This is a genomic window from Vibrio sp. PBL-C16 (assembly GCF_034321865.1).
In the GTDB taxonomy this organism is placed as follows: Bacteria; Pseudomonadota; Gammaproteobacteria; order Enterobacterales; family Vibrionaceae; genus Vibrio; species Vibrio alginolyticus.
This window is the reverse complement of sequence record NZ_JAXLNY010000002.1, coordinates 1672255-1729799: the sequence shown is the minus strand read 5'-3', so window position 1 is coordinate 1729799 and position 57545 is coordinate 1672255. Positions and strand designations below refer to the sequence as shown.

Genomic DNA, 57545 nt, shown 5'->3' with positions numbered 1-57545 from the left:
TCGGGTAAGGAGAACGATTGGTCAGGTTTTCGTCGTCTTCAGGCCTTGCGCCACCAAAACAGTAATCAGGATGGAAAGTCGCTACTTGGAAAATACCTTCCCAGTTTTGCTGCTTAATTAATCCTTCAACCCAATCTATGCAAAAGTTGTAGTCCCAGAAATCTTGTAGCATGTTGGGAGCCACAACCAACGTGGTCTCAAGTTGTTCGGGCTCTGTGTTACTCAGCTCAATCAGTTGCAATAAAATATCTTCAAGAAGCGTTTCTTCTTGAGTCGCTTCACTAACAAAGATTTTGATTTGTTTATTACGTTGCGGTTTGGCAGCAAACGGACAAAGGTTGAGTCCGATTACCACATCGTTGAGCCATTGATCGACCTGTTGTGTTATCGCTTCGATATCTGTGTTTTGTGTTGAACGCGTTGACATACGACTTTCTGGTTTTTATTAAAGTAGCGCAAGCATAACAGAGTTGGTTATCCAAGTAACCAGAGAGGTATTACGTAAATGAGCGTACCTTAGCTACTCTTTAAACTCGCCGCGTCAGGTGTTTGGTCAGTCTGCTTTCTTTCGGCAATGTGTTTCAAATACGCAATTGCAGCAAACATTGCTAGGTAGACTGCGCTTCCCCCCATAAGAACACTCGACCAACCTCCATGCTGCCAACAATAAAGAAGTAAGAATCCTCCTAAGCTACCGCCTACGTAGTAGTGTACTAAGTAGAGCGCTGTCGCGGTGGCTTTGGCGCGAGTGGCGTTCTGCCCGACCCAACCGTAGGCGAGGGTATGAGTAAAGAAGGCACCAAAACTTATCAGCAACGACCCAAATAGCATTGCAGTCAAGCTTTCAACCGCCGCAATCCACATCCCTGTCATGCTCACTATCGCGCCTAAGAACATACCGAGGATTGATGAATAACGTTTACTCCAGTGGCCTGCGCAACGAGAGGAGAAAGTCCCTCCCAAGTAACAAATAAAGATCAGTGAGGCGAACCCGACGGGCACATTGTGAGGTTCACTCACCAGACGGAAACCCATGACGGAATAAAGGTTGACGAACAAGGCAAAGTTGAGTCCTCCTATCAGCATCGCGAACCACACGCGTTGGTTTTTAAAATGACCAATAAGCGCACGATTTTGATGGCGCAAGCTGCTTGATGACGGGGTGAAGTTGCGCTGTGTTGGCAATAAATAGTGAACGCCAATGACACCAAGAAGAGTGAACACCATCATAACTTCAATGGCGACATCAACACTGAAATTGTCCGCCAATAAGCCGCCGCTAATACGCCCTGCAATGCCGCCTAATGAGTTAGCCGCAATGTACGTTCCAATTGCCATCGAGAAGGCGTGCTTGTCGAGCTCTTCTGCCATGTAAGCCACGGCGACCGCAGCAAAAGCTGCGAGCGCGACACCGATCAGTGCTCGACATACCACCAAAAACAGAAATGAGTCACCAAACAGCATCAAAGCGGAAAGGGTAGGAATCGAAAACAGACCAGCCATCATGACTGGCTTTCGTCCCACTGATTCTGACAACACAGCCATCGGAACGAGGCTAAAAGAGAGAGCGAGTGTTGAGGCCGCAAATAACCAGTTCACTTGCGTTTCTGAGATCGTGAAAATTTGGGCAAAAGTGGGCAGCATTGGCTGTAGTAGGTATAAATTTGAAAAAACCAAGAAGGAACCAAGCGCTAGCGAGAGCGTAATGCGTTTGTATTCCGGTGTGCCAAAACTGACCATGAATCCTGCCTAATGTGAGCAAATGGAGAGACTGTGATCAATCTATCAGTTCGTTATAAATTAAAAAAATATATTAAAAATATGGACACCATATATTTTTGATCTAATGGAATCGAAACAACTTAAACATTTTCTGGCGGTCGCTGAACACGGAAACATTACCCATGCGGCGAAAGCCCTGCATATTGCCCAGCCCGCATTAAGCATTTCTATCAAAAAGTTTGAGCAGTCTTTGGGCGTTACCCTATTTCGCCGTGATGATAAAAAAATCAGCTTAACGAAAGAGGGCGAAACGCTACTTATACATGCCAAGCGGGTGATTCAACAGTTGCACGACGCGCAGCTCGCGATTGATGAGTTGAAAGGCTTAGCGAAAGGAGAAGTACGACTCGGAACGCCATCAATGATGGGCAGTTATTTCTTTCCACGAATTGTGATGGCGTTTAAAAGCCAATTCCCGGAGTTAAAATTGACCTTGGTCGAAGCTGGGACTCAATCGATTCGTCGTATGCTGCTCAATGGTCAACTCGATATCGGTGTGATCAGTTGTGATAACGTGCCTGATGACCTAGAAACTGACCATTTGTTTACTAGCCAAATGGTCGCAGTTGTTTCACCTGAGCATGAGTTAGCCCAGCGACACGCTCTTACTTTTGATGAGTTCTTTGAACACGATTTGGTTATGTTTCAGCATGGCTATTTTCACCGCGAATTTTTGGATCAGGTGAGTGAGGAGCATGGGTTTACCATGAAGTCATCATTCGAGACCAACTTACTGCCTTTGATTTTGAGTATTGTAAAACAAGAGTTTGCGATTACCGCGTTACTGGAATTGGTGACTCAACATGAGTCGGGCGTTGTTGGCTTACCGTTTGAACCACCAGTGACGCTGGATCTGGCACTTGCTTGGCGCAAGCAGGGGTACTTATCAATAGCAGATCGAACGTTTATCGACTTTATCAAGCGCTACGTTTAAACGCAGCGCAGATTCATCGTCCGAGCACTAGTCGCCTTTGTACATCTTCTCGAAGTTCTTTGGGTTCCAGCCAATCATTACCCGATCACCAATTTTTAAAACTGGCACTGAACGAGCACCAAGCGCATCAAGTTCTTTGCGACCGCGTTGCATCTTAGCATTGCACAAACGATAGTTAATATTTTTCGAATCCAGATAACGTTGAGCATCTTTGCAGTGAGGGCATTTGTCTTTGACGTAAAGGACGACACGTTTCATTGAGTTTCTCTCCATTATCATTGGGAGGCGAAGTTTAACGGCCTTTCACCATAAATGAAAGGCGAAAGCTAAGGTGAAACTGTCCTTTATCTCAGGTATATTGAGCGCCTTTATTTTGTCATAACAGACGTTAATTCTATGCATCCGTCACTTCGATACATTCAAGGCTACCCACAAAACATCGTAGAGCAGGTGAGCTCATTGATAGCGAGTGGCAAGTTTGTTCCTTGGTTCGAGAAGCGTTATCCCGATAGGCACCAAATCAAAAGCGAAAGGGCGCTCTATGAGTACGCCATGGCAATCAAAAACCGCTACATGAAGAAAGCCGCGCCAATCAGTAAAGTTGTCTACGATAAGAAAATTCACGCGGTAAACAACGCGCTTGGTTTGCACAGTGTAATCAGTAGAAACCATGGCGGTAAGCTGAAGTCGAAAAACGAGATTCGCATTGCCAATGTATTTAAAGATGCGCCCGAGCCACTATTAAGGATGCTGGTGGTACATGAGTTGGCACATACTCGTGAGAAAAACCACGACAAGGCGTTCTATCAGTTATGTTGCTACATGGAGCCTGAGTATCACCAACTCGAATTTGATGCTCGTTTGTTTATGATTTATCTCGATTTAAAAGCGAATTTGAATGAAGAACAATAATCACAACGCGAAGCAAGCAAAGCCAAAGGCTTCAATGGCGGCTCAGAAGAAAGACGCGAATAAAGCCAAGCCGAAGCGTGTTAAAGACAAAGTTGCGCGCAAATCCCCTCAGCCTGCAGGAAAGAGCGAAGTCGAGTTCACAAAAATAGCGAAGAATGGTTTGCATGAGCGTAATGTTCATCGAGGTCGTTACGATTTTAAAAAACTCGTGGAAAGTGAACCACAGTTAAAGCCATTCGTTATCAAAAATCCGAAAGGGGAAGATTCCATAAACTTCTCTGATCCTAATGCTGTTAAAATGCTCAATAAAGCATTGCTTGCTGCGTATTATGGTGTCGAGTTCTGGGACATTCCCGACACCTACCTTTGCCCACCGATTCCGGGCCGCGCTGATTACATTCACCGAGTGGCAGAACTACTTGATAGTGAAGTAAAAGGTCAGTACGCGCACCAAAAAGTGAACGCGTTGGACATTGGCGTGGGAGCAAACTGTATTTATCCGATTGTTGGTGTAACAAAATACGGTTGGCACTATACGGGCAGCGATGTCGATCCAAAATCCATCCAATCGGCTCAAACGATCGTAGAGCACAATCGTGTTTTGACGGGAAAAATTGCACTGATACAGCAACACAATGATGCCAATATTTATCGAGGTATCATTCAACCGAATGATCGTTATGATGTGACGACATGTAATCCGCCATTCCACCGTTCGGCGGAAGATGCCGCTATGGGCAGCCAGCGTAAAATCGATAATCTAAAAGCAAACCAGCGTAAGAAAGGGCTAAAACCTCAAGCCGCACAAGTAAAGACAAGTAAGCCCGCGTTGAATTTTGGCGGTCAAAACGCTGAATTGTGGTGTGAAGGCGGAGAAGCGGCGTTTATCCGAAAAATGGCGAATGAAAGCCAAGCTTTTGCCGCGCAGGTCTTGTGGTTTACAACCCTTATATCCAAAAAAGACAACGTTCGTCCGATGCGCAAGCAGCTTGAAAAATTGGGTGTGAAAGCCATTCGTGTGGTTGAAATGAGTCAAGGGCAGAAAGTGAGCCGCTTTGTAGCTTGGTCATACATGGATAAGCAACAGCGCAAAGCATGGATTGAACTAAAGTAACGTTGACCGTTTCACACTGAACAATAAAGTAGGAAGCCCGCTGATATCAGCGGGCTTCTATTTTGGGAGATCTAAAACTTAATGTTGGGCTCACAATCTAGTGAACTGAGAGAGACAAAAGTATCTGTTTTGGCATAGTACAAGCCACAGGTTTCACCTCTTATCTGCAACGTATATTGGTCTGGAAGATCCTTATAGCTGCCATCCAACAGTTGATTGTTGTTCCCTTTTACTCGTCCTTTTTCAATCAACAAATGCGGTGAAGATTCAAATACGTTATTTGCGATTCTAGGTGCTGGTGTCCCTTGGATTTCTGCGATCGCGTTTTGAATTTCTATGACTGTTTCCGGAGAGTTCTTTTTACTCAATGCTTCAACGGGTTCTTGTGACATAGCTTGACATCCTATCAAAGAAATTGAAGTGCCTAGGAAAAGCGCCACCCGAATCAGCATTCGTAAAAAGCTAGTTGATCTCAACATGAATTGCCTCTGTTCGTAGCGGAGAGCGAAGATCGCTTAACTCCGGAGATGAAATGTTACGCGGCATGGCGTTGAAACTTGAAGAGGAGACTGGCGGACAGGTTCCAGTTTCCATGTAGTTTAGTGCCGCAGAAAGCATACCTTCAGATGGATCGCCTAATGGTTTTGTTAGGTCGTCATTGACCCAGCAACCTTCCACTCTATTGTTTAAGCCTAGCTCGGTATTGATTTGGCTCTTTGGAGTAGGAATAAAACCATCAGCGAAGTCGCCAAATTTTTTCTCGTTCGCCGACTTGAACTGAATAGTGTAGTACATAGTGCCGCAGTTTTGTTCTGGTGAGAACCCATACGGTTTACCTGTGGTTGTTGAGCCTATTTGGATAACCTCCACATCAATGCCGCGCAAAGCGTTGATTAGCAGTTCACTTGAGGAAGCCGTGCCTCCTGAAGTCAGCACATATACGCGCTTTTTGTTCAGTGTCGGAAGCACTTGGTCCGAATATTTCTGTGCTGCCCAGTCTATTGCTAGATTTGTAAAGCGATAGATGTTATCCCCATCTTTAATGGTACGCATCACTTTGTCATTGTGAATCAACTCACTGAAGACTCGGTTCTGACCAGCACCGCTTAGCATGTAGCCTACTTGCGAGGACTGAAGGACTAAGCCACCGCCGTTGTAACGTAAATCAACGACGATCTCGTCAACATTCTCTGCTGAGAGCGTACTGAACGCCTCAATAAGCGGGGCTTGAGCGCTTGGTTCAAAGGAGTTGTATTGCAGATAGCCGATCCGCATACCATTGTGTGTAATCACTTTGGCATTTTTAACTGGAGAGGTCATGACATCAGAGGCGGTAAGCGTCACGGTTTTCACTAGACCGTCGACACTCTCAAATGTGAAGGTGTAATCTTGATTGATGTCAGGGTTAAAGAGCGTTTTATTAATAAAATCAATGTCGGACTGACTACCGGTGTTAACCACATCAATATTATTGATTTTCAGAAGCTTATCACCACGAGCAATGCCGCTTCTATCAGCTGGCGAGGCTTCTTCATTGTAGGAAATACGAACGTCTCGAGGTTGTACGCCACGTAAGAATGCCCAGTTGAAACCAAATCCAGCAACTAAACCGGATTGCGATGATTTCATCTCATCTTCATAAGGGACGGTAAAATGGAAGCGATCTTTGGGTTTACCCGTCGCGGTAGTAGCAGAGGTGACCAGCGTATTGAAGTAATCAGTAACAGTTTTGTAGTTTGCTGGATTATTATCAGGAACCTCGTCATACCATAGGTACGTTTCGTTAGTAAAAGCTCTTAAAAAGAGTTTTTCGTGCAATGTAGAGCCCAATTTATCTGGATAGGCGGCATAGTTGTCATATGGGTCCAGTCCGACGCGGGGCGTTTCACATTGGTTGATAAACGTTTTCGACGGTTGGCTAAAATCACCGGCTTTCCATGTTGGTCCAGTTGCGCTGCTAGTTGACGGAGTAGGTGATGAACCATCACCGCCGCCACCGCCACAGCCTTGTAATAATGCGAGAGTGACTGCCGTTGCTAAAGAATACTTAAATTTCACTTTTCTATGTCCTTATAAATAATAGAATTATAATTATGTGTTTTGCTTTTGTTTTTATTAGCTAGGTGAATGTATTAATTTAATTTGTTCGTCTGCAAATTTATAGTTAAATAGTGTGAGGTAAATAACGTAAAAAAGTTGTCTTTTATACTTAAGCTAAATTAGTCATTACTTAAGTTTTCTGTCTATTTCAAAAGAGCTAACAAGACAATTAATAAGTGTGAAATTAAGACAAGTTCTTAGTTGACTAAGCGATGCTTGCTAAATAAAAATCAGAATTAGATTCAGGAAACGCTTTGAATCAATAGTTTGGTAGGGATATATGATGTTATCTGGGGTTTGTTTGATTTATTTGTCTGATGCTTTAACTTAATTTAGTGAGTTGAGCGACGTGCTTTAATAGGCTTCCGTCAATGTTAGGTAAATCATCAGCGAAAAATATCTGAGCACCGGGAGTGCAGCGCATTAATATATTTATTAGTTCACCTTCATTGTTGGAAGTGTTAACTGCGTTAAGTTTCGCTAATTTATTACAAAGCTCGTCCTCTATTTGCACTTTCTGCTCTTCGGTGAGCCTAATGCGACCTATACATACGCCTGGGTTGATATCATGAGAAAGCGAATCTTGTTGAAATCGCTCTTTGAATAAGGTGTCTAATGCCGTACCTTCTTCCATAATAAATCGACGACCAGAACGGTAAAACAAGCCGTCTCCGAAGTTTTCGACATATCCTAGAATTTCCGCGATACGCAAATAGAATCGTAAGCTTGTATCAGAAAGTCCGTAAGTTTGGGCTATCTCTTGCGGTTTAATATCACGAGAAGTCAGCATATAAATAAAATCAAGTAAGTAAGGATGCTCAACGAAAAGGGCGCTCTCTTCATCTGTTAGCATTTGCTCGTTTTGGTGCTGAAGCTCGTTGGCTAAGGTTGCGAGTTCGATGAGATCGGTATTCAGGTAGTTCAGATAAATAAGTACTTTATCCAAACCTAAAGCTGGATTATGTAGGTGGCGTTTAATACTAGATAAAGGGATGCCACTTTTCTCTGACAAGGAATTGTAGCAAAGCCCTTCTTCTTTAATCTTTTGTCGTAGCGCTGCGAGTAAAAACTTTGGTCCAACATTCATCCTTGAATATCACCTTATTCGTTATTCCGTTTACTGGCTGATATTTTGCCTTTCAAGCAGCAGGTTTCGAATCGCTGTGCCTGCTTCTAGAATGTGTTTTTTCAGCAGGTACTTGGCGCCTTCTATATCGCGATTCTGGCACATTTCAAACAAGCTTAAGTGCTCTTCTTCTGCCTTTTTAATGCCTGTTGTAAACAATAGCTGCATGCGTATGTATCGGTCACACTTTGTGTTCAGGTTGTAAATGACGTCCATAGTTTCAGGCATGTTGGCTGGCGCATATAGGGCTTTATGGAACTCGTAGTTGTAGTTGCTCCATTCTTCTACTTCGTCGCCACTGTTCACTACTGACTCGAAACGTTCGCGAACTTCTCGCGCGCGTTCAAGGTCAGCGTCTGTCATATTTTGAATCGCACGCTCTAAAATGTGGCATTCCACGACAGCGCGCAGTTCAAATAGCTCATTGATTTTCTCTGGAGATAGCTCAGTGACCGTCGCACCTTTGTGAGGTTCAAAGCTAACGAGTCCTTGTGCTTCCAATTGAACTAACGCTTCACGCACAGGAATTCGGCTAACATTAAACTCTTTTGCTAACGCATCTTGACGTAAAGGTTGACCAGTTTTTAACTCGCCCTTCAAGATCTGAGTTCGAATTGCTTCCTCAACGAGCTGAGTACGCGTTTTAAAAACAGGTTTCTGTGACATTGAAGTCTCCCGTGAAATTAATATTGTATCCAATCCATTTTACTTTAGTAGTTTATTGTTTTTCTGGCACAAACCAACTAGGAAAGAAGGTTTTGAGAAGTAGAGTGAAATAAAAGGCATCAGTTGATGCCTTTTTGAGCCATTTGGTGATCTTATTGGGAGACTCAGCCATCTATGGCGCGTTGAATACCCAGTGGGTTCGACGCTTTTAATGAATCCGGCAATAAAGATTCTGGTAAAGCTTGATAAGCGACGGGACGCAACCAACGATGAATAGCCTCTGCCCCGACAGATGTTGAGGCAGAATTGGTTGAAGCCGGATATGGTCCACCATGAACCATAGCGTAACCAACCTCGACGCCAGTTGGCCAACCGTTGAATACAAGGCGTCCGGCGATTTCTTCCAAACTTGGAAGCAGTTGCTTGGCTTGTTCTTCGTCTTCAGCGGTAGCGTGAAGGGTTGCGGTGAGCGAGCCAGTCAGTGAATCACTCAGTTTCAACATGTCATCGAAATCTTCACAGATTACGATCAACGATTGAGGACCGAATATTTCTTCTTCCCATTGCGGGTTTTTACGCCAGTTTTTACTGTCCGTCACGAACAGTACTGGTGCGACATTGGTCACTTCTGCTTGTTCAGAGCGAGTTACATTAATGCCCGTTTCGGAAGCTCGCTTGTTAACTTCTGATTCATACGTTTCTCGGATTCCTTGCGTTAGCAAAGTGGCCGTTGATTGTTGTCGAATTAACCCTTGAGCGGTTTCGATAAAGGCTTGCGTTTCTGGGCAATTCAAGACAAATACAACGCCGGGCTTTGTACAAAATTGTCCACAGCCCAAAGTCATAGAAGCCACAAACTCTTCAGCCAATGATGCGTTTGCTCGTATGGCTGAAGGGAGAATAAATGTTGGGTTAATCGCCCCTAGTTCGCCATAGAAGGGGATTGGCTCTGGTCTTTGCTGAGCTAGGTTAAACAGCGCACGGCCACCACCGACGGAGCCTGTAAAACCAACCCCTTTAATTTTTGGATGGGTAACGAGTGCTTGGCCAAGTGCGCGTTTGTTGCCTTGCAATAGCGTGAAGATGGCTTGCGGTAAGCACTCTTTCTCAAGTGCAGCCTCAATACACTCAGCAACAAGTTGACTGGTGCCAGGGTGGGCGGTATGGCCTTTTACAATCACAGGACAGCCAGCTGCCAGTGCCGAAGCCGTATCACCACCTGCAGTAGAAAATGCGAGCGGAAAATTAGACGCACCAAACACGGCGACAGGGCCAATTGCGATTTGCTGACGACGAATATCTGGTTTCGGCAGTGGTTGGCGGTCTGGGTTTGGCGTATCGAAAATTGCTTGATGGTGATTACCCGAGCTCACAACCTCGGCAAATAGTCGTAATTGGTTGGCGGTACGTCCTATTTCACCGCTTAAACGTGCTTCGGGAAGGGCAGTTTCTAAATGAGCACGAGCAACGATTTCTTCACTCTTCTTTTCCAATTCAGAGGCGATAGAGCAAAGTAAGCTCGCTCGCTTTGCATTGCTTAGTAGGCGAAACTCACGCGCAACGCTTTGGGCGGCTGAGGCTGCTTGATTAACTTCTTGCTCCCCATGCACCGGAAACTCTGTGGGTAGAGGCTCACCAGTAAAGGCGTTGACTGCGTAAAAAGTGGTTGGTTCTTGTGGGTTCATCATTCTTCCTTACTATCCTTATTACTTTACTTCAAATCCGTACGCATATGGGTCTTCATCGTCTACCCATATCGTGTTGTGACCGTATACTTGTGCCCATCCTTCAATACTTGGCAAAATAGCGGCTTTGCCATTCACTTCGGTAATGCCTTCTATACGTCCTTGAAATAGGCTGCCGATGATACTTTCGTGAACAAAGTCTTCCCCTTGATTGAGTTTGCCTCTTGCATGCCATTGCGCCATGCGTGCACTTGTTCCCGTACCGCATGGCGATCGATCCAACGCTTTGTCGCCGTAAAACACAGCATTTCGAGCGGTAGCGTTTTCTTGAGTGGGCTCTCCGGTCCATAGCACGTGAGAAACACCGCACACTGTTGGATCTGCTGGATGTACGCACTCAACCGCTCGAGATACCGCTTCGCGAACTTTTGGAGAAAGCATCAAAATTTCATCTGGAGAGTAGTGTTCAAGTCCGGCGTAGTTTTCTTGAGGGTCGACGATTACGTAATAGTTTCCGCCATAAGCAACATCGACAGTGAGCTCACCTAAGCCTTCTATGTCCACGGTTACGTCTTGGTGGGCAAGGTAAGCCGGTACGTTAAATATCTTTACCGACGTGACCTTGTCACCTTTTGTTTGGTAGTGCACTTCGATTTGCCCTGCTGGGACATCAAGTATCAAACGACCTTCTTTTTTGGGAGTGATAAGGCGATTCTCGATAGCGGTGGTGACGGTTCCAATGGTGCCGTGGCCACACATTGGTAAGCACCCACTGGTTTCAATAAACAGAATTGAAGCGTCTGCGTTATCGCTGCAAGGAGGCAAGACAACGGACCCCGACATCATTGAGTGTCCGCGAGGCTCAAACATGAGTGCCTGACGAATCCAATCATAATGCTCAAGAAAGTATTGGCGCTTTTCGCTCATGGTATTGCCTTCGAGTGGAGGCACACCGCCTGCGACCAGCCTAACTGGGTTGCCGCAGGTGTGGGCATCAATACAGAAAAAAGTTCCTTGTCTCATTTTTCGCTCCTTGCTGAAAAAATGGTTGAATTAAACAATAGTGATGTTAACGTAATGTAAAATATATTGTATACAATCTACGTTTTCAAGTGTGACTCGGAGCATATTTATGTTGGTCAAGGATGAAACCAAAAAGGAAAGGATCGCCGTGATAGGTGCGGGGATTATTGGCTTATCAATTGGATTGAAGTTGCAGCAGCAAGGTTATCAAGTCACGATTTTTGATCCCAATGGCGTGGGGAATGGATGCTCTAAAGGAAATGCAGGTCATATCGCGACTGAGCAAATCTTCCCTCTTGCAACGCCAGCGCTGCTTCCACAATTACCTAAAATGCTGCTAGATTCCAAAAGTCCGGTTTCGATCCGTTGGCAAGATATTCCAAGCACTATCGGGTGGATGATTCGTTTTCTATTACAAACAAAGCCATCAGCCGCGGAGCGGGCAAAAAACGCGATTAAGAGTCTTAACGAGCGGTCAGTGGCAAGTTGGCGTGACGTGCTTGATTCAATCGGAAAAGCACATCTAATAAAAATGAATGGTTCATTGCTCACTTTTGAAAACGAGAAACTGTTTCAGAATTATCAAAGCACGCTTAACTCACTGGTTAAAAACGGTGTGACGTATCAAGTTTGGACACAAGAGGAGATTCGAGAGCGGATACCTGATCTCAGCCATAAGGTTCGTGTCGGAGTCTTTTTTCCCGAAACAGGTCATACGCTAGACCCTTATCAGCTCTGTGCTGAGCTAAGTGAAGCCTTTGAAGTTCTTGGCGGTAAGGTTTTACAAAAAGGTGTATCTGCGTTGGCGAAAAATGGCGATGTGCTGGTTGAGTCTCAAACTCATTCATTTGACCGAATCATTGTTGCCGCTGGTGTACATTCTAAGCCTTTGATACGGCAACTAACCGGAGTCAAAGTGCCTATTCAAGCCGAGCGTGGTTATCACCTAATGGTGGATGACAAGCGTGATGTATTGCCATTTCCTATTAGCTCTGCCGATAGAAAATTCATCATGACTCCGATGTCTGGTGGGTTACGCTTGGCAGGCACTGTTGAGTATGCCGATGTAGAGTCACCACCCAATATGAAACGTTCAGAAATGCTTTTTCAGTTAGGTGATGAGATGTTTGAATCGGGGTTACATCCACTCAAGCAAGGAGAAAAGTGGATGGGGAATCGGCCTTCAACAGTCGACTCGTTACCGGTTATTGATAGCATTTGGGATGGAAATGTATTACTGGCATTTGGTCACCAACACCTTGGATTAACTCAAGCGGCGATTACGGCAGATCTCCTTTTAGAGCTTATCGAAGGAAAGCCGACATCGATTGATCTTTCACCTTTTTCACTACAACGATTTGCCTGAAAAAATTTAATATTAAATATTATATAAAATATATTAAATGCTAATGTTAACTTAATTTTAACAAAAACTGGTATCCAACAGCCGTACTCGGATGCCTCCAGAAAAACAACCAAAAGGAGTAATACATGTCACGAATGACCAAAGCACCATTGGCACTGTTGATTTCAGGAATGCTGTTGGGGACTTCTGCTTATGCTGAAGACAAATTGACGGTCGTATCTTGGGGTGGTGCATTCACCAAGAGCCAAGTGGAGGCATATCACAAGCCTTTCATTAAAAAAACAGGTGTAGAGATCGTATCCGAGGATTTCAGCGGCGGATTAGCCGAAATTAAAGCGCAGGTGGAAGCGAACAACGTGCGCTGGGATTTGGTTTCTCTCGACAAGCCGGACATTGTTCGTGGTTGTACAGAAGGGCTATTAGAACCAGTGAGCCCAAGTATTTTGCCTCCGGGCGCAGATGGAACACCAGCACAAGAGGATTTCATTGATGGTGCGATTCACGAGTGCGCAATCAATACCATCGTTGTGTCCACAGTATTAGCGGTGAACGAAGACGCGTTTAAAGGTAAGGCTTTGCCTAGCAAGTTGACCGATCTCTTTGACCTACAAACTTTTCCAGGTCGACGTGCATTGCAAAAACAACCTCAGGGCAATCTTGAGTGGGCACTATTGGCTGATGGTGTAAAGCCAGAAGAGGTCTACAGCCTGCTCGAAACCGAAGCGGGGCGCGAGCGTGCTTTTGCTAAGTTGGATACGATCAAATCAGAAGTACTGTGGTGGACAACCGGTGCCCAACCACCTCAAATGCTTGCAGACAAAGAAGTGGTGATCGCCTCGGCGTTTAACGGCCGAATTCACAATGCCCGTAAAGATGAAGGTCAACCATTTCGGATTATATGGGACCGTCAAATGGGTTACATGAATGGATGGGCGATACCTAAAGGGAGCGAGAACACAAAGCTTGCATTGGACTTCATCGCTTTTTCTTCAGGAACAAAACCATTAGCTGATCAAGCTAAGTACGTTGCCTACGGGCCTACGCGTAAATCGTCTTCGGCGGAGGTGAACCCAGACATTTTAGCGAACCTTCCTACCGCACCTCAAAACTTCCAAACCGCCTTCCTGATTAACGATGAATGGTGGTCAGACTATGCGGATGAACTAAATGAAGAGTTCAATACCTGGCTGCTTAACTAGGCGTTAATTTGTGTATGGGGCCGAGTTTTCATCCATAAGCGAGGTTCCGTACTTTTCCTCAACTGTATTTATGTTTTCGGAGAAATGATGAAAGTCATCGAAGCACAGCAAGTCGCGCAATGTTTAACAATGAAGTCTCTTATTGAAACGATGCGTGAAATGTACTCGCGGCCAGCGACAATACCTCAACGCCGAGTCATGCCCTTAGAAGAGGGAGAATACGAGGCGTTTGCGCTACTTCCAGCTTGGAACCAGGAGTTGATTGCGGTGAAAGCCTTTACGTATTTCCCGCATAATCCTGAGCAAGGCAAAGATACGCTTGCATCTAAGCTGCTTGTTTTTAGACGAAATGATGGTGAGCCGCTCGCACTCGTAGACGGTAAAGTTTTAACGTTTTGGCGAACCGCCGCAGCTTCTGCGTTGGCAGCGGACTATTTAGCGCGTCCCGATGCTGATCGTCTGTTGATCTGCGGAACGGGCAATCTTGCGCCTTATTTTGCGTGGGCATACGCTGCGGTTCGCCCACTTAAGCAGGTTTATATTTGGGGGCGTAACTCAGACAAAGCCGAGGCGACGGTAGATGCCATTGTGTCATCTTCAGAGTATCAGTCGCTTCCTGATGAGCGTCGGTTTCGCGTTTCAGTCGTAGAAAAAGTGGACCACGTTATCAAACACGTTGACATCATCAGTTGTATTACCGCATCAGCAGAGCCTTTGTTTAATGGCGCGGACGTGCAGCCGGGTACCCATATTGATTTGGTCGGTAATCATGACTTGGATAAGCGTGAATGCGACTCAGAAGCAGTGCAACGAGCGCAGGTGTATGTCGATAGCCGCATTAACGTATTAGCCGAAGCGGGCGATCTTCTCATTCCAATTCAAGAGGGCGTGTTCACGTCAGACGATATCAAAGGGGAATTACCGCAGCTTTGCGCCCAACAAATCTCAGGACGTCAAAACGATGAGGTCATTACTTTATACAAATCAGTTGGCAGTGCTTTGGCTGATTTGGCCGCTGTAAAGGCGGTGTTGTTAGAAAATGGCATAGATAGCCATGCCTGAGCATTTTTGCTCGTTTATTTAAATTGCATACAATATACATATAAGGAAAGTAGTTCATGAAAATTGATTGGAAAGGTGTTTATCCGGCGGTCAGTACGCAATTTCGTCAAGATCAGTCAATCGACTTAGACGCAACGCAAACCGTTATAGATAACCAAATTAAAGATGGTGTGAATGGCATTATCTGCTTGGGTACCGTCGGTGAGAACTGCGCGTTGTACCCGGAGGAGAAACGCCAGGTCTTGCAAGCGGCAAAAGAAGTCGTAAATGGCCGTGTGCCTTTGATTGCTGGTACAGCAGAGTCTATTACCACAGCAGCTGTTGATTACATGCAGGATGCGTACAAAATTGGTATCGATGGTTGTATGGTGATGCCTGCCATGGTTTACCGCACGTCTGAGAGCGAAACGTTCGAATATTACCGCACGCTAGCAAAAGCAGCGCCAGAAATGCCAATCATGATTTACAACAACCCGGTTGCTTATGGTGTCGATGTAAACCTCGATATCATGGCGAAACTGGCTGAGTTTGAAAGCATTGTAGCTATTAAAGAGTCGACCACTGATACTCGTCGTATCACTGAGCTTTACAATAAATTTGATGACCGCTTTACCGTGTTCAGTGGTGTTGATGACATTGCTCTTGAATCATTGATGCTAGGCGTGACCGGCTGGATTTCAGGTTTAACCAACGCATTCCCAGAAGAATCCGTCGCGATTTATAAACTGGCAAGCCAAGGTCGTTATGCTGAAGCGTTAGAAATCTACCGTTGGTTCTTACCGCTACTGCGTTTAGACACCATTCCTACGCTGGTTCAGTGCATTAAACTGGCCGAGCAAGTCTGCGGACGTGGATCTGAACAAGTTCGTGCGCCACGCCAACTTTTACAAGGTGAAGAGCGTCAACAAGTCATTCAAATGGTTGAACATGCGTTAGAAACCCGCTTAGACCTATCCAAATACAATCTGTAATTGTGCTGTTTAGTAGAGCGTTAACTGACGCTCTACTCATTCGTAATATTCAAAAAATGAAAAGAGGGAAGTCATGAGCACGGAAAACAAGGACTATGTCAGCTTTCAACACGTTAAGAAAACCTACGATGGCACGAATTTGGTGGTGAAAGACTTCAACTTAGATATTGCTCCTGGAGAGTTCGTTACTATGTTGGGGCCGTCAGGATCGGGCAAGACCACTTGCTTAATGATGCTAGCGGGCTTTGAAACCGCGACCGGTGGAGACATTTATATCGATGGCGTTCCCGTTAATCATCTCGCGCCGCACAAGCGCGATATCGGTATGGTGTTTCAAAACTATGCGTTGTTTCCACATATGACCATTGCCGAGAATCTTGCGTTTCCTTTAAAGGTGCGAAAACTCGACAGTTACACGATTCAAAGCAAAGTTCAGAGTGTATTAGAAATGGTCGAGCTTGAGCATGTTGCGACTCGATACCCAAAGCAGTTATCAGGTGGTCAACAACAGCGTGTTGCGTTAGCGCGAGCATTAGTGTTTGAGCCTAAACTCGTGTTGATGGATGAACCACTAGGCGCATTAGATAAGCAGCTGCGTGAGCAAATGCAGATGGAAATTAAACATTTGCATGAAAAGCTTGGCATCACCATTTTGTATGTGACGCACGATCAAGACGAAGCTCTCACTATGTCCGACCGTATTGCGGTTTTTAATCACGGCGAAGTGCAACAACTCGCGACACCAACCGAGCTTTATGAATCTCCGAGTAATACGTTTGTTGCGCAGTTTATTGGAGAAAACAACCAACTCTCAGGTTTAGTCAAAGAGTTGAACGGAAAGTATTGCCAAGTGCTCGTTGGGAAAGAGTTATTTACTGCGAAACCTGTCAGAGTATCTGAGCAAAGGCAGAGAACAACACTTTCCATTCGACCAGAAAAGATTGTTATTCAACCAGATAAAGCGTCTTGTGAGAACCAAGTCTCGGGTGTCTTACGAGAATTGATTTATCACGGTGATCATTATCGTCTGGTCGTCGAAGTAGAGAGCGTTGGTCACTTCATCGTTAAAGTACCTAACGATAATCGTAAACACTTGCAGTTAACGCCTGGCTCAATTTGTCGTATTGGTTGGCAAAGCGACGATTGCCATGCTCTTGATGAAACACTAACTCCAAGTAGCGAGGTAGCAGCATGAGTCGAGAGCTAACCGCATTAGATTCTGTATTGGAAGTCGAACGTCAAGTTCATCAGCAAGAAACCAATCTGAAAGCGCAGCTGCAAAAGGCGGAGCGCCGAAAAAAGCTTCGTTCTATTATGCTTACAATTCCATTGGTGTGCTTTATCCTGTTTACGTTTGCTTTTCCTATCCTCGACATGCTTTATCGAAGCGTGGATAACCGAGAAATATCCCAGTCACTCCCACAAACTATTCAAGCCTTAGAAAGTTGGGATTATCAAGGTCAGCCTCATCAAGAAGTCATTGAGGCATTCTCTGTTGAAGTACTTGCGCTTTATCAAAGCAAAGAGCTACCGAAAATAGCCAGCCGGATGAATATTGAAGAGTCTGGTATGCGCAGCTTATTGATGAAAACAGGTAGAAAGTTGTCTCGTTTGACGTCGCTGCCTAGCTCGGTGACACAGTTGGCCAAGCTTGATAAGCGATGGACTAATCCTAAATATTGGGCGGCGTTTAAGAATCTTAGTGGCGCACTAACATTCAGTCATTATCTTGCTGCGCTAGACTTGCAAGTGAATGAGTTTGGAGACATTGAGCCCCAACCAGAAAAACGCCAAATATACGTCGACCTTTTCTTTAAAACTTTTTGGATGTCTATTTCAATCACCTTAATTTGTTTGGTGATGGCGTACCCCGTTGCTTACCTGCTTGCCAATTTACCTGATAAGCGCGCGAACTTACTTTTAATCATTGTACTGCTGCCATTTTGGACGTCATTATTAGTCAGAACCACGTCTTGGATTGTTCTGCTGCAAAACCAAGGGGTCATTAATGATCTCCTTATTTGGTCGGGTTTTACTTCCGAACGAATTCAGATGATTCACAATACCTTCGGAACGGTGGTGTCTATGGTTCACATTCTGCTGCCGTTTATGATCCTGCCTCTGTACAGCGTAATGAAAGGAATTAGCCCAACTTATTTCCGTGCCGCTCGTTCTCTAGGCGCGACGCCTTTCATTGCGTTCATCAAAGTTTATATGCCGCTTACGTTACCGGGGATAGGTGCGGGGACCTTGCTCACTTTCATTCTTTCTATTGGTTTCTACATTACGCCCGCTTTGGTTGGTGGAAGAAGCGGACAGATGATATCCAATATGATTGCCTATCATATGCAGACATCACTGAACTGGGGGATGGCTGGCGCATTGGGTGGACTGCTTTTGTTCGTTGTACTGGTTCTGTTTTATATATTCAACCGTGTGGTTGGCATGAATAACCTTAAGGTAGGAGGATAACCATGGCATTACCAAACTATGCATCAAAAGTAGAGCGAGTCGCTTACGCAGGCTACTTAGTTTTTTGTGGGTTGGTGCTGTTCTTTTTAATCGCTCCGATTCTGACCATCATCCCGTTATCGTTTAATGCAACGCCTTACTTTACTTTTACCGAGGGGATGCTAAACCTTGATTCGGCAGCGTATTCTACTCGCTGGTATCAAGAAATGTTTACTAGTGATCAGTGGCTGTTGGCGCTGAAAAACAGCACGTTCATTGCTTTTATGGCGACACTCGTTGCAACAGGGCTAGGAACTCTGGCGGCGTTGGGTTTAGCCAGTAGTAATTTGCCTTTTCGCAATACGATTATGGCGCTGTTGATCTCACCTATGATCGTACCAGTCATTATCTCTGCTGCTGCGATGTACTTTTTCTACACACGCCTTGGCTTATCACAAACTTATCTAGGCGTCATTTTGGCACACGCCGCGTTAGGTGCGCCTTTTGTTGTCATTACCGTTACTGCGACCTTAAGCGGCTTTGATCATAGCCTGGTAAAAGCGGCGGCTAGCTTAGGAGCAAACCCTGTTTATACTTTCAGACACATTACCTTTCCGCTGATTCGTCCGGGGATGATTTCTGGCGGCTTGTTTGCCTTTGGCACCTCGTTCGACGAGGTTGTGGTGGCGTTATTCCTGACTGGGGCAGAACAAAAAACCGTTCCGAGGCAGATGTGGTCAGGAATTCGAGAGCAAATTAGTCCGACCATATTGGCGGTCGCTACGTTGTTGATTTTTATGTCGGTGTGTTTGCTCGTGACATTAGAAGTTTTACGTAGACGTAATGTACGCATTAGAGGCATTCAAGAATAACCAGACTTTTTCTTTGTTGGTCACTTTGCACTTTTGTTTAGGGGCACCTCAATTTTTGATCAAATGCGCCTCATTGTAGGCGCTTTTCTTTTGTGTTTGTCGTCAGCGATGACTGACATATCACTCTTGTAGCTTAATGCCAGCTTGCTCGAAACGTGCCAAAGGCGACTTGTTCGATTGCTGATACCAACTAGCTGGCATGTTTGATTTAAGTTGCGCTTTTTCTTCCTTGCTAATCACAACATAGTGCAAAAACATATTAAGTGTGGTTACCATCACGTCAAACGTCATTTCTCCATCTTTGCTGATGGTTTTCAATAACCCAACGACGGTTTCCTCAGAGACTAACGGTTCAACCACCGCCTTTTTTCGCTCTTTTATTGATGTTGAAGCAGGCAGGTTTGCACGTGCCGTCTCCCAGCAAACTTTGTTGGTTTTACTGACAAGGTTGTGCTTGTAGCAGTAGTAACTGAATAAAAAGCGTGGCAGGTTTTGCCAGCGTTCGGTTTGGACTTCTAACCAAAGGTGTTGTAGCTCAATATCAGCGTCGGTCATAGGAGTTGTTTAGCAAAAAGAAAAGAAACCATTTTATAGCTTTTATGAGGAGCAATAAAAGATATTTGAATGGAAAGATAAACAACTAGTTGATCAATATTACTAAAGCAAATCGATTTCTGGCAAGCTCGTGCAACGGCAACTCGAGTACCAAAAACCGATACCGCCACATCTATTTGTTAACAAAATGTTTCTTCTTGTCTTGCTAGTAGATTATATGGAGATGCTCTTGCAGTAATAAGGGCAGTGGCGATGCAAAAGACGTAATGCATCTAAGGAAAACTCAATATAGAAGAAATTAGATGGAACTGAAGATTTTGAGTGTCGCGATTGCGACAACATTAACCAGCACTGGCGTATTTGCGTTAAGCGAGCCAGTTTCTCAAGTTACAGAGCACCATGCACATTCGGCTCATACACACGGTGTTGAATCCAATCGAGTTGAATACCAACCAACCGCAACTCTCCCAATTCAGCCCTCTAAGGCAACTCGAGTACAGTCACTTGAAAGCCTTGATGAGTCGAGCACTGCTTGTGATTTGGAGGCATTGATTACCGAAAGTAGTAACCAATTGATCAGCGAAATTTTAAGTCAGGGCGCGACGTGTGTGAACCAGTTATTCTCTGCTGAAAGTCGGATTCAAGAGTCGGTATTTAGCTCCGATCATATGTACAACATCGCTAAGCACACTACGACGTTGGCGAAGGGGTATACGGGTGGCGGGAGCGATGAACTCGAAACGTTGTTCTTATACTTACGCGCGGGTTATTACGCCGAGTTTTACAATGACAACATCTCATTTATTGAATGGGTCACACCAGCGGTGAAAGAATCAGTGGATGCGTTTGTTAATAACGCAAACTTCTACGAGAACAGCGACCGTCACGGCAAAGTGCTTAGTGAGGTCATCATCACTATGGATAGTGCCGGCTTGCAGCACGCGTACTTACCGCAAGTGACCCAGTGGCTTACACGTTGGAATGATCAATACGCCCAGCACTGGTATATGCGCAATGCCGTTAACGGTGTTTTCACTATTTTGTTTGGTGGGCAGTGGAACGAGCAATTTGTGCAAATAATTGGCAACCAAACAGACCTTGCCAAAGCTTTAGGCGATTTTGCTCTAAGGGCGTCATCAATCGGTGCTGAAGATGAGTTTATGGCCGCGAATGCAGGGCGAGAGCTCGGGCGTTTGACCAAGTATACGGGTAACGCGAGTTCTGTTGTGAAGAGTCAGCTGAGTCGAATCTTTGAACAGTATGAAATGTATGGTCGGGGTGACGCGGTTTGGCTTGCGGCGGCGGACACCGCCTCATATTACGCAGATTGTAGTGAGTTCGGAATTTGTAATTTCGAAACTGAGCTAAAAGGCTTGGTGCTATCGCAAACTTATACTTGTAGCCCGACAATCCGAATTTTGTCTCAGAATATGACGCAAGAGCAACACGCGGCCGCATGTTCTAAAATGGGTTACGAAGAGGGTTACTTTCATCAGTCATTAGAAACTGGTGAACAGCCAGTAAAAGATGACCACAATACTCAGCTCCAAGTTAATATCTTCGATTCAAGCACCGATTATGGTAAGTACGCAGGGCCAATTTTCGATATTAGTACTGACAATGGCGGTATGTACTTGGAGGGTGATCCTTCCCAGCCGGGGAATATTCCCAACTTTATTGCTTATGAAGCCTCTTATGCGAACGCGGATCACTTTGTCTGGAACTTAGAGCACGAATACGTGCATTACTTAGATGGTCGATTTGATCTCTATGGAGGGTTTAGTCATCCAACTGAAAAAATAGTGTGGTGGAGTGAAGGCATTGCAGAGTATGTCGCTCAAGAAAATGACAACCAAGCAGCACTTGAGACGATTTTAGACGGCTCGACGTATACCTTAAGTGAGATTTTCGAGACTACTTATGATGGGTTTGATGTCGATCGAATTTATCGTTGGGGGTACTTAGCTGTACGTTTTATGTTTGAAAATCATAAAGATGACGTAAACCAAATGCTGGTGGAAACACGCCAAGGGAATTGGAGCAATTACAAAGCAACGATCACCCAATGGGCGAATTTATATCAAAGTGAGTTTGAGCAGTGGCAGCAAGCCCTTGTCTCAAATGGTGCACCTAATGCAGTCATAACCGCAAACAACAAGGGGAAAGTCGGTGAAAGCATTACATTTAGCAGTGAAAACAGTACAGACCCAAACGGGAAGATCGTCAGCGTCTTATGGGACTTCGGTGATGGCTCGACAAGTACACAAACCAAGCCGACGCACCAATATGGGAGTGAAGGGGAGTATTCGGTCAGCCTAAGTGTGACAGACAGTGAAGGCTTGACGGCAACCGCCACTCATACTGTTGTTATCTCAGCGTTGGGCGGTAATGACACATTGCCACAAGACTGCGCGGTGCAAAGTAAAGTAAGCGGTGGGCGCTTAACAGCAGGAGAGCCAGTTTGCTTGGCAAATCAACAAACCATTTGGCTGAGCGTACCAGCGGTGAATGAAAGCTCAAACCTGGCGATAACGACGGGGAATGGTACGGGCAACCTAAAGCTTGAATACAGTAACTCTGGTTGGCCGGATGATACTAATCTTCACGGGTGGTCAGATAATATTGGTAATGGAGAGTGTATTACGTTGTCAAATCAGAGTAACTACTGGGGCTACGTTAAAGTATCTGGTGACTTTGAGAATGCCGCCATCGTGGTTGATTTTGATGTTCAGAAGTGTCGTCAGTAGGGCAGTTTAACTGCATCATTTTAATTTAATGGATCGCCTCGCTAACATCGCGGGGCGTTTTTGTTTTTTACGCCGTTATCTCTATAAAAAAAACCAGCCCGAAGGCTGGCAAACAAGGAGTTTGAGATGAAAATGAAAACGTTATAAAACTTGCTGATATCCTATTTCTCAATAAGCTGGGTTGTGCTTTGCAGCCAGTTTTTATCTTGCGCATCAAGAAAAGGGCTAAGCGCCTGATAGACACGTGAATGGTAATGATTAAGCCAGTCTAGCTCTGCTTGATCTAGCATTGATAAATCAAGGGCGTTGGTCGCAATGGGAGCAAGAGTGATGGTCTCAAAACCGTAAAACGTGCCGAACTCATTTTGTTCTACTTCTACAACTTTAAGAATGTTCTCTATTCTTACCCCATACTCACCTTCGCGATAAACGCCTGGTTCATTAGTAATGACCATACCCGGTTTTAGTTCAACCTCGTGGTGGCTTTGCGAGAAATTTTGTGGGCCTTCGTGAACATTCAAGCAAATGCCCACGCCGTGTCCAGTGCCGCACTTGTAATCAATACCATGTTGCCATAAGACGCCACGCGCCATGATATCAAGATTGGCACCCGTAGAGCCTTTCATGAATCGAGTCTGAGTCAGTCGGATGACCGCTTTGAGCACCAAGGTATAATCTTTGCGCTGCTTAATGGTCGGTGACCCGAAGTGGAAAGTACGGGTGATGTCTGTTGTCCCGCCAAGGTATTGGCCACCAGAATCGACGAGAAAGAAGTTGCTTTCATTGACTGCCGCATTGCTTTCTTCATCGGCGGCATAATGCATTTTTGCCCCGTGAGCTGCGAAGCCTGCGATAGTGCGGAAACTGTCACTCACATAATGTCGGGTTTGACGGCGATAGTGATTCAGTTGTGCCTCAGCAGACAATTCTGTAACGAGTCCGCTTGGAACTTGCTCTTCGAGCCAGTTCATAAACCTTACGATTGCCACACCATCATCTGTTAATGCCTGTTCTAGGCTAGTTAGCTCGGTCGCATTTTTTATGGCCTTCATTGCCGTTACAGGGCAAGCCATTGGCTTTAGATTCACATTCCCTTCAATCGAACTCACCAATAAGCTGTCTGTGTGGGTCGGGTTAAAAGCGAGCGATAATCCCTCACATTGCTGATTCAAATACTGACTTACGTAGTTGTAATGGCGAATGTGTACACTCTGCTCGGTCAGCGCTCTTTCAACGTCTTGAGGCAGTTTGGCTTTATCAATAAACAGTGTCGCAAGTGATTGCTCTACGACTAGATAGGCTTCAGAAACTGGGCAGTAATTCGTATCACCACCTCGAATATTCATTGTCCACATGACATCATCTAGCGTTGACACTAATAAGCTATCTACTTGGTTCTCGGTTAACCAAGAACGGATTCTCGCTAACTTATTTTCAGTGTCAACGCCAGCAAAAGCGGTGGGGTGCTCGAATACGGGTGCACTTGGGCGAGGTGGTCTTTCAAGCCAAATCGGTGTGAGTAAATCCAGGTCGACAATGATCTTAATGTTTTTCGTTTCAAAGGCTTGTTTGAGGCCTTGATAAAAAGCGTAACTGATGGCGCGCCCGTCAACCGCGACAATACTGTTTTCTGGGAGCGTGGTAGCCAGCCATTTGGCAACTGTCGGCGTTTCTGGTTGTTTGGCTTTAAACAGTTCAAGTCCTGTGCCGTGTAACTGTTCTTCAGCTTGAATATAGTAACGACCATCAGTCCACAGGCCACCACCTTGTTGGGTAATGACGACATCGCCTGCTGAGCCGGTAAAACCTGAAATCCAGCTTCGCGCTAACCAATGATCCGCTGAGTATTCACTGTTATGTGGGTCATTGTTGGTCACGATATATGCAGACACGTTGTGAAAGGACATTGCCTCACGCAATAACGTAAGGCGTTGGTTTACTGAGTTAGTATTGTTCATTAAATGGTTCCTAAAGTCATATTTGAGCAATAGATATGATGCTGCTCCGAGCCTGTTTTTATTGGGTTCTGTTGCCCGCATACTTCTGTTGCTTCTGGGCATCGAGTACGAAAAACGCAACCGCTAGGTGGGTTAAGTGGAGAAGGAAGGTCGCCGGGCAATAGTTGTATTTCACGGTCACGTGCTAATTGCGGATTAGCTATCGGGACAGCAGATAACAGTGCTTTGGTGTAGGGGTGTTGTGCATCATCAAATACTTTATCGTAACGTCCTACTTCCATAGGTTTACCAAGATACATCACCATAACGCGGTCGCTGATATGGCGCACCACGCTTAAGTCATGCGCAATCATCACCAGTGTTAACCCCATTTCTTGTTTAAGATCATCTAGAAGATTGATGACCTGAGCTTGTATGGAGACATCTAGTGCACTAACGGGTTCATCACACACGACCAAATCTGGATTGAGAATTAATGCTCTGGCAATGCCCACACGCTGGCATTGACCTCCGGAAAATTCATGTGGATAGCGGTTTCGCTGGCTCGCCAAGAGACCCACTTTATCCATCATAGCGATGACACGCTTTTCTACCTCTGCCCGTTTAAGCTTTGGCTCGTGGGTGAGCAGTGGTTCGGCGATGCATTCTGAGATGGTTAACCTCGGATTCAAACAAGCGGATGGGTCTTGAAACACCATCTGAAATTCTCTGCGTCGAGAGGAAAGCTCTTTTTTACTAAACCCGAGCATGTCTTGACCTTTCCAAGTCAACTCGCCATGTGTAGGTTCAATTAAGCGAAGTAAGGCGCGTGCAAGTGTTGATTTTCCGCAGCCTGATTCCCCCACAATGCCAAGTGTCTCACCTCGGTAAACATCTAAGTCGATACCATTGACCGCTTTCACGATTTTACGTCGACTTGGAATAAGATGACGTGAAACAGGAAAGTGGACGTTTAAATCACGAGCAGACATGAGGACTTCTTTTTTATTCATAACGCCTCCTTAAGCTTTTATTTGAATGGGAGTGATAACACTGGGTGCGTTAACGTGACAGGCAATGGACTGGCTCGTGTTTAATGGAGAAAACCGTGGGGTTTCGTATTGGCAACGCGTCTCTCGATGCTCGCACCGCTCTCTAAACGGACACCCTTTATGGTTAATCAACGCACTTGGTGGGTTACCTGGGATGGTTGGTAAACGCGGCATATCTTCAGTGATAGAAGGAATAGCCTTTAGCAGACCTTGAGTATAGGGGTGCGCAGGTTGAGCGAACAATGTCTCGGTATCGGATTGCTCCATTTTTTGACCACCATACATGACCAATACGCGATCACACATCTCGGCGACGACGCCCATATCGTGAGTGATCAGTAAAATAGCCGTATTGAACTCTTGTTGTAAGTCTCGTAATAGCGTCAAAATTTGAGCCTGAACGGTTACATCTAATGCGGTGGTTGGTTCGTCTGCAATTAACAACTCGGGCTTACACAACAACGCCATCGCTATCATGATTCGCTGACGCATTCCGCCAGATAATTCGTGAGGGTATTGATTCATCCGAGTTTCGGGAGAGGGAGTACGCACCGCATCCAACATGTGAATCGATTCAATTTTTGCTTGTTTTCGGCTCATTCCTTTATGAATCATGAGAACTTCACAAAGCTGCTTGCCAATTTTCATGAATGGATTAAGTGACGTCATCGGATCTTGAAAGATCATTCCGATTTTCTCTGCACGGATGCGGTTGAGCTGCTTTTTAGACATCGCGAGTAAATCATCACCGTGGAACATCGCGCTGCCAGACACGGCGCCGTTGTCCGCGGTTAACCCCATTAATGCGAAAACAGACTGGCTTTTTCCCGAACCTGATTCCCCAACAATCCCAAGAGTTTCGCCCGCTTTAATCGAGTAGGAGAGATTACTGACCGCTTGCACTTGCCCATCTGGCGTATCGAAGCGCACGTTCATGTTTTCAATAGATAGCATGGGTTTGTCCTTATCGGTCTTTCGGGTCAAGAGCATCACGTAAGCCATCGCCGATGAAGTTAAAACAAAAGAGGGTGGCAACTAAAAACAGAGATGGAAAAAGCAGCATCCATAATGCAACGTCAATCGTTTTTGCGCCTTCGGAAATTAGGATTCCCCAGCTCGTGTCTGGTGGTTGAACACCAAGCCCTAAGAAGCTCAAAAACGATTCGAACATAATGAATCCTGGTACCATTAAGGAGGAATAAACCATCACGATTCCAAGCACATTAGGCAGAACATGGCGTCGGACAATTGTCAATTTAGAAACCCCAATAGAGTGTGCGGCTTCGATGAACTCTCGCTTTTTTAGACCGAAGGTGACACCACGTACAACACGGGCAATGCCCAGCCAAGATACCATTCCGATCACGATAAAAATCAGGTAGATGTTGTTGCCAAAAAGGGTAACAAACAGGATAACCATAAACATAAATGGCACCGAATCGAGCACCTCAATAATGCGCATCATTACGCTATCGACAACGCCGCCAAGATAGCCGGAAATACTTCCCCAAATCGTACCAATAACAACGGCGACTAAGGCGCCGACAAAACCCACCAAAATAGAGAGCCTGCCGCCTTGCATCGTGCGAGCAAAGACATCTTGCCCGAGATCATCGGTACCAAAGTAATGGCCACTGCTCAGTGAAGGTTTCCCTAGCTCGTATGGATCGATTAGCACTTCCCAGTCAATTTCATCATGGCCAAAAGCGGCAAGAGAGGGGCCGAAAGTGATGCATAAGGTAATGAAAGCCAAAACATACACTGATGTCATCGCGGCTCTGTTTTTACGAAATCGAGTCCATGCATCCTGCCAAAGACTGCGACCTTCGACGGCTTCAATATTGTCGACGACTTGATCTTGAAGAGCTTGTGTATCCAGTTTTTTGATCGTTAACATGCCGGACTCCTAAACGCGTATACGAGGGTCGATAATCGTATATAGCAAGTCGACCACAAGGTTAAAGAAGATAGTGAGTGAAGCGACAATCAGAGTAATGCCCATTACTAGGCCGTAGTCGCGGTTGAGAGCCCCAGACACAAAGTGTTGTCCCATGCCACCTGTACCAAAGAAAATGTCGATAATCACCGAGCCTGTCACGACAGACACAAACGCAGGGCCGAGCATCGCAACGACGGGAATCAGGGATGGTCGCAAAGCGTGATGGAATAAAATGTAGGTTGTGGACAAACCTTTGGCTTTTGCCGTTCGAATGTATGGTTGGTTGAGCGTTTCAATCATTGCGCCACGCATGACGCGTGCAATATTCGCAATGGAGCCAATCGCCAGGCTGAGCACGGGAAGAACAAGAAAAGCCAGCTTTCCTCCTTCCCAACCACCAGCAGGGAACCAGCCGAGCTGAATGGCGAAGATCATGACTAAAACTGGAGCAAGCACGAAAGCCGGAACCACAACTCCAGTCATCGAAAGTGTCATCAGGCCGTAATCTAGGCGGCTATTTCGGTTCAATGCCGCAATGGTGCCAAGCAACATGCCAAGTGGAACGGAAATGCAAAAGGAGAGTACGCCTAATACTGCTGAAACTGGCCATGATTGTGCGACGAGCTGTGTAACACTGAAGTCTTGATAAACGAAGCTCGGACCGAGATCTCCTTGTATGAAATTACCAATGTAAATCCAAAACTGAGTAAGGAAGGGCTGGTCCAAATGGAATTTTGCTTCGATATTCGCACGTACCACTTCTGGCATAGGCCGTTCCATATCAAATGGCCCCCCTGGTGCAATGTGCATCAGCCAAAATGATACGAGTGCGATGAATAGAAGCGTGGGGATAGCGATAGCTAATCGCTTAACAATGTACCAAATCATGATCCATCATCCTTTGGTCATCCGAAATCACTTCGAACGGTTATGAATAAAAAAATGGTCTGAGCTCAGGTTGCCTTCTCCACCGAGAGATATGAGGAACGGCAAGTAAACATTGAACTTGCCGACTCAGACCGAAAACATGCTTTTAGTGGGCTTTTACATAGACATTCTTGCGGTAGTACGACGACTCAGGGTTTGTCAGTTCGTAGCCGCCCACGTAAGGCTTGATGAGGTATTGATCGTTACCCGGACGATAAATAGGAATAATGGCCATGTCTTCAATCAGCATGCTTTCTGCTTGTAGATACAGTTCTGATGGGTTGCTCATGGTCTTTGAGCGAGCCATTAACTCGTCGTATTGTGGGTTGTTATATCGAGAATCGTTGTACTCGCCACTAGAAACGAAGATATCCAACCATGTAGAGGCTTCATTGTAGTCGGCCGTCCAGCCGCCGCGAGTAATGTCGGTCGGCTCTTTAAGTGCGTAGAACACTTTCGGTTCTAGCTGTTTTATCGTGACTTGCGCACCCAATCGGCTTTTCCACATGCCTGCCATGGTGGTTGCCATTTTTACGTCCATCGAGAAAGTTGGTACGGTAAACGTTAACTTAAGCGGATTGCTTTTATCGTATCCAGCTTCTGACAGTAATTGCTGCGCTTTTTCGATACGTTTATGGCGGTTCCAAGTTGCGAACTCAGGAGTGTGAGATTTAAAACCATCTGTTTGAGGTGGCACAAGGGTATACATTGGAACCCCACCGTTTCTCAAAATAGCACTCGTTAACAGTTGACGGTCAATGGCATATGAGAGGGCTTTACGAACCCGCACGTCTTTTGTTGGCCCTTGTTGAGTGTTGAGGTAATAGAATGTGGAGCCAAGAGACGCACTGGCGCTTGCCACTTCTTGTGGGCGTTGTTGAATTAACTTTTTCTTCTGAGCGGCAGGAATGGAAACCGCTTGGTCTATCTCACCAGCTAGGTAGCGGTTTAGCACTACGTTTGCATCACCAATTGGTAGCCAGGTGACTTTTTCCAGCACTACATTGCTTGCGTCCCAATAATGTGTATTTTTAACCATCACCAGTTTTTCGTTAACTTTCCATTCAGAGACAGTAAACGCACCATTTGTAACTATATGTTCTGGCTGGGTCCAACGGTTGCCATGTTTTTCAATGGTCGCTTTATGAACGGGGGCAAGCACTGGATGACTTAATAGTTTCGTAAAGAAGGGAATAGGCTCTTCGAGTGTTACCTGGAACGTTTTTTCATCCAGCGCCTTCACGCCCAAAGACTCGGGTGCGGCGTCGCCTTTCATAATGGCTTGCGAGTTTTCGATATTTGGAATGGCCGCAAACCAAGCGTACGGTGAAGCAGTGCTTGGATTCAGTAAGCGTTGCCAGCTGTAGACAAAATCTTGTGCAGTGACCGTTTCGCCATTTGACCATTTTGCATCACGTAAGTGGAAGGTATAAACCGTATTGTTGTCATTGACTGACCAAGACTCAGCAACACCAGGAATGGTTTTACCTTGCTTATCTTGAATGACCAGACCTTCAAACAGGTCTCGACCAAGATTAAAAGCGGGCTCTGCGGCTTGCTTGGCTGGGTCAATAGAAGTAACTTCAGCCCCATTGTTTAGCGTAATTTCTTGTGTCTCATCGAGGGTCACTCCTGCGGGATACGGCGCGGCATAGCTTGATGTTGCCAGTATTGGACTCATCATCGACGCTAATAAAAGCAACTTAGGTAATTTCATCCTTGTCTCACTCTTTTCATCCTGAAAGATGCCAAAAATGTATATTGTATAAATTGTCTACACAATCGAGTTTTAACATTACTGTAACAGGGTGTCAGGTGTTGAGCTGTCTAGTCTCAAAAAGTGAGCTAGGGGAATTTCTTTGAAGATCTGATATCAAGTTGGCATGACGGGAAGTAATTTTGCTTCGATACAAATTAAAATCCCCTTCAAGCACAGGCTAGAAGGGGAAGATAGTCAGTCTGCTCTTCAAAAGGCATGACGTTAACTGACTAGGAAATGTTTCACGAACTCAGTGATTTTGACCATATCACTTACCGCGATAAACTCTTCTGTCGTGTGTACTTTTGCCATGCCAGTTGAAAGGTTGACAGTTGTGAGACCTTTCTTGTTAAAGTTGTTGGCATCGCTACCGCCGCCAGTGCCTTTTGTGAAGGCGTCAATTCCCAACTCTGAAAACGCTGCTTTTATAGCGTTTACGTGTGGGTGGTTTTCTTCAATAACAAAAGCGTCGTAGGCTCGGCTAGATTCAATTTCGACTTCTGCACCGTGTTTTTCACAGACAGACTCTAATGTTGAGATCATATGATTGACCTGAGCATCTAGTTTATCGCCATTCAGGGAGCGTGCTTCTGCCACGATTTTTAATTCAGGCATAACAATGTTTGTGGCCTGACCGCCGTTAACCATACCGATGTTGGCTGTCGTTTCTTCGTCGATGCGAAGCAGCTTCATTTGGTTGATGGCATCTGCCGCCACCATGATCGCACTGATGCCTTCTTCTGGCGCAAGCCCAGCGTGTGCTGGTCGACCTTTGATTTTTGCCATGATCTTTTGCTGGCCTGGGGCTGCGGTCACAATGGTGCCAATAGGGCCACCCGTATCTAACACGATTGCTTCCGTTGAAGTGACGTGTGACATATCGAAGTATTGTGAACCGAATAAACCGCCTTCTTCATACACGGTGAAAGCAAGTTCTAACGTTTTGTGCTCACGGTTTTCCGCTTGAATACAACGAACGGCTTCCATGATGGCAGCAATACCAGATTTATCATCGCCACCGAGAATCGTATTGCCTTTTGAACGGATAATGCCGTCTTCGATGATTGGCTCAATGCCAATGCCTGGAGTGACCGTATCCATATGACAGCTCATTAGGATAGAGCCGTCTTTTTTGCCGTCTAAACGGGCGTATAGGTTAAAGCCGTTAGAAATGTGCTTAGGCACTGGAAGCTTGTGCACGGTGAAGCCTAGGTCGCCTAGCTGCTCTGCCAGTGTTTCTGCAATTTGTTTTTCGTTTGTTGATTCGCTATCGATACGTACCAGTTGGCAAAAATGTTCAACTAAGCGTTCTTGATTAATGTGTGTCATTAGATGTCTCTTTTTCTGATCGAGCGTGAAGCCTTGTGGCTCGGCTCGATAGGGAACAGAGCACCACTTATGGCATAGTTACTTTTGAATAAAACTGAGGTGAATCAATAAAGGGGTATCCATGACACGATTCTGACCGATGAGTCCTTCGAACTGTATGAAGCGTCACGAAACATTACTTTCGATGTTTTGTAGGACCAAATGAATGAAGCAGATAGAAATAGGGGGCAATAGGCTTTCTATCCCTCTTTTACTTTTTAAGCTACGTTGCCAAGATAAAATGCCAAAGTAACAACTTATTTACATTTTACATGTTTGCGTAAAGCCGAAAATATCAATCTAATGTATTGAAAATAAGCAGTTTATTTAATGTTTACGAAAGTGGATTCGATGTGCCTCCTGTGTGTAACATATTTCTTACAATTATGCGTAAAAATCGCCAAGGTAAAGATTTCTCCCCACGTATTCCAATTTCTCAAGACCTGCGCCAAGTTAGAAAAATAAGTCCAAACAAAAGCTACTGAGACAAGGAGAAAGTCATGGTTGATGCATATAACCCACTAGGAACAGACGGATTTGAGTTTGTTGAATATACCGCTGCTGACAACAAAGGCATTCAACAGCTTAAAGATCTGTTTATATCGTTAGGTTTTGCGGAGATTGCAAAGCATCGCTCAAAAGAAGCGTGGTTATATCGACAAGGTGACATTAGCTTTATTGTGAATGCGCAGCCGCATAGCCAAGCTGAGGGATTCGCCAAAGTTCACGGTCCGTCGGTTTGTGGCATGGCATTTCGTGTGAAAGACGCCACCGTTGCTCTGGCGCATGCGTTAGAGAATGGCGGTAAAGAATATAAAACGGAAATTGGGCCGATGGAGCTTAGCATTCCTGCTATTTATGGCATCGGTGAAAGCTTGCTTTATTTTGTCGACCGTTATGGAAAGCAGAGTATTTATGATGTCGATTTTCGTTTTTATGATGATGCTGATGAGCGTTTATCAAAAGCGAATGTTGGTCTTTACGAAATCGACCACTTAACGCACAACGTTAAGCAGGGCAACATGGATGTCTGGTCAGGTTTCTATGAGCGCATTGGTAACTTCCGCGAAATTCGTTATTTCGATATCGAAGGTAAGCTGACTGGTCTTGTCAGCCGTGCGATGACCGCACCTTGCGGCAAAATCCGAATTCCTATCAATGAGTCGTCAGATGATAAATCGCAGATTGAAGAGTTTATCCGTGAATACAATGGCGAAGGTATTCAACACATCGCATTGACCACAGACGACATCTACGAAACGGTCAAAACATTGCGTGAGCGAGGCATGGACTTTATGCCAACGCCAGATACTTATTACGAGAAAGTCGATCAGCGTGTTGAAGGCCACGGTGAAGATGTAAGCAAGCTTCGTGATTTGCAGATTCTTATTGATGGTGCACCAACGAAAGATGGCATCTTGCTACAAATCTTTACTCAAACCGTTATCGGCCCTGTGTTTTTCGAAATCATCCAACGTAAAGGCAATGAAGGCTTTGGCGAGGGTAACTTCAAAGCGTTGTTTGAATCGATAGAAGAAGACCAAATTCGCCGAGGAGTATTGAGCGATGCATAAATGGATCACATTCCCTCACCGGGAGGGAGTGTGCTCTAAACAAGCGCATGCTGACTTCCCGGAAGAGGCAATTTATGAACGTGAGGCAGGTCGAAGTGGCTTCTTCGGCCCCGCAACACATTTTCATCATCAACATGCCCCAACGGGGTGGTCTGAGTGGGAGGGAGAGCTACGTCCACGAGCGTTCGATTTTAATCTAGTTGAGAAAGCCAGCCATATTACCCCTTGGGCAGTCCCGCATCTATTACACAACGCGAATTGTAAAGTTCGTGTTTGGCGTATGGATGAAAAAATGGACTTCTTGGTGAGAAACGCGGATGGCGACGAACTGCTATTCATCCACCAAGGTACGGCAGATCTCTACTGTGATTATGGTCATTTGAAAGTGAGCGAAGGGGATTATGTCATGATCCCTCGCTCAACGAGCTGGCGTTTAGAGCCAAGCGAGCCGATGTTCATTCTGATGATCGAAAACACCGATGCGGCTTATACATTGCCCGAAAAAGGCATGGTTGGAAACCACGCGGTGTTTGATCCGGCGGTTTTAGAAACGCCGTCGATCAACGATCAGTTCCGTGCTCAATATTCTGAGAATCAAACACAGGTTCAGGTGAAACGCCACGATAAAGTCAGTGTTATCACTTACCCATTCAACCCGTTGGATGCGATTGGCTGGCATGGTGATTTGGCGGTAGTAAAAGTGAACTGGCGTGATATTCGTCCACTTATGTCACATCGTTACCATTTACCGCCTTCTGCACATACTACATTTGTAGGAGCAGGATTTGTGGTGTGTACCTTCGTTCCTCGTCCAATTGAAAGTGATCCTGGAGCGCTCAAAGTACCGTTCTACCACAACAATGACGATTATGACGAAGTCTTGTTCTACCATGCAGGTGATTTTTTCAGCCGTGACAACATTGAAGCAGGCATGGTGACATTCCATCCAGCAGGATTTACACATGGTCCTCACCCGAAAGCATTCAAAGCAGGGCGAGAGCATAAGAAGACTTTCACCGACGAAGTTGCGGTCATGATTGATACGCGTCACGCACTTCAGTTTTCGGATGAGCTGGAAAAAGTAGAAAACAAAGAATACGTCTATAGCTGGCAAGAGAAGTAAGAGGCAAGGATGAAATTAGCAACCAAGAAAAATGGCACTCGTGACGGTTTGTTGATGGTCGTGAGCAAAGACTTAACGCGCTGCGTACCAGCGACAGAAATTTTCCACCCCATGAACTTAGCACCGACGATGCAGGTGGCACTTGATAACTGGGATACGCTAGCACCGCAACTGGAAGAGCTATACGTTGCACTGAACAATGGCACGGTTGCAGGGTATGAAGAGTTTGAAGCGCACTACTGCGAGTCGCCGCTTCCTCGCGCTTATCAGTGGGCTGATGGCAGTGCTTACGTAAACCACGTTGAGTTGGTTCGAAAAGCTCGCGGCGCTGAAATGCCAGAGAGTTTTTGGACGGATCCGTTGATGTACCAAGGAGGCTCTGATGCCTTTATTGGTCCTTGTGACAACATCGAGTTTGCGAGTGATGAATGGGGTATTGATTTCGAAGGTGAAGTGGCTGTGGTAACTGGTGACGTACCAATGGGCGCGAGTGTTGCAGAGGCTCAGGAGTCGATTCGTTTGATCATGCTGGTGAATGATGTCTCACTGCGTGGGCTAATTCCCGCAGAATTAGCTAAAGGGTTTGGTTTTTTCCAATCTAAACCTTCTTCTGCGTTTTCTCCTGTGGCAGTAACACCTGACGAACTAGGCGATGCGTGGTACGAAAACAAAGTGCATTTACCATTGGTCTCGACCTACAACCACAAGCCGTTTGGTCGCCCGAATGCAGGTATCGATATGACGTTTGATTTCGCAGACTTAATTGTTCACGCGACTAAAACGCGCCCGCTATCTGCTGGGGCGATTATAGGTTCAGGTACGGTATCCAACAAGCAGGGAACGGAACATGGCACTTCTATTGAAGAAGGTGGCGTTGGCTATTCATGTATCGCGGAAGTTCGCATGATTGAAACCATTCGTGATGGTAAGCCGTCGACTAACTTCATGTCGTTTGGAGATTCAATCAGATTGGAAATGTTCGATGCGGATGGCAACAACATATTCGGCTCGATTGACCAACAAGTTAGCCAATATCTCAAGCACTAACAATGCTGGTTGGGAGACGATATGAGCGATAGCATGATTTTATACGGATACTGGCGATCATCGGCGGCATATCGTGTGCGTATTTGCTTGAATCTTAAAGAGTTATCGTATGATTCAAAATCGGTACACTTGGTGCGCAATGGTGGCGAACAACACAGTGACGAGTACCATGAGTTAAACGCTTCTGAACTGGTTCCTTTGCTAGTGGATGGGGAGGTTCAGTTAACCCAGTCACTGGCGATCATTCAATACTTAGAAGAACACTACCCGGATGTCACTGTGATCCCCGAGCAAACGCCGCTTCGATACCAAGCGCAAGCTTTGGCTCAGGATATTGCAATGGAGATTCATCCCCTGAATAACTTGAGAGTTCTACAGTATTTAGAGGGGGAGCTAGCTTGCGAACCAGAGCGCAAAGTCGCTTGGATTCATCACTGGATCCACAAAGGTTTTACAGCATTAGAAGAGAAACTTCAGAAGCATCGTAAACTAAATGGTGATTGCAAGTTTAGCCTGACAAGCTCGCCATCTATTGTCGATATTTGTCTGGTACCACAATTTTATAACGCACAACGCTTTGGTGTAGATACTTCTCTTTATCCAACCATTAACGCTGTTGTGCAGTCATGCAATCAACTGCCAGCTTTTATTGATGCGATGCCAGAGAATCAGCCAGACGCTAATAGTTGATTCTTAGCATACATAATGTATTAACAAAATTTAAACGAGCCAATCCAAGTGTGTGATTGGCTCGTTTTTATTGGTGAGCAAAATTTTCTGTTTCTCGCTATCGTCGTGGCGCCTCAAAATTGCGAGGTTTTGTTGCTCTGCATAACATTTCCATTTACGCTTTGAGCAACGAGTTGTTTTGGATGCACTTTATTTATGACCAACATTTTTATCATTGTTGTTCTTCTGGTTTTATTCTTCTTTGTTATTCAAAAGTACGTGATTAAGCACGATGACACGCGTGATTATCCTTATCGCTCGAAAGGCCCTCTGCTCAGAGGTCAAGAGGGTGCGTTCTATAATGCGTTAAGAGCGGCGGTCGGGGAGCATGCCGTAGTATTCGCGAAAGTAAACATGTCCAGTTTGGTTACGCCAAAAGAAATCAAAAATAAGAAGCAGTTTTTTGTCGCGAACAATCGTATATCTCGAAGCTATTTTGATTACGTTATTTGTGACCCAAGGACACTAGAGCCGCGCGTTATCGTTGAATTGGATAATGGGCAGGAGCTAAACAAGGGTAAGATAGAAAGACAAAAGTTATTGATTCATGTTTGTAAGACGGCCAACCTGCCTTTAATCGGCGCTTCGATAAAGCACAGTTATCAAGTTGGGCGATTACGTCGTTTGCTTGCGGCACACATTGATTTGATTGAGCCCGATAAAGGAGTGCGCTTTTGCAAAAAATGCGGCAGTCCGATGATCATTAAAACCGCAAGCCAAGGTGAGTTCAAAGGGAGACGTTTCTTTACTTGTAGCCGTCAGCCGAATTGTACATACACCGAAAATTATAACGTTGTGTTTGAGGCGGACGACTAAACACGACAATTAACCAGCAGAAACAAGGGGCTTTGATTAGAGATGATCAAAGCCTTTTTTGTATCTGTCCTCAAGGCAAGACCTATACTTTGAAAAAGAGTGCAGAATAGGGCAGCCATATGCGATACGGATGGATTTTGTCAGCATTGTTCATCGCATCTAATGTTAGTGCGATACCTAATTTGAAACCACTGGAGTGTGAATTGACAGAGACACCCCAAGATCATTTCTTGTTTTACCGAGAGCAAATGGTTTACCACAGTGAGCAGTTTGTCATATTTCAAAACTTCAAAGGCAGGGTGAGCACTCAAGTGGACGTCAAAACAGGAGAGTTGATTCGTACAACCTATATCGGCGAACCATTTAAACCTAAATATCAGATTTTGTTCGGCACTTGCCCTAAGGTATCGCAAACCTTACAGATTTGGATGCTCAGTGAAGTGCCTTACGACAATTAAGTGAGATAATAAAAGTTATATAGATCACACTTTTAAACCCTGCAGGCTCAGTCCTTGTCGATAAAATCATCTGAAAACGCGTGTTGAGTTTACATTTTCGCCAAACGGTTCAAAGTTGGTAAATTTGTGCTTGCACCGTCGTTCGCTTATAGCTAATATCCTCGTCGTTCCAGAGAAATGCGTCCGTAGCTCAGCTGGTTAGAGTATCGCCTTGACATGGCGGGGGTCGGTGGTTCGAGTCCACTCGGACGCACCATTCTGAATTGAATGGTTAGGAACATAAAAATTTGGGTCCGTAGCTCAGTTGGTTAGAGTACTACCTTGACATGGTAGGGGTCGGCGATTCGAGTTCGCCCGGACCCACCAAATTTTAAAAAAGCCCACCTTTTGGTGGGCTTTTTTGTGTCTGTAATTCATTGATACTCAAATAAAACTACTTCTTTTCTTGTCCCTTGTTTTTGCTCTGCGTTAGCCCCTTGTTAAAGATAAAAGCGCACTACCTGATCCGCAACACAACCTCAAAACCCTAAATGCAATGCATAAGGTGTATACGCTTCAAACCCACTAGAGCCGTCTATAAATCATGTTGCGTGCCACTAGCCGTGGCATTAGAGACAATGACTATTAATCTAAATTATCTGGCGTGTGAAGATTGGTGCCGCATATTGTACATTTGTAGTCACCAGTCGCTTCGCCTTCCATTAATGAGCTAATTATTGCTGCAAATAGACCTGAGAAGAAACCTTTAGCTTTTTTCTCGGTCTTTTCCTGCGCTTTAGAGAAGCTTTCGTACCGATGCAGCGTTACTTCTTTACAATTACAGCAAAACGCTCTTGTCTCTTCAGAACCGTACATTTTTACCAATTGATTTACTCCCTGTAAGTTAATTTCCCCAAGTGGCGTTATGTTCAAGGGTAAGTCACACAAGACTGATGTGTGACTTACCCTAAACACTAAAACTAACGTAATGTAAAACACCACATGTTATGAATGATTATTTAACGCCTTGTTATCCGAGCTTGCTAACTCTGCTGATTGAATAGTTGTGGCAATAAGTTCTTCAAACAGCTCTAATTGCCCAGCAGGTATCAATTGATTTTGTATAGCTTTTCGTTTGTTTGAGTCAAATAGCCGCTCTGTTAACCAACCAATTAGATACATCAGTGAAAGACAGCCACCGGCCGTCGCTACATTACCGTCTATCACGAGAGGCAGATCCTGAACATCTCCTCCCATACTTTGTAGAACAGCCTTTGCATCTGGGTTTGTTGTTAATCGCTTGCCTTTTAGTAAACCGAGTTCATGGAGGATGAATGATCCCGCACAAATCGAACCTATTAGCTGCCTATTTGGATCAAGATTCAACGCTGACATAAATTCAGCATCTTTTAAAGCGGCTGGAATACCCTGTTTGCCGCTTGTAATAAGAACGACATCTTGATTCGTCACCTCAGAAAGGTGTCCGTCTGTTTTAACTTTCATACCGAGGTGGGAATGATGTTCAGATTTAGTTCCAAGTATACTTACTGTCCAACTGTCGGTTGTGCGCCCCAGCAAGTCATACATAAGAAAGAAATCGACATCCGTGAAATCATCAAATAAAACAACGCCGATTTTATACATAACATTTATCCTTTTGGACTTACTCGTAAGTCGCAAAATGTGTAGTAGGAGGGGAGGGGCATTCAATACGCAAGCTTCTACTGAGCACCTTAAACACCAAAGGCGGTGCAAACTAACAATGCCATGTGTGCCAAATCCCTATTATAAAACTTTGTTATGTTTGTTTTATGAGCCCGCCCAGAAAAACTCAACCCTAATACCACTTGGGTCGTAACACATTAAATGTTTTGCGGGTCCTGTTTTAACAAGCTCGGGACCAAACTCAATTTCGATTCCCGACGCCATAAATTGATCACGCAACTCATCGAGTTGCTTCTCAGTCTCTACCAGTAAAGCTAAGTGATGCAAACCAATATTCGTTTTTCTGTCAAATGGAGTGGCGGCATCAGCCTTAGCCGCCCATAGTGTAAGCATGATATGCCCATCACTCACAAATATTGCCGGGTAGTCTGGATTTCTTTTTACTTCACTCCAACCTAATTGTTCAGTGAAAAACTTCGCGCTTGCTTCTAGGTTAGATACGGTTAAACCTACGTGGTGTATGCCTTTTGTTAACACAGTCACTTTGTTTCCTTACTCGTTTTAATGGCTATCAAACAAAGATAACTCGATAAAAAGTAAGCATCAATACACATATATTGATTAACTTCGTCAATCTATTCGAATACGGTAATCCAACTGGAAACATAACATTGTAAACAAGAAACCCAATCTTGAACTAAAAATTAAACTTAGAGTTCATTCTTAAGTGCTGTATTAATCAAATACATTAATAGCCATAATATTTAAGCCAGCCTATAGGGCATATCATTCCATTAAAGGTTTGAATGTTCTTATTCAAGCTAACGTCTTCCAATTTGTAACAGTGAACAACATTACTAGTCGAAGTAGATGCTGGTGTTGAATACGTCACAGGTTTAGAAGCGTTTGCTTTATGTATTTCATGTGCTCGCTGCTGGTTTATCGCCACTTGATTCTTGTGATTGTTAACTTCTCGCAACCCAGATTCTAAGGGTAGGTGCCAATCCTTACATGTTGTTCCTAAACCATCATTCTGAGACTGATATTCTGATAACGCTACACGAGCTTCATTTACAGACTGATCGATATCGGACTGATCGACTAGCCAAGTAGAAAAAGAATAGTTAATGGCCTCTCGATAGTTTACGGATTGCTCTAAGCTATAAGCATCGGAGTGAAAACAGGCCTCTACCACTGCCCATTGAGTCGATAGGTTTGATAATACGTTTTCAGGTATAGGCTGAAGCTGGCTTTGCGTAGACTGGCAACCGGTTAGAAGAAAAGGGACAGGGAGTAGTTTTAGAAAAAATTTTTGGTTCATTTTAATTTTAAAATTAGTGCAATCTTTTTCATTATCATAATACAGGACGATTGAAGAAAGTAGCATTTCTATCAGTAAGGGAATATAGCTAACGCACTGATAAGGTGTGAGTAAAGCGATATCAAAGCCCTTAACACACCTTAACTACGAATACTACCGCATAACAAAGATGCTATGCGGTAGCGGTAGTATTCAGGCTTGAACAGTTTGTCGCACGTTGCTCTCGCCTGACAGCACGGAAATTCTCTCAAAATCTCGACTCGGGAAGTCAGGGTCTACGTACACAAACATACGACTTATCATTTTTCCTTCAAACTCAAATACACTACAAAAACGCCCTGTGGAAACTTTGTTGTCCGGCCAAGAGGTACCATCACTCATTACGCCGCCTTCCTGTCCTTCAACAATGACCTTGTTTCCAGCAGTCGTTATTTGAAAGCCGTCTATGTCGTGCCAGATACTAATCAACGAGCTACCAATCCTATTGCCAAACTCCACTAAGGCACTCTTTCCTTTCGCTTGCCCAAATTTAGGAAAGAAAAAATCAACATCCTCTGAGAATAGATCCAGATAGCTAGGATCACCGGCATCTATTTTCTCGAAATACTTAACTACTAGCCCAACTAAATCGTCTTTTTCCATAATTATTTCACACCCATATTAGCTTTACGCACAACGCAGGGTTAAGTAGTAAGCGGAGCGACCACTCAACCTGAACGTTTGCATCTTAAACACCGAGTACATTTAAACTGAAATTGCCAAGAGTTGCGAATCTTATTGAAGTGCTTTGTTAGATGTAATCCGTTTAGCCTACGTATACTCCATTGAAGTACTCGACGCGTTCTAACGTCATTCTTAACTTACACTCTTCAATCTGGACACCTTGCCAGGGTGAGGGTGTGGAAGACAGGCCCGTAAATTCACATTCGGCGTCTCTGTATTTTAGCCAAGCTCTTTGGGCCTTTCGAAATGGCTCTACCAGTTCGGTCTGAGACCATGTTTTCCTTAGTGCTTTTTCTTCCTCACCTATTCTAGCGATTGCTTCCTTGTAACTTTCGTTAAGCTCTTTATCTGCAGATTCCATCTTCTTTTCTACACACTGATAACCAGCCATAACGCCCCCGCCTTTTACTTTGCAGGGATCTTCAACATCATCAGAAGCCAAGCAAGGTAAAGAAACCAACGCAAACATCATAAGTAATTTGTTCAAAATTGCCTCCAAGCTCCGAGTGCTTGTTAAACCGTTATCCGCTATTTTTCCTTTTTAATCATGCAGCTTTTTATCTGTGCCTTCAAAGATAAAATAGAAGGTTAGTGATTCTAGTGCCTAAACAGAAGGTAAAAGAGATTGATACACGGATTAAATGACGCCTTAATCTGAGTTACTTTTAGTGGGCGTTTTGTATCAATCTTTTCTGTGGAATCATTAGTTTGATGGCGACTGAGGACGTTAAGATGACTCCCATTGAATTTATTATCGCCCTGAAACACCTAGGTTGAATTAAGTGGTGACTATTCCCCTCCAATCATGAAGTTGGTTCAAAGGTAGGGCGATAAATGTTGCGATTCGTAATAAAAATTTATGCCAAGTGCAGTTCGCTATCGCGGCTTATATTGAGTTGGGCAATAACCTCTAATGATGTCTGAGTTTCGTAGCTTGTTGTGTTTTGTATTGCGCCCCGAAACCCTTTTACGCCACAATTTAAAGCTACTTGATTTGAGCCGGCTACGCATAAACTGAATCACGTCGGATTCATTCAAACCAAATTGAAATTCGATAGCCTCAAATGGGGTGCGGTCTTCCCATGCCATTTCTATTATTCTTGACTCAGTTTCCGAGGTCAGTTTCATTTCAAATAACCTATTTTAGAAAAGAGATTTCTACGACGGAAATTGAGTCTTGGTTCAAATGTTCTTATATGCGTGCTTAGTGTTTAGCGACTTAACACCTACAAAAACTTCTCAATGAGGACTTCGTCTACGTATTTCCCACGAACTTTTGCATGCTTCTTCGCGGTCCCTACGATTTCGAAGCCTTGTTTGAGATAGGCTGATAACGCTCGCTCATTATCGCCGCGAACGTACGCAAATAGTTTTTCGTAACCCTTTTGTTTGGCTACTTCGAATGTCGATTTGAAAAGCTGTTTAGACACACCTTGGCCACGAGCACCGTCACTAACAAACGTACCAATTATGCCAACATGGTCAAAAGCTTTTGTATATTGTGCAAATGGCTCGATATTTTGGAAACCTATGACTTGTGAGCTATTTTCGGATAAAGCGACTGTAAACACGCCCCGTTCTGGGAAATGAGTAATGAACTCTTTTTCTTCTTCAGGTGTGAAAGGCGTATCTAATACAGTGTATAAACCTTCAATAATGATGGGGTTGAGGACGTTTGTAATGCCTTCAGCATCACCTAAAGTTACCTGACGTACAATTAAATTCATGCCACTTAGCTCCTATTAAAATTAGGGCTGCTTTGTACATGAGTTGGAGACTTGCGGCAACAAGTAACGTCATTAAGTCGTAAAGAATATACCTATTACACTTAAACGGCGGTTAATAGTGCTGATTGTTACTTTAGTATTTCTGATATATCACTTTTTAAGTGACGGCTTAACTTCTACAGAATATTTCCACATCACGATCCCGTTTTCTACAAGATCATAACTCGCGCTTTGACCCTCGGAGTTGAGCACAAATACCGGCATTTCCATCCTTGACGTAGAGCCATCTTGGTTGCATGACATGGTAGCTTCAAGCTGTATACTATTTTTGCTCGGTTCTGAAAGGGTCCCTAAGTACGTGCAGCCGTCGACAAAACTGGTTTTGCTTTTTCCTTTAGAGGATATTTCAAAAGTCGGAAAAATGAATGTTGATTGAGGCTCTGTTACTACCACATTGACTTGATAGTTCGTCGCTGAAAAAGCATTGAAATGAGCTCCAAGCATAAGTAAGAACAAGATTTTTGATTTCATAAACTCTTCTTTATTTCGATATTACTAGTTTGGTTACGGCGCTATTAACGTGACCACTTAATCTAAAACTTTACTGCGGAAGCATTAAAAAGGATACAAAGGTAGAGTAGTTGAATATGGTTAATCGGCCGTAAATAGTTTTATTAAGCGATCTTACATACCTAAAAGAGGTAAGTTCTTTCGCTTTTGATAGGTTAATGCTAATTCTAAACAGGTCTTGATTGAAGCTTCTGGCAAAGGTGCTGATAAAGATAGAATTATTGCTCGATTACCCTGAAACTCAAGTGAGTCACTATACAGTTCGCGGAATGTGTCGACGAGCTTAGTTTGGCAATTAAAGAACAGATAATAACGACTAGGCGTTTTCTGTTTCCAATCCATCCTTACCGGGCTACCTGTTTTCACACTGTAGCTTGGCTCTCCCCATTTTAGAGATTCTTCAACTTCCCCCAGTTTTAATTCAGAAGCGATAGTTAAGACGATATTTCGTAGCTCTTCTATCCGAATACGCACATGTTTTGGATACTCATCAAATCTTGCCTTCACTGCATGGTTCATTAGTATCTCCTATAAATAGCGCTGTTTTGGGGTGAAGCCCAAGCGTACTTTGGCTATGTAGCAATTACGTCATAATGTTATTAATCAATAAATCTAGCACATAGCCAAAATACTAAGCGTAAGGGTTTCCCTCGGTTACGTTTAGGATGCTCTGGGTGAAAACATGATGATTGACATGCCAAGCATAGCGACAGAAACCCCCACTATGTCCCAGAGCGTTGGTCGAACGCCGTCGATACACCACAACCATAGAATTGCGACAAAAATATAGACACCACCGTAAGCGGCATAAACTCTGCCAGTTGCGGTAGGATGTAAAGATAGAAGCCAAGCAAACATAGCAAGGCATAGCGCTGCTGGTACCAAAAGCCAAACTGACTTATCTTCCTTTAACCAGAGATAAGGTAAGTAGCAGCCTAATATTTCTGCAATGGCGGTTATAAAGAAAAGCCCAATGGTTTTGACTTCAGTCACTTAAACATTCCTATCTTTCTCTACAAATATATGATGCTTGTTAAATGGGCAATTGTTCGGCTCATTACATTTCGCCCAGCTTAATCTTGGATTGAGCCTCACTCACGGTTTGTTTACCGAATAACAGATCCATCATCGAAATGATTCGTTTGTTGTCTTTACCCCATTTATCTGGATTCGCGCTGTTTGGTGCTTTAAATTCAACTTGTCCTACTTTTTCGTTATTTTTGTAGGCTTTGATCTGAGCATCAGCGATAAATGTTCTAAAATCCCAGCTCCAGCGTGATACGTAAGTAAGTGTTAGCTCAGAGCTAACAGGAGGCGTGCCGTCGCTTACGACTGTGCATTTATGGGCGGTATCCAAACACCAGTCTTGCATCGAATCTAAGAAAACATCTCGCGTGGCGTTGTCTTTTACGATGGTGATTTCCTTGCTCTGATTTTCTTTCGAGATTGTTTCTACCGTATACTTTGGTGCCGCACATGCAGCTAATAGAATAGGCAAGCTTAGAATGATGAGTTTTTTGTGCATCTTATGTCTCTTTTTTTTAAATTTATATATTCAAACAACTTCAAGATACTGAGTTCAACGAGAATAACTAACAAGCATGGCAACTGTTATTAACAAAACCTTTAGAGTAGAAGGGTTTGTTTCGGGAGTATGCCAATGTCTCGATGCAAAATAATTAGTAAGAGATTGCTATTGCGTTATGTTAACTCTTGAACTTATGTCCGTATCAATGTCCAGAATTCTTCGCATTGAAGTTTTTGAAGTGCAATTCTAACGGAATTTTAAATTGCTGCATAATGCTCAATTAAGAGGAATAGGGGAGCTTATCGTTAAACATAACGTGTAGTGCTGTAAATTCGTCCCTAAGACTAAGCTAAAAGGGCCTAATGTTTTAAAATAGCTTCTTGTCTATTCTGTTGTGTGAGTTTTCAATGTTGTCTCATACTAGCCACTTAAAAGAGCGCTGTAAGAACTCGTCTGCATTATCAAGGACGATTTCACCGTGAGCCATAACCAATATATTAGGTTTCCAAGACAGCAATTTATTTAAGTGTTTTCGAGCCTCTTGTTTGCTAAACATAAAACTTAGGCGCCAATCCAAAGGCATTTTTCCATTCGGAGCAAGAATACCGGCCCCTTTAGCCACAAACCGCTGCCAGTAGTTAAAGTCCTGGCCAGAAAAATTCTCGACGAGGTCAGTAACAATTAAGGTCTTTGAAAGTCGATGATAAAACACACACTCTTCCATTAATGGAGAGCCAGAAAATAGTTCTTGTTCAACCTCAGAGTTCCAAGCATTACCGCCTTGGTTAAGTGAAGCGTGAAAGTGTATATCACGGCACTTCTTAATGACTTCATCTGTGCCATAAACTTCTGCGCTAGGATAGGCAAATACCCATTCAGATAAGAACAAGTGGTGTAAATGATTAGGAGCGATTAAGTATTTCACTTGGCCTAGATTGTTGATTTGCTCTCTAATCGAATTTGATAACTTAATTGGACTATGAACCCAAAGGCCACCATCAGAAAGCCTAACAATAGTCATACGAGTGGTGTATGGGAGTCCTAAGAATTGGACGGGATCTCCGTCAAATATCCATATCTCATGGGCTAACTTTTTCATGTCTCTCCAACCGTTAACACTGTATTAAGGCGGCATTTTAGTTACTCAAAAGCTGCCTTGCTGCACAATAAACGCTTCGCTAAGCGTAAACCAAAAATATTAGGTTTACCAAACCCTTATTGAGTGCAGTTGTATATCTTTGAGTATTTTTATACTGAACGGGCGTAAAGTAGTTTTAAGAGGATCATTTGACTTGATAGAACAAAACCCCGCTATTTTTGAGCAGGGTTTTGCAATTAGATAAAGGGGCTAACCGATGATGAAGAAGAAAATCGCGGTTGCAACAATACCAATCAACGCATAAGGAAACTGTGTGGTTGCGTGTTGCATTGCTGTACAGCCTGAACCTTGTGCAGATAACACGGTTGAGTCACTAAAGAAACAAGAGTGGCTCCCTGCCGCTGATGCTGAAAGCAGCGCTGCAACGGTTAAGTGTAGAGGCACACCAAGCTGTTCGCCCAAAGGTAGAACAATTGGCATCGCTACTGCAAACGTTCCCCAAGACGATGCCGTTGCAAATACCAACGCGCCCGTAATCATAAAGATAATCGCAGGGAAGTAAGACGCTGACAGGTAAGGGCTGACGGTCTCAATGACATACTGCGTGACGCCCAATGAGTCGTTGACCGATTTCAACATGAAACCACCAATAACGGTCGCAAGCGGCAGTAGCATAACTTTAATGCCATCATAAACAGCTTCGAACATGTCGTTCATCGAGATCAGTTTTTGTGCGCCGTAAAAGCTAATAGTAAAGATTAACGCGACGAAAACACCAGCAAGTAGATCGATACCAAAATACCAACTTGCGGCAACAAGTACGATCATTGGTAACAAGAAGTTGACAAGGCCCATGGTTGGGTTGGTATGTGCAGATACATCGGGACCAAAGTCGACATCTGTTGCACCGTCTGGACGAACTTGACCATTCTTCGCACGCTTTTCTGCCTTTTTCATCGCGCCTAGATCTGGGACCTTTTCCATTGCAACCAGCAAAACAATCACCAGCGTTACCCAGCCGTAAGCCATGTATGGAATAGCTTCAATGTATGCTTTGATACCATCTCCCGCTTCTGCTACTCCGTTTGCTTCTAGCAAAGAACTGAAGAAAATTGCCCAAGTGGAAATTGGTACGAGGATACAGATAGGTGCGGCGGTTGAATCCACAAGATATGAGAGCTTTTCACGCGAGATTTGGTAGCCGTCCGTAACTTTTTTCATTGAGGAAGAAATTGCAATCGCATTCAAATAATCGTCGATAAAGATCAGAATACCTAACGCAAAGGTCATCAGCATCGATTGCTTACGGCTTTTTACTTTCGTGACCAGCATGTCGGAGAAGCTTAAGATACTGCCGCCTTTCTCCAAAATAGCAATTAGGCCGCCCATCAAACCACAAACGAGGATGATCCAGGCGATAGTTTCATCCATCATTACACTCATGGAAATATCAACAATCTGTTCCACCGCTTCAGTTGGGTTAAGCAGAAGAACACCGGCAATAGCGCCGCTAAAGAGGGCTTCCACAGTTCGGTGTGTTGTCAGCGCAAAGACCAATACCAACGCCGTTGGTAAAAGACTCATCCATCCGTAGGCTTCGCCTTCCTCATGGTTCAAACCGATTGTGGTAAAAAAGACAAACGTCGCAACCGAGATTAAAGAAACAATAATGTGTTGAGAGTTGATTTTAAGAGGCGCATCCAGCGCCTTGGTCTGCGTAGTCATAAAGTTCATTTCCTTTGTTTATGCCGAGTGCAACATCCAGTCGATTTCCAATGGAGTAATCGCTCGCTCAAATTCTGCGAGTTCACTCTGTTTGCAAGCTAGATACAAATCGATAAAGTCTCTTGAGATGTATTGAGCTAGCTCACTGTGCTCCAGTCGCTCTAGAGCTTCTGACATACGCAGAGGTAACTCAATTGCATCATCACTGAGAGTCGGTGGACATTGATCTTTGGTGTAGCTTTCACTCGCTAATACTGCGGAAAGTACTACTGCAGCGAGAATGTATGGGTTAACGTCAGCGCCTGCTATACGATGCTCTATACGGCGATTTTTGCTATCGCTGATAGGCACACGCAACGCAACACCGCGGTGGTTTTCTCCCCAATCGGCTTTGGTTGGGACGTAAGCGCCAGGAACAAAGCGACGGTAAGAGTTAACGTTAGGACAGATTAGGGCCATGGCATCGGATGTTTGTGACAGCATCGCTGCCATGGTTTGATAGAAGAAGGCGCTCGCTTGACCGTCTGATTGGCTAAAGTGGTTGTTACCATCTGTATCAACCAAGCTGAGATGAATGTGCATGCCATTACCCGCTTGCTCACTAAAAGGTTTCGCCATAAATGTGGCGTCAAATCCGTGCTGATGAGCGACCTGGCGAATCAAGCGTTTTGCGATGATGATTTCATCACATGCTCGAAGTACATCTTTAGAATGGTTGAAGTTGATTTCGAACTGCCCTGGTGCCGATTCAGATAGGGCTCCGGAAGTGTTTAAACCTTGTTCTAATGCAATTCGATTAAGGTCGGCCAAGAAATCAGCGTAGTCATCTAGTCCATCAAGGTCGTAAACCTCGGTATCTTTTTCTCGAGTTTTTTTCGTGGGGTTAATTGCCGTTAATGGTTCGCCATTTTCGCCGCGGGTTTTGTCTATTAAATAGAACTCCAGCTCGAGCGCGACACAAGGATATTGGTCTTTAGCATGCAGTGTTTGCAATATAGAAGCGAGAATGTTTCGGATGAACAGTGGGTTAGGGTGCTGCCCGGTTTCATCCATCATACTAAGCAGTAGCTGACCAACTTGTTCTTTTGCCGTCGGCATTAAGGTGCCGCTGATTGGATAGCAGAGATTATCTGGTTCTCCGAGATCTTCTCCCAACCCGGCCGTTTCAACGACGTTACCTTTGGTATCTAGGGTGATGGTCGAAAGGGGGAGGGCAACACCTTTATTCAGTTTTTCTAGAGCATCTATCGGGATGCGTTTTCCTCTTGGGGTGGCATTTATATCGGTAAAGATGAGATCGATAAATTCAATATCGGGCCATTTTTGTTTAAAATTTTGTACTTCCTGTAGATACGATTCCATTTTCTTCTCCAAATAGCCTGACGAGTAGAAATTAGAAATAACCAAATTAACAAATAAATTACAGTACTCTGAGCGAGTTGTTTGTTTTTTAGGTTATTTTTAATTTAAACATGCACTTACACTGTGTTTTTGATGTTTAACGGCTGGTTCTTATGTCTTTCTGTTAACTATTTTGTAACAGTTGGTTTTGTTTTGTTCAATATAATGAGCATAAATATTCAGTTTTGAAGCCTAAAAAGTGCGTCAGATCACGTTGTGACGATAATAATGGTCATCTGTGTTGATAATTTTGTACATGGTTTGTAGGGTTTGTGTTAAATAAATTGAACATGGACATATCATGGCAGATACACACAAACCCATCATTGGTGTGGTTAGCTGCGCTAAAGAGTTGGGTGGCTATCAGATACAAGCGGTCAACGACTTTTACCTTCGCGCCATAAAGGATTTTGGAGGGCTACCGATTATGTTGGCTCCCGACATGTCGGGCAATGACGTAACCACCATCCTAGACATATGTGATGGTTTTCTTTTTCCTGGCAGCCACTCTAACGTTGCGCCACATCGATACAATGCAACGCACGAAGAGAGCTACAAAGATGAAGCTCGTGATGAGCTCTCATTCACGTTAATTCGTCATGCGGTTGACCAAAACATTCCGTGCCTTGGTATTTGCCGTGGCTTTCAAGAGATGAATGTCGCACTCGGTGGCTCGTTAAACCCAGCCGTTCATGACTCCGGCTTCAATGACCATCGTGAAGCGCCTGTTGAAGATTTCGAACAAAAATACGCGCCAGCACACGCTGTGCTAGTTCAAAAACAGAGCTTATTTGAACAATGGCTGGTGCAAAATCATTGGGAAAACACCACCTTCTTTGAAGTGAACACACTACACAACCAAGGCGTCGATCAGCTTGCTCCTCTCTTACAAGTAGAAGCTAAAGCCCCGGATGGCTTGGTAGAAGCATTTAGTCTTCCTAATCAAAAATTTTTCGTTGGCGTGCAGTGGCACCCAGAATGGGAAGCAAAAACCAATCATTTCTCTCAAATTTTGTTCAATGAATTTATGATGGCTACCTCTCGTTAAACGTTTGGAGCTGTATGAATGGACAATCAAGAGATTGGTAAAAATATTGTTCAGTTACGAAAAAAACATGGATTGTCACAAAGGGAACTAGCCGAGCGCGCTGGTATTACCCACAGTGCAATCTCATCCATTGAAAATGGCAAAGTGAGCCCGTCGGTCAGCTCACTACAAAAAATCGTTAATGTATTTTCTTTATCGTTATCAGAGTTTTTCACTTTTGAACAACCTTCGAACGATGAAGTGAAAGTAGTCATCAAGCCGTCAGATCTTGTGGAAATCGGGAGCGAGACGGTGTCCATGAAACTGGTAACGAATGGCGACAAAGATCAAGTCATCGGATTCTTGATCGAGGAATACGCACCTTATGGAACCACTGGTGCGGCAGAAATCAAACACGAAGGCGAAGAGATTGGCACCGTATTAGAGGGTGAAATCACTCTGGAATATAAAGGGCAATCTCATGTCATAACAGCGGGCGAGTCGTACATTATTGATACGACGAAGCCCCATCGATTTACAAATCACACAGACAAGGCTTGTCGAATGATAAGTGCGCATACGCCAACCACATTTTAGTGGGGGCTTGCCTTGTGTGATCACAAGGAGAGCGTATGAAAACCCAAGAGCAATGGATTGAACTAAAAAACAATCTAAACATCGAAAACAGGGCGTACATTAACGGTGAATACAGTGCCGCTTTAACAGGGCAAACCATCCCGGTAGTTAACCCAGCAACAGATGAGATATTCACCGAAATCGCCCGTTGCCAAAATGAAGATGTTGATCTCGCGGTTTCCTACGCTCGCCAAGCATTTCAATCCGGTCAGTGGAGCGAGAGCAGCCCAGCTCATCGCAAAGCAGTGCTTAAACAGTTTGCTGACTTGATTGATCAAAACCAAGAAGAATTGGCTCTGCTAGAAACGCTTGATACCGGTAAGCCTATCTCTCACAGCTTCTCTACCGATATTCCTGGCGCGGCGAGTGCATTACGCTGGTACGCAGAAGCAATCGACAAAGTATACGGCGAAGTTGCCCCAACCGAAAAAGATGTACACGCTTTTATTTCTCATCAACCAATTGGTGTGGTTGCTGCGGTTGTACCGTGGAACTTCCCCCTTTGGCTTGCGTGCTGGAAGCTTGGTCCTGCTTTAGCCGCTGGTAACAGCGTGATTCTAAAACCGTCAGAAAAATCTTCTCTCACCGCGATATTTCTAGGTCAACTTGCTTCTCAAGCGGGCTTACCAACAGGCGTTTTCCAAGTCATTACGGGTTTTGGTCATGAAGCTGGCGACGCGCTGGCGAAACACCAAGACGTAGACTGCATCGCCTTCACAGGCTCGACGCGCATTGCAGGTCAACTGATGGTCAGATCGGGTGAGAGCAACCTAAAGCGCGTGTTTGCAGAAGCGGGCGGCAAGAACGCGAACATCGTGTTTGAAGATTGTGATGATTTAGACCGCGTAGCAGCAGAAACCGCCGCAGGGTGTTTCTACAACCAAGGTGAGGTGTGCGTCGCGGCAACCCGCCTGCTTGTTCACGAAAGCATCAAAGAGCAGTTTATAGAAAAAGTTATTCAAGCGTCGAAAGCGTTCACGCCAAAAGACCCAATGGACCCAAGTTCATCAATGGGTGCGCTCATCGACCAAGATCATAAATCAAAAGTATTGGAATACATCTCGTTAGGTGAATCAGAAGGTGCAAACGTACGTTGTGGCGGCGATGTCGATGGGCAGGGCGCATTTGTTTCCCCAACCATTTTAGACAACGTCGACAACAAGATGCGTGTCGCCCAAGAGGAAATTTTTGGTCCGGTGCTGTGTGTCATTCCATTCAAAGACGAAGCGCAAGCAATTGAGATCGCTAACGATTCGAAGTACGGCTTAGGTGCTGCACTTTGGAGTAGCAATATCAACCGCGTTCATCGCGTAGCAAAACGACTGCAAGCCGGCTCGGTTTGGGTCAACAACTATAACGAAGGTGACATGACGGTTCCATTTGGTGGATTCAAAATGAGCGGAAACGGTCGAGACAAGTCTCTCCACGCGATTGAAAAATTCACCGAAACCAAAACCACTTGGATTCGCCTCCATCCTTAAGCCTGCTGACGATTACGATAAATAAAGGAATAGTTCTATGAACAAGCATACGGATTCGTTCTACGCGCACTCTGTGCCAAACATGCCGGAATACCCACAGTTGCAAAACGACATCGAGTGCGATGTGTGTGTAGTCGGTGCGGGATTCTCTGGTCTTTCTTCTGCACTACACCTTGCAGAAAAAGGTTTTAAAGTCGTTGTGCTAGAAAGCGCAAAAGTGGGCTTTGGAGCAACTGGTCGTAACGGCGGCCAAATCGTTAATAGCTACAGCCGAGATGTTGACGTGATTGAAAGCCGTTACGACCAAAACCAAGCTAAAGCTCTGTGCGATATGATTTTTGAAGGCGGCGATATCATCCGTGGTCTGATCGACAAATACGACATCAACTGTGATTACAAGCAAGGTGGTTTGTTCACGGCACTGAATAGTAAACAACTCAAAGGGCTAGAAGAGCATAAGAAGAACTGGGAGCGTTACGGCAACGACCAACTGACTCTGCTTGACGCAGGAGAAGTAGAACAAGCGGTAGGGACCAAAGTGTACACTGGTGGCTTGTTGGATATGCGCGGTGGTCACATTCACCCGCTTAAACTTGCGTTAGGTGAAGCCGCTGCGTTTATTTCTCTGGGTGGCCAAATCTTCGAACAGTCGGCGGTCGTGTCGATTGACAAAGGGATTAACCCAGTAGTCAAAACGGCGCAAGGTAGCGTGAAGAGCAAGTACGTGGTTTTGGCAGGTAACGCGTATCTTGGTGGGTTGGCACCAAACATCAGCAACAAAGCGATTCCGTGTGGCACACAAGTGGTGGCGACTCAGCCTTTGAGTGATGAGCAGCTAAAACAAGTGCTGACCAGTGACTACTGCGTTGAAGACTGTAACTACTTGCTTGACTACTTCCGCTTAACCGCCGACAAGCGTTTGTTATTCGGAGGTGGCGTGGTTTACGGCGCACGTGACCCAGAAAACATTGAAGCATTGATTCGTCCGAAGATGGAGAAAGTCTTCCCACAATTGAAAGGCATCAAGATTGATTATACCTGGACGGGTAACTTCTTGCTGACTTACTCACGCATGCCGCAATTTGGCTCGTTTGCAGACAACATTTACTACCTACAAGGCTACAGCGGTCACGGTGTAACGTGTACTCACCTCGCAGGCAAGTTGCTGGCAGAAGCATTGACCGGACACGCTGAACGTTTCGATGCGTTTGCTGCACTGAAACATTACTCCTTCCCAGGTGGCCGCCACTTCCAAATTCCGTTTACGGCAATGGGTGCGGCTTACTACAACCTACGTGACAAACTGGCGATTTAAGAGATAAGGAATATCCAATGAGCAAAGTGGTGAAATTTGCAGCCCTTCAACTGACGAAAAGCTGGGATCTGGAAGACAACTTGGCCAAAGCAAAAAAGGCGATTCGTGAAGCAGCACAAAACGGTGCGAACGTGATTCTTCCGCAAGAGCTGTTCGCTGCGCCTTACTTCTGCAAAAAACAGGAAGCAAAGTATTTCGAGCTTGCAGAAGAAACGGAGAATTGTCGTCTTATTAAAGAGATGAGTGCGTTGGCTAAAGAGCTCGGCGTGGTTATTCCAGTCAGCTACTTTGAAAAAGCGGGCAACACGTTTTTTAACTCGCTAGTGATGATAGATGCCGATGGCACGGTATTAGATAACTACCGCAAGTCACACATTCCTGACGGCCCGGGCTACAGCGAGAAATACTACTTTAGCCCTGGCGATACCGGTTTCAAAGTGTGGCAAACCAAGTTCGGTAAGTTCGGTGCTGGCATTTGCTGGGACCAATGGTTTCCAGAGCTTGCACGCAGCTTGGCTCTGCACGGCGCGGAAGCGATTTTTTACCCAACTGCAATCGGTTCTGAGCCTCAAGATTCGACACTGGATTCACGTGACCACTGGCAACGTACAATGCAAGGTCACTCGGCAGCAAACCTCGTTCCAGTGATTGCGTCAAACCGAGTGGGCACTGAAGTCGATGATGGTATCGAGACGACGTTCTACGGCTCTTCTTTTATCACTGACCACACTGGTGCAAAAATTGCCGAAGCACCGCGTGAAGGTGAAACCATCATTTACGCAGAAATCGACCTCGCTACGACAGCGAAAGCGCGTCACGCGTGGGGCTTGTTCCGCGACCGTCGTCCAGACCTTTACACCAGCGTTGGCAAACTAGCTGTTTAAAGAGGCGTTAAAATGAAGTTATCGACAACACCAGCGCAGGATGGCTTCTATTTTCCGGCTGAGTTTCAGCCGGTTAGTGAAGTTTGGCTAGCGTGGCCAGAAAGGAAAGACAATTGGCGTGATGACGCATTACCCGCGCAAGAAACCTTTGCCAGAATCGCGAACTTAATCGCGGAAGTGACCAAAGTGTGTGTGGCGGTGTGCTCGCACAACTTTGACCGAGCGCGTCAAATGCTTCACTCAGATGTACGTTTGGTGGAAATCCCATTTAACGATGCGTGGATGCGAGACATCGGGCCGACCGTGCTTGTTAACCAAGCGGGCGAGCGCCGTGGGATTAGTTGGCAATTCAACGCGTGGGGCGGCGAATACAACGGCCTTTACGACAACTGGCAGCAGGACGATCTTGTCGCTGGTTCGGTGTGCGACATCATCGGTATTGATCATTACCGCGCACCGTTTGTACTTGAAGGTGGGGCGATTCACACCGATGGTGAAGGCACCCTTTACACCACAGAAGAGTGCTTACTTAGTCCGGGGCGAAATCCACAGTTGAGCAAAGCGCAAATTGAAGAGCAGTTAAAGGCGTATCTCGGTATCGAAAAAGTCATTTGGTTGCCAAATGGTTTATTCAATGACGAAACAGACGGCCATGTTGACAACCTGATGCACGTTATCGCTCCGGGTAAGGTGGTACTGAGTTGGACCGATGACCCAAGTGATCCGCAATACGCGTTATCTCGTCAAGCGGAACAAGTACTGAAATCTCAGCACGATGCGAAAGGGCGCAATATTGAAATTGTCCGTTTGCCATTACCGGGTCCGTTGCATTACAGCGAGCGCGAAGCCAATGGCATTGACGCCAGTTCGGGAATGAGTCGACAAGCTGGCGAACGCCTAAGTGCCTCTTATGCGAACTTTCTTATCGTCAACGAGCATGTGTTCTTGCCGATGCTGGACGAAGAGACCGACGCTATGGCGATCGATATTTTGCAAAACGCGATGCCGGAATACCAAATCATCGCGATACCGTCGAGAGAGGTTCTACTCGGCGGAGGGAACATTCACTGTATTACGCAGCAGATCCCTGCTTAAACATAAACTCGCCGCTGGCTTAGCGGCGATGATGAGTTGTCAAAAGGAATGACCATGCAACAGATACAAAACCAAAGCCTTGTTTCGTTTATGGTAGCGAATCCACAACAGGGCATTGCAGTGACTAATCCGGCGACCGGAGAACTCCTCGGGTACGCACCAGTTTCAACCGAAAACGACATTTTAAATGGCATTGAACGTGCCAGTGTGGCGCAGAAAGAGTGGGCGGCACTGCCAGCAAAAATGCGTGCTGGCATGCTCAATCGTTGGTTCCAACTCCTGTTAGAAAACAAAGTCGACCTTGGCCGTTTGATGACGTTAGAGCAAGGTAAGCCGCTAGCGGAAGCTCAAGGTGAAGTGCTTTACGGCGCGAGCTTTATCGAATGGTTTGCTGAAGAAGCGAAGCGTACCTACGGTGAGACGATTCCTGCGCCAAGTGCGGACAAGCGTTTGGTGACCATCAAACAGCCAATTGGTGTCGCCTGTGCGATTACACCTTGGAACTTCCCAATTGCGATGATCACGCGCAAAGCAGGGCCAGCTTTAGCAGCAGGCTGTAGCTTTGTGGTAAAACCATCTGAATCTACGCCGCTGTCTGCGTTTGCGGTTGCAGAGCTTGCCTATCAAGCGGGTATCCCACGCGATGTGCTGCAAGTGGTATTGGGGGAAAACTCCCGTCAGGTCGGTGCTATCTTCACTTCACACCCGTTGATTCGTAAGTTGTCTTTCACTGGCTCTACTCAAGTCGGTAGCGTGCTGATGCAGCAAAGCGCGGCTGACATCAAACGTACCTCAATGGAGCTCGGTGGCAACGCGCCATTTATCGTATTCGATGATGCGGATATTGATGCAGCTGTGGCAGGCGCGATGGCGTCGAAATTCCGTAACGCAGGTCAAACGTGTGTTTGTGCGAACCGTTTCTATGTACACAGCAAAGTGTATGACGAATTCGTTGCTAAGTTTGACGCTGCGGTTCAGCAGCTCAAAGTTGGTAACGGATTGGAAGAGGGGGTCAACATTGGTCCAGTGATCAGCGAGTCAGCGAAGCAAGGCATTCAAGCGTTGATCGATGGTGCTATCGAGCAAGGCGCGAAGCCAGTTTCAGAACTTAAAAAGCTCGATGGTCTATTTATGCAGCCAGTGGTTCTCAAAGACGTTACTCACGACATGAAGATTGTCTCTGAGGAAATCTTTGGCCCTGTCGCGCCAGTGATTCGTTTTGACAGTGACGCACAGCTGATCGAAATGGCGAACGACACCATTTACGGTCTTGCGTCGTACTTCTACAGCCAAAACATCCACCGTGTTTGGAAAATCGCAGAAGCGCTCGAATACGGCATGGTCGGCATTAACGAAGGTATGATTTCTACTGAAGTCGCTCCTTTCGGTGGTGTTAAGCAGTCCGGCATCGGACGCGAAGGAGCAAAACAAGGTATCGATGAATACATGGACGTGAAATATCTTTGCTTTGGCGGCAACTAATTAAGGACAAAACAATGACAAACCAACAACTACATGAAAGAAGAAGCCAAGTAATTGCTCAAGGCATGGGCGCACTGTACCCACTTTACGTCGAGAAAGCAGAAAACGCTTACGTATGGGATATCGAAGGCAACAAATACATCGACTTTGCAGCGGGCATCGCGGTAACTAACACCGGGCATTCTCACAAACGTATCAGTGAAGCGGTAAAAGCTCAGTTGGATAACTTCTCGCACACGTGTGCGATGGTTACCCCGTATGCGTCATTCGTTGAGCTGGCGGAAAAGCTGACAGAACTTGCACCGGGTGAGACTAAGAAGAAAGCGATCTTTCTAACCACTGGCGCCGAGGCGGTCGAAAACGCAGTGAAAGTAGCGCGCGCTCATACTGGTCGTAGCGGCGTGATAGCGTTTAAAGGGGGCTTTCACGGTCGCACAAACATGACGATGGGGTTAACCGGTAAAGTTGCGCCATATAAAGCAGGCTTTGGTCCTTTCCCGAACGAAATCTACCACGCGCCGTACCCAAATGCGTTCCACGGCATCAGCGTTGAACAAAGCTTACAAGCGATCGACGATCTATTTGCTTGCGAT

57 protein-coding genes and 2 tRNA genes (2 of these 59 only partly in view) are annotated in these 57545 nt (G+C 45.0%); 27 read left to right on the top strand and 32 right to left on the bottom strand.

Annotated elements, in window-relative coordinates:
- Together UQW94_RS16200 and UQW94_RS16195 are read right to left on the bottom strand one after the other, a co-directional pair.
- On the bottom strand, window positions 1-427 hold the 5' portion of the coding sequence (locus tag UQW94_RS16200; protein WP_322142405.1) for a DUF1415 domain-containing protein. Its footprint begins 146 nt before the window's first position; only the first 427 of its 573 coding nucleotides appear in the window; its start codon is at window positions 425-427; its stop codon lies off the left edge, out of view.
- 89 nt (window positions 428-516) lie between these two features.
- Entirely contained in the window at window positions 517-1740 is a 1224-nt protein-coding gene (locus UQW94_RS16195) for an MFS transporter (protein ID WP_322142404.1), read from the bottom strand.
- A 106-nt stretch (window positions 1741-1846) separates the two neighbouring features.
- On the opposite strand from UQW94_RS16195, the gene UQW94_RS16190 reads away from it, so the two are divergent.
- Window positions 1847-2716, top strand: a complete 870-nt coding sequence (locus UQW94_RS16190; RefSeq protein ID WP_017820887.1) for a LysR family transcriptional regulator — start codon at window positions 1847-1849, stop codon at window positions 2714-2716.
- Window positions 2717-2743: 27 nt separating this feature from the next.
- Here the strand turns inward: UQW94_RS16190 and UQW94_RS16185 are convergent, their stop codons facing one another.
- Window positions 2744-2974: a glutaredoxin family protein gene (locus UQW94_RS16185; RefSeq protein ID WP_005377871.1), complete on the bottom strand. Its 231-nt coding sequence runs from the start codon at window positions 2972-2974 to the stop codon at window positions 2744-2746.
- A 138-nt stretch (window positions 2975-3112) separates the two neighbouring features.
- Between UQW94_RS16185 and UQW94_RS16180 the strand changes: the two genes are divergently transcribed.
- Complete coding sequence (locus tag UQW94_RS16180; RefSeq protein ID WP_005377870.1) at window positions 3113-3628, top strand: M48 family metallopeptidase; 516 nt, start codon at window positions 3113-3115, stop codon at window positions 3626-3628.
- Window positions 3615-4742 (top strand): 23S rRNA (adenine(1618)-N(6))-methyltransferase RlmF, encoded by a 1128-nt coding sequence (gene rlmF, locus UQW94_RS16175; protein ID WP_322142403.1) that lies wholly within the window; start codon window positions 3615-3617, stop codon window positions 4740-4742. The genes UQW94_RS16180 and rlmF overlap by 14 nt, the downstream gene beginning before the upstream one ends.
- 71 nt (window positions 4743-4813) lie before the next feature.
- Here the strand turns inward: rlmF and UQW94_RS16170 are convergent, their stop codons facing one another.
- The 6 genes from UQW94_RS16170 to UQW94_RS16145 form a co-directional block, all read right to left on the bottom strand.
- Window positions 4814-5134: a hypothetical protein gene (locus tag UQW94_RS16170; protein ID WP_017633949.1), complete on the bottom strand. Its 321-nt coding sequence runs from the start codon at window positions 5132-5134 to the stop codon at window positions 4814-4816.
- Between the two features lie 70 nt (window positions 5135-5204).
- Entirely contained in the window at window positions 5205-6800 is a 1596-nt protein-coding gene (locus UQW94_RS16165) for a S41 family peptidase (RefSeq protein WP_017633950.1), read from the bottom strand.
- Between the two features lie 364 nt (window positions 6801-7164).
- The gene (locus UQW94_RS16160) at window positions 7165-7929 is read right to left on the bottom strand and encodes a hypothetical protein (protein ID WP_017633951.1); all 765 of its coding nucleotides are present in this window, start codon (window positions 7927-7929) and stop codon (window positions 7165-7167) included.
- A 30-nt stretch (window positions 7930-7959) separates the two neighbouring features.
- On the bottom strand, window positions 7960-8634 hold the full coding sequence (locus tag UQW94_RS16155) for a GntR family transcriptional regulator (protein WP_005377862.1): 675 nt from the start codon (window positions 8632-8634) through the stop codon (window positions 7960-7962).
- 164 nt (window positions 8635-8798) lie between these two features.
- Entirely contained in the window at window positions 8799-10319 is a 1521-nt protein-coding gene (locus UQW94_RS16150) for an aldehyde dehydrogenase (NADP(+)) (RefSeq protein WP_322142402.1), read from the bottom strand.
- A gap of 21 nt (window positions 10320-10340) precedes the next feature.
- The gene (locus UQW94_RS16145; RefSeq protein WP_301574971.1) at window positions 10341-11342 is read right to left on the bottom strand and encodes a 4-hydroxyproline epimerase; all 1002 of its coding nucleotides are present in this window, start codon (window positions 11340-11342) and stop codon (window positions 10341-10343) included.
- Between the two features lie 109 nt (window positions 11343-11451).
- On the opposite strand from UQW94_RS16145, the gene UQW94_RS16140 reads away from it, so the two are divergent.
- The 7 genes from UQW94_RS16140 to UQW94_RS16110 all read left to right on the top strand — a co-directional run bounded on the left by UQW94_RS16140 (window position 11452) and on the right by UQW94_RS16110 (window position 19263).
- Entirely contained in the window at window positions 11452-12708 is a 1257-nt protein-coding gene (locus UQW94_RS16140) for an FAD-dependent oxidoreductase (RefSeq protein WP_322142401.1), read from the top strand.
- Window positions 12709-12833: 125 nt separating this feature from the next.
- A complete protein-coding gene (locus UQW94_RS16135) occupies window positions 12834-13907 on the top strand; it encodes a polyamine ABC transporter substrate-binding protein (RefSeq protein ID WP_322142400.1) in 1074 nt (357 codons plus the stop codon).
- An 87-nt stretch (window positions 13908-13994) separates the two neighbouring features.
- On the top strand, window positions 13995-14969 hold the full coding sequence (locus UQW94_RS16130; RefSeq protein WP_012841896.1) for an ornithine cyclodeaminase family protein: 975 nt from the start codon (window positions 13995-13997) through the stop codon (window positions 14967-14969).
- Window positions 14970-15025: 56 nt separating this feature from the next.
- Window positions 15026-15940, top strand: a complete 915-nt coding sequence (locus tag UQW94_RS16125) for a dihydrodipicolinate synthase family protein (RefSeq protein ID WP_322142399.1) — start codon at window positions 15026-15028, stop codon at window positions 15938-15940.
- Window positions 15941-16013: 73 nt separating this feature from the next.
- Window positions 16014-17135 carry an ABC transporter ATP-binding protein gene (locus tag UQW94_RS16120; protein ID WP_322142398.1) on the top strand — a complete coding sequence of 374 codons (1122 nt, stop codon included), beginning with the start codon at window positions 16014-16016 and terminating at the stop codon, window positions 17133-17135.
- Complete coding sequence (locus UQW94_RS16115) at window positions 17132-18412, top strand: ABC transporter permease (RefSeq protein ID WP_322142397.1); 1281 nt, start codon at window positions 17132-17134, stop codon at window positions 18410-18412. The genes UQW94_RS16120 and UQW94_RS16115 overlap by 4 nt, the downstream gene beginning before the upstream one ends.
- A gap of 2 nt (window positions 18413-18414) precedes the next feature.
- Window positions 18415-19263, top strand: a complete 849-nt coding sequence (locus UQW94_RS16110; protein WP_322142396.1) for an ABC transporter permease — start codon at window positions 18415-18417, stop codon at window positions 19261-19263.
- 120 nt (window positions 19264-19383) lie between these two features.
- Here UQW94_RS16110 and UQW94_RS16105 read toward each other — a convergent pair whose 3' ends face one another.
- Window positions 19384-19818: a hypothetical protein gene (locus tag UQW94_RS16105; RefSeq protein WP_322142395.1), complete on the bottom strand. Its 435-nt coding sequence runs from the start codon at window positions 19816-19818 to the stop codon at window positions 19384-19386.
- A gap of 302 nt (window positions 19819-20120) precedes the next feature.
- Between UQW94_RS16105 and UQW94_RS16100 the strand changes: the two genes are divergently transcribed.
- Window positions 20121-22565, top strand: a complete 2445-nt coding sequence (locus tag UQW94_RS16100; protein ID WP_322142394.1) for a collagenase — start codon at window positions 20121-20123, stop codon at window positions 22563-22565.
- 161 nt (window positions 22566-22726) lie between these two features.
- On the opposite strand, the gene UQW94_RS16095 is transcribed toward UQW94_RS16100, so the two are convergent.
- The 7 genes from UQW94_RS16095 to UQW94_RS16065 form a co-directional block, all read right to left on the bottom strand.
- The gene (locus UQW94_RS16095) at window positions 22727-24523 is read right to left on the bottom strand and encodes an aminopeptidase P family protein (protein ID WP_322142393.1); all 1797 of its coding nucleotides are present in this window, start codon (window positions 24521-24523) and stop codon (window positions 22727-22729) included.
- Entirely contained in the window at window positions 24523-25515 is a 993-nt protein-coding gene (locus UQW94_RS16090; protein ID WP_005388959.1) for an ABC transporter ATP-binding protein, read from the bottom strand. The genes UQW94_RS16095 and UQW94_RS16090 overlap by 1 nt, the downstream gene beginning before the upstream one ends.
- Before the next feature lie 9 nt (window positions 25516-25524).
- Window positions 25525-26508: an ABC transporter ATP-binding protein gene (locus UQW94_RS16085; protein ID WP_225495593.1), complete on the bottom strand. Its 984-nt coding sequence runs from the start codon at window positions 26506-26508 to the stop codon at window positions 25525-25527.
- Between the two features lie 10 nt (window positions 26509-26518).
- Window positions 26519-27451, bottom strand: coding sequence for an ABC transporter permease subunit (locus UQW94_RS16080; RefSeq protein WP_005377839.1), 933 nt, complete (start codon window positions 27449-27451; stop codon window positions 26519-26521).
- A 9-nt stretch (window positions 27452-27460) separates the two neighbouring features.
- Window positions 27461-28381 (bottom strand): oligopeptide ABC transporter permease OppB, encoded by a 921-nt coding sequence (gene oppB, locus UQW94_RS16075; protein WP_322142392.1) that lies wholly within the window; start codon window positions 28379-28381, stop codon window positions 27461-27463.
- A gap of 145 nt (window positions 28382-28526) precedes the next feature.
- Window positions 28527-30137, bottom strand: coding sequence for a peptide ABC transporter substrate-binding protein (locus UQW94_RS16070; RefSeq protein WP_322142391.1), 1611 nt, complete (start codon window positions 30135-30137; stop codon window positions 28527-28529).
- 264 nt (window positions 30138-30401) lie between these two features.
- Window positions 30402-31508: a M20/M25/M40 family metallo-hydrolase gene (locus UQW94_RS16065; protein ID WP_322142390.1), complete on the bottom strand. Its 1107-nt coding sequence runs from the start codon at window positions 31506-31508 to the stop codon at window positions 30402-30404.
- A 539-nt stretch (window positions 31509-32047) separates the two neighbouring features.
- Here UQW94_RS16065 and hppD point away from each other — a divergent pair.
- The 8 genes from hppD to UQW94_RS16025 all read left to right on the top strand — a co-directional run bounded on the left by hppD (window position 32048) and on the right by UQW94_RS16025 (window position 37660).
- Entirely contained in the window at window positions 32048-33121 is a 1074-nt protein-coding gene (gene hppD / locus UQW94_RS16060) for a 4-hydroxyphenylpyruvate dioxygenase (protein ID WP_005377835.1), read from the top strand.
- Entirely contained in the window at window positions 33114-34244 is a 1131-nt protein-coding gene (locus tag UQW94_RS16055; RefSeq protein ID WP_005388948.1) for a homogentisate 1,2-dioxygenase, read from the top strand. The genes hppD and UQW94_RS16055 overlap by 8 nt, the downstream gene beginning before the upstream one ends.
- Before the next feature lie 9 nt (window positions 34245-34253).
- Window positions 34254-35291: a fumarylacetoacetate hydrolase family protein gene (locus UQW94_RS16050; RefSeq protein WP_025766743.1), complete on the top strand. Its 1038-nt coding sequence runs from the start codon at window positions 34254-34256 to the stop codon at window positions 35289-35291.
- 21 nt (window positions 35292-35312) lie between these two features.
- The gene (gene maiA, locus UQW94_RS16045; protein ID WP_206957294.1) at window positions 35313-35981 is read left to right on the top strand and encodes a maleylacetoacetate isomerase; all 669 of its coding nucleotides are present in this window, start codon (window positions 35313-35315) and stop codon (window positions 35979-35981) included.
- Window positions 35982-36176: 195 nt separating this feature from the next.
- A complete protein-coding gene (locus UQW94_RS16040; RefSeq protein WP_322142389.1) occupies window positions 36177-36836 on the top strand; it encodes a DUF2726 domain-containing protein in 660 nt (219 codons plus the stop codon).
- A 119-nt stretch (window positions 36837-36955) separates the two neighbouring features.
- Window positions 36956-37294, top strand: coding sequence for a hypothetical protein (locus UQW94_RS16035; RefSeq protein ID WP_005377830.1), 339 nt, complete (start codon window positions 36956-36958; stop codon window positions 37292-37294).
- Between the two features lie 179 nt (window positions 37295-37473).
- Window positions 37474-37550, top strand: a tRNA-Val gene (locus UQW94_RS16030).
- Window positions 37551-37583: 33 nt separating this feature from the next.
- Window positions 37584-37660: transfer RNA gene (locus UQW94_RS16025), tRNA-Val, on the top strand.
- A gap of 258 nt (window positions 37661-37918) precedes the next feature.
- On the opposite strand, the gene UQW94_RS16020 is transcribed toward UQW94_RS16025, so the two are convergent.
- The 15 genes from UQW94_RS16020 to UQW94_RS15950 form a co-directional block, all read right to left on the bottom strand.
- Window positions 37919-38149 (bottom strand): hypothetical protein, encoded by a 231-nt coding sequence (locus tag UQW94_RS16020; protein ID WP_017820907.1) that lies wholly within the window; start codon window positions 38147-38149, stop codon window positions 37919-37921.
- A gap of 129 nt (window positions 38150-38278) precedes the next feature.
- Window positions 38279-38917, bottom strand: coding sequence for a DJ-1/PfpI family protein (locus UQW94_RS16015; RefSeq protein ID WP_017820908.1), 639 nt, complete (start codon window positions 38915-38917; stop codon window positions 38279-38281).
- Window positions 38918-39082: 165 nt separating this feature from the next.
- Window positions 39083-39481 carry a VOC family protein gene (locus UQW94_RS16010; RefSeq protein ID WP_017820909.1) on the bottom strand — a complete coding sequence of 133 codons (399 nt, stop codon included), beginning with the start codon at window positions 39479-39481 and terminating at the stop codon, window positions 39083-39085.
- A 205-nt stretch (window positions 39482-39686) separates the two neighbouring features.
- Window positions 39687-40259: a hypothetical protein gene (locus tag UQW94_RS16005; RefSeq protein ID WP_248394029.1), complete on the bottom strand. Its 573-nt coding sequence runs from the start codon at window positions 40257-40259 to the stop codon at window positions 39687-39689.
- Between the two features lie 192 nt (window positions 40260-40451).
- The gene (locus tag UQW94_RS16000; protein WP_005377826.1) at window positions 40452-40901 is read right to left on the bottom strand and encodes a nuclear transport factor 2 family protein; all 450 of its coding nucleotides are present in this window, start codon (window positions 40899-40901) and stop codon (window positions 40452-40454) included.
- A gap of 163 nt (window positions 40902-41064) precedes the next feature.
- Window positions 41065-41454: a lysozyme inhibitor LprI family protein gene (locus UQW94_RS15995; protein WP_065274430.1), complete on the bottom strand. Its 390-nt coding sequence runs from the start codon at window positions 41452-41454 to the stop codon at window positions 41065-41067.
- Window positions 41455-41858: 404 nt separating this feature from the next.
- Window positions 41859-42110: a TIGR03643 family protein gene (locus UQW94_RS15990; RefSeq protein ID WP_005377824.1), complete on the bottom strand. Its 252-nt coding sequence runs from the start codon at window positions 42108-42110 to the stop codon at window positions 41859-41861.
- 98 nt (window positions 42111-42208) lie between these two features.
- Window positions 42209-42709 carry a GNAT family N-acetyltransferase gene (locus tag UQW94_RS15985; RefSeq protein ID WP_053306918.1) on the bottom strand — a complete coding sequence of 167 codons (501 nt, stop codon included), beginning with the start codon at window positions 42707-42709 and terminating at the stop codon, window positions 42209-42211.
- A gap of 150 nt (window positions 42710-42859) precedes the next feature.
- The gene (locus UQW94_RS15980) at window positions 42860-43240 is read right to left on the bottom strand and encodes a hypothetical protein (protein ID WP_138939935.1); all 381 of its coding nucleotides are present in this window, start codon (window positions 43238-43240) and stop codon (window positions 42860-42862) included.
- A 153-nt stretch (window positions 43241-43393) separates the two neighbouring features.
- Window positions 43394-43798 (bottom strand): DUF1801 domain-containing protein, encoded by a 405-nt coding sequence (locus UQW94_RS15975; RefSeq protein WP_017633973.1) that lies wholly within the window; start codon window positions 43796-43798, stop codon window positions 43394-43396.
- Window positions 43799-43939: 141 nt separating this feature from the next.
- Window positions 43940-44272, bottom strand: coding sequence for a YnfA family protein (locus UQW94_RS15970; RefSeq protein WP_005377819.1), 333 nt, complete (start codon window positions 44270-44272; stop codon window positions 43940-43942).
- A gap of 64 nt (window positions 44273-44336) precedes the next feature.
- Window positions 44337-44804 (bottom strand): Sbal_3080 family lipoprotein, encoded by a 468-nt coding sequence (locus UQW94_RS15965; protein ID WP_005385757.1) that lies wholly within the window; start codon window positions 44802-44804, stop codon window positions 44337-44339.
- A gap of 418 nt (window positions 44805-45222) precedes the next feature.
- Window positions 45223-45906 carry a DUF4336 domain-containing protein gene (locus UQW94_RS15960; protein ID WP_186584308.1) on the bottom strand — a complete coding sequence of 228 codons (684 nt, stop codon included), beginning with the start codon at window positions 45904-45906 and terminating at the stop codon, window positions 45223-45225.
- 249 nt (window positions 45907-46155) lie between these two features.
- Complete coding sequence (locus UQW94_RS15955; protein WP_054576461.1) at window positions 46156-47631, bottom strand: Na+/H+ antiporter NhaC family protein; 1476 nt, start codon at window positions 47629-47631, stop codon at window positions 46156-46158.
- An 18-nt stretch (window positions 47632-47649) separates the two neighbouring features.
- Entirely contained in the window at window positions 47650-48993 is a 1344-nt protein-coding gene (locus tag UQW94_RS15950) for a glutamine synthetase family protein (RefSeq protein ID WP_005377815.1), read from the bottom strand.
- A 340-nt stretch (window positions 48994-49333) separates the two neighbouring features.
- Here UQW94_RS15950 and UQW94_RS15945 point away from each other — a divergent pair, with 340 nt between their 5' ends.
- The 8 genes in view from UQW94_RS15945 to gabT are tightly spaced (at most 54 nt apart) and all read left to right on the top strand, a layout consistent with a single transcriptional unit that may run on beyond the window.
- Entirely contained in the window at window positions 49334-50080 is a 747-nt protein-coding gene (locus tag UQW94_RS15945; RefSeq protein WP_169628436.1) for a gamma-glutamyl-gamma-aminobutyrate hydrolase family protein, read from the top strand.
- A gap of 18 nt (window positions 50081-50098) precedes the next feature.
- Window positions 50099-50656 carry an HTH-type transcriptional regulator PuuR gene (gene puuR, locus UQW94_RS15940; RefSeq protein WP_005377813.1) on the top strand — a complete coding sequence of 186 codons (558 nt, stop codon included), beginning with the start codon at window positions 50099-50101 and terminating at the stop codon, window positions 50654-50656.
- Between the two features lie 35 nt (window positions 50657-50691).
- Complete coding sequence (locus tag UQW94_RS15935; protein ID WP_086046701.1) at window positions 50692-52176, top strand: aldehyde dehydrogenase; 1485 nt, start codon at window positions 50692-50694, stop codon at window positions 52174-52176.
- A 37-nt stretch (window positions 52177-52213) separates the two neighbouring features.
- On the top strand, window positions 52214-53491 hold the full coding sequence (locus tag UQW94_RS15930; RefSeq protein ID WP_054574096.1) for an NAD(P)/FAD-dependent oxidoreductase: 1278 nt from the start codon (window positions 52214-52216) through the stop codon (window positions 53489-53491).
- 17 nt (window positions 53492-53508) lie between these two features.
- Window positions 53509-54375, top strand: a complete 867-nt coding sequence (gene aguB / locus UQW94_RS15925) for an N-carbamoylputrescine amidase (RefSeq protein ID WP_206970055.1) — start codon at window positions 53509-53511, stop codon at window positions 54373-54375.
- 12 nt (window positions 54376-54387) lie between these two features.
- On the top strand, window positions 54388-55470 hold the full coding sequence (aguA, locus tag UQW94_RS15920; RefSeq protein ID WP_017633979.1) for an agmatine deiminase: 1083 nt from the start codon (window positions 54388-54390) through the stop codon (window positions 55468-55470).
- A gap of 54 nt (window positions 55471-55524) precedes the next feature.
- Window positions 55525-56952, top strand: coding sequence for an NAD-dependent succinate-semialdehyde dehydrogenase (locus UQW94_RS15915; protein ID WP_213968908.1), 1428 nt, complete (start codon window positions 55525-55527; stop codon window positions 56950-56952).
- Between the two features lie 14 nt (window positions 56953-56966).
- Window positions 56967-57545: the beginning of a 4-aminobutyrate--2-oxoglutarate transaminase gene (gabT, locus tag UQW94_RS15910; RefSeq protein ID WP_086046703.1), read on the top strand. 693 nt of this gene lie beyond the right edge of the window; the window shows 579 of its 1272 coding nt (coding positions 1-579); it begins with the start codon at window positions 56967-56969; the stop codon falls past the right edge of the window.

What these genes read in the sequence shown, in the direction of transcription:
- UQW94_RS16195 (WP_322142404.1), bottom strand. Translation starts at nt 1,740, where the DNA reads ATGGTCAGTTTTGGCACACCGGAATACAAACGCATTACGCTCTCGCTA.
- UQW94_RS16190 (WP_017820887.1), top strand. Translation starts at nt 1,847, where the DNA reads ATGGAATCGAAACAACTTAAACATTTTCTGGCGGTCGCTGAACACGGA.
- UQW94_RS16185 (WP_005377871.1), bottom strand. Translation starts at nt 2,974, where the DNA reads ATGAAACGTGTCGTCCTTTACGTCAAAGACAAATGCCCTCACTGCAAA.
- UQW94_RS16180 (WP_005377870.1), top strand. Translation starts at nt 3,113, where the DNA reads ATGCATCCGTCACTTCGATACATTCAAGGCTACCCACAAAACATCGTA.
- rlmF (WP_322142403.1), top strand. Translation starts at nt 3,615, where the DNA reads ATGAAGAACAATAATCACAACGCGAAGCAAGCAAAGCCAAAGGCTTCA.
- UQW94_RS16170 (WP_017633949.1), bottom strand. Translation starts at nt 5,134, where the DNA reads ATGTCACAAGAACCCGTTGAAGCATTGAGTAAAAAGAACTCTCCGGAA.
- UQW94_RS16160 (WP_017633951.1), bottom strand. Translation starts at nt 7,929, where the DNA reads ATGAATGTTGGACCAAAGTTTTTACTCGCAGCGCTACGACAAAAGATT.
- UQW94_RS16155 (WP_005377862.1), bottom strand. Translation starts at nt 8,634, where the DNA reads ATGTCACAGAAACCTGTTTTTAAAACGCGTACTCAGCTCGTTGAGGAA.
- UQW94_RS16150 (WP_322142402.1), bottom strand. Translation starts at nt 10,319, where the DNA reads ATGAACCCACAAGAACCAACCACTTTTTACGCAGTCAACGCCTTTACT.
- UQW94_RS16145 (WP_301574971.1), bottom strand. Translation starts at nt 11,342, where the DNA reads ATGAGACAAGGAACTTTTTTCTGTATTGATGCCCACACCTGCGGCAAC.
- UQW94_RS16140 (WP_322142401.1), top strand. Translation starts at nt 11,452, where the DNA reads ATGTTGGTCAAGGATGAAACCAAAAAGGAAAGGATCGCCGTGATAGGT.
- UQW94_RS16135 (WP_322142400.1), top strand. Translation starts at nt 12,834, where the DNA reads ATGTCACGAATGACCAAAGCACCATTGGCACTGTTGATTTCAGGAATG.
- UQW94_RS16130 (WP_012841896.1), top strand. Translation starts at nt 13,995, where the DNA reads ATGAAAGTCATCGAAGCACAGCAAGTCGCGCAATGTTTAACAATGAAG.
- UQW94_RS16125 (WP_322142399.1), top strand. Translation starts at nt 15,026, where the DNA reads ATGAAAATTGATTGGAAAGGTGTTTATCCGGCGGTCAGTACGCAATTT.
- UQW94_RS16120 (WP_322142398.1), top strand. Translation starts at nt 16,014, where the DNA reads ATGAGCACGGAAAACAAGGACTATGTCAGCTTTCAACACGTTAAGAAA.
- UQW94_RS16115 (WP_322142397.1), top strand. Translation starts at nt 17,132, where the DNA reads ATGAGTCGAGAGCTAACCGCATTAGATTCTGTATTGGAAGTCGAACGT.
- UQW94_RS16110 (WP_322142396.1), top strand. Translation starts at nt 18,415, where the DNA reads ATGGCATTACCAAACTATGCATCAAAAGTAGAGCGAGTCGCTTACGCA.
- UQW94_RS16105 (WP_322142395.1), bottom strand. Translation starts at nt 19,818, where the DNA reads ATGACCGACGCTGATATTGAGCTACAACACCTTTGGTTAGAAGTCCAA.
- UQW94_RS16100 (WP_322142394.1), top strand. Translation starts at nt 20,121, where the DNA reads ATGGAACTGAAGATTTTGAGTGTCGCGATTGCGACAACATTAACCAGC.
- UQW94_RS16095 (WP_322142393.1), bottom strand. Translation starts at nt 24,523, where the DNA reads ATGAACAATACTAACTCAGTAAACCAACGCCTTACGTTATTGCGTGAG.
- UQW94_RS16090 (WP_005388959.1), bottom strand. Translation starts at nt 25,515, where the DNA reads ATGAATAAAAAAGAAGTCCTCATGTCTGCTCGTGATTTAAACGTCCAC.
- UQW94_RS16085 (WP_225495593.1), bottom strand. Translation starts at nt 26,508, where the DNA reads ATGCTATCTATTGAAAACATGAACGTGCGCTTCGATACGCCAGATGGG.
- UQW94_RS16080 (WP_005377839.1), bottom strand. Translation starts at nt 27,451, where the DNA reads ATGTTAACGATCAAAAAACTGGATACACAAGCTCTTCAAGATCAAGTC.
- oppB (WP_322142392.1), bottom strand. Translation starts at nt 28,381, where the DNA reads ATGATTTGGTACATTGTTAAGCGATTAGCTATCGCTATCCCCACGCTT.
- UQW94_RS16070 (WP_322142391.1), bottom strand. Translation starts at nt 30,137, where the DNA reads ATGAAATTACCTAAGTTGCTTTTATTAGCGTCGATGATGAGTCCAATA.
- UQW94_RS16065 (WP_322142390.1), bottom strand. Translation starts at nt 31,508, where the DNA reads ATGACACACATTAATCAAGAACGCTTAGTTGAACATTTTTGCCAACTG.
- hppD (WP_005377835.1), top strand. Translation starts at nt 32,048, where the DNA reads ATGGTTGATGCATATAACCCACTAGGAACAGACGGATTTGAGTTTGTT.
- UQW94_RS16055 (WP_005388948.1), top strand. Translation starts at nt 33,114, where the DNA reads ATGCATAAATGGATCACATTCCCTCACCGGGAGGGAGTGTGCTCTAAA.
- UQW94_RS16050 (WP_025766743.1), top strand. Translation starts at nt 34,254, where the DNA reads ATGAAATTAGCAACCAAGAAAAATGGCACTCGTGACGGTTTGTTGATG.
- maiA (WP_206957294.1), top strand. Translation starts at nt 35,313, where the DNA reads ATGAGCGATAGCATGATTTTATACGGATACTGGCGATCATCGGCGGCA.
- UQW94_RS16040 (WP_322142389.1), top strand. Translation starts at nt 36,177, where the DNA reads ATGACCAACATTTTTATCATTGTTGTTCTTCTGGTTTTATTCTTCTTT.
- UQW94_RS16035 (WP_005377830.1), top strand. Translation starts at nt 36,956, where the DNA reads ATGCGATACGGATGGATTTTGTCAGCATTGTTCATCGCATCTAATGTT.
- UQW94_RS16020 (WP_017820907.1), bottom strand. Translation starts at nt 38,149, where the DNA reads ATGTACGGTTCTGAAGAGACAAGAGCGTTTTGCTGTAATTGTAAAGAA.
- UQW94_RS16015 (WP_017820908.1), bottom strand. Translation starts at nt 38,917, where the DNA reads ATGTATAAAATCGGCGTTGTTTTATTTGATGATTTCACGGATGTCGAT.
- UQW94_RS16005 (WP_248394029.1), bottom strand. Translation starts at nt 40,259, where the DNA reads ATGAACCAAAAATTTTTTCTAAAACTACTCCCTGTCCCTTTTCTTCTA.
- UQW94_RS16000 (WP_005377826.1), bottom strand. Translation starts at nt 40,901, where the DNA reads ATGGAAAAAGACGATTTAGTTGGGCTAGTAGTTAAGTATTTCGAGAAA.
- UQW94_RS15995 (WP_065274430.1), bottom strand. Translation starts at nt 41,454, where the DNA reads ATGATGTTTGCGTTGGTTTCTTTACCTTGCTTGGCTTCTGATGATGTT.
- UQW94_RS15990 (WP_005377824.1), bottom strand. Translation starts at nt 42,110, where the DNA reads ATGAAACTGACCTCGGAAACTGAGTCAAGAATAATAGAAATGGCATGG.
- UQW94_RS15985 (WP_053306918.1), bottom strand. Translation starts at nt 42,709, where the DNA reads ATGAATTTAATTGTACGTCAGGTAACTTTAGGTGATGCTGAAGGCATT.
- UQW94_RS15980 (WP_138939935.1), bottom strand. Translation starts at nt 43,240, where the DNA reads ATGAAATCAAAAATCTTGTTCTTACTTATGCTTGGAGCTCATTTCAAT.
- UQW94_RS15975 (WP_017633973.1), bottom strand. Translation starts at nt 43,798, where the DNA reads ATGAACCATGCAGTGAAGGCAAGATTTGATGAGTATCCAAAACATGTG.
- UQW94_RS15965 (WP_005385757.1), bottom strand. Translation starts at nt 44,804, where the DNA reads ATGCACAAAAAACTCATCATTCTAAGCTTGCCTATTCTATTAGCTGCA.
- UQW94_RS15960 (WP_186584308.1), bottom strand. Translation starts at nt 45,906, where the DNA reads ATGAAAAAGTTAGCCCATGAGATATGGATATTTGACGGAGATCCCGTC.
- UQW94_RS15955 (WP_054576461.1), bottom strand. Translation starts at nt 47,631, where the DNA reads ATGACTACGCAGACCAAGGCGCTGGATGCGCCTCTTAAAATCAACTCT.
- UQW94_RS15950 (WP_005377815.1), bottom strand. Translation starts at nt 48,993, where the DNA reads ATGGAATCGTATCTACAGGAAGTACAAAATTTTAAACAAAAATGGCCC.
- UQW94_RS15945 (WP_169628436.1), top strand. Translation starts at nt 49,334, where the DNA reads ATGGCAGATACACACAAACCCATCATTGGTGTGGTTAGCTGCGCTAAA.
- puuR (WP_005377813.1), top strand. Translation starts at nt 50,099, where the DNA reads ATGGACAATCAAGAGATTGGTAAAAATATTGTTCAGTTACGAAAAAAA.
- UQW94_RS15935 (WP_086046701.1), top strand. Translation starts at nt 50,692, where the DNA reads ATGAAAACCCAAGAGCAATGGATTGAACTAAAAAACAATCTAAACATC.
- UQW94_RS15930 (WP_054574096.1), top strand. Translation starts at nt 52,214, where the DNA reads ATGAACAAGCATACGGATTCGTTCTACGCGCACTCTGTGCCAAACATG.
- aguB (WP_206970055.1), top strand. Translation starts at nt 53,509, where the DNA reads ATGAGCAAAGTGGTGAAATTTGCAGCCCTTCAACTGACGAAAAGCTGG.
- aguA (WP_017633979.1), top strand. Translation starts at nt 54,388, where the DNA reads ATGAAGTTATCGACAACACCAGCGCAGGATGGCTTCTATTTTCCGGCT.
- UQW94_RS15915 (WP_213968908.1), top strand. Translation starts at nt 55,525, where the DNA reads ATGCAACAGATACAAAACCAAAGCCTTGTTTCGTTTATGGTAGCGAAT.